Below are 56,193 nucleotides of genomic sequence, written 5' to 3' on the forward strand. Positions count from 1 at the left end.
AAGTGTGACTGTCCCCCTTTTGCTCCGTAGTACACTCCTCCCATGCCGCGCAAGATTTCCCAGGAGAACTGGGGGCGCGCGACGGTGGCCACCGCCTGCCCGCTGGACTGCCCCGACTCGTGCAGCCTCGACGTCACGACTGAAAAAGGCCGGATCGTCGAGATCGACGGTGCGACGGCCAACCCCGTCACCGAAGGGTACATCTGCGCGAAGGTACGCCGCTTCGCGGATCGCGTGTACCACCCCGAGCGGCTGAAATACGCGATGGCCCGGAAAGGACCGCGCGGCAGCGCGACATTCGCGCGCCTGACGTGGGACGAGGCGCTCGACGGCATCGCCGACCGGATCCGCGAGGCGCGCGCGCGCTGGGGCGGCGAGTCCATCCTGCCGTTTTCCTACGGCGGATCGAACGGCCTGCTGACGCAGGACACCGCCGACGCGGAGTTGTGGCGCCGCCTGGGGACCTCGCGGCTGGCGCGAACGGTCTGCGCCGCGCCGACAACGGCGGCGGCGCTCGCGATGTACGGCAAGATGGCCGGCGTCGCGTACCAGGATTACGAACACGCACACCTGATCATCGTCTGGGGCGCGAACCCGTCAGCCTCCGGCATCCACATCATTCCGTACATCCGCGCGGCGCAGCGGCGCGGCGCGAAGCTCGTGGTCATCGATCCCCGCTCCACACCGCTGGCGCGCCTCGCCGACGTGCACGTGCAGCCTCGTCCCGGGACGGACCTCCCGATCGCCCTCTCCATCCATCGCCATCTGTTTGAAAATGGTTTTGCCGACTCGACATTCCTCGCGACGCACGCGAAGGGGGCCGACGACCTTCGGGCGCGCGCCAGGGAGTGGACGTTCGACCGCGCCGCCGCCGAAAGCCGCGTCCCGGCAACCGCTTTGGAAGCGCTCGCCGACATGTACGTGCGCGAGACGCCCGCGGTGATCCGATGCGGCTGGGGGCTCGAGCGCAATCGCAACGGCGGCAACGCGGCGCTGGCGATCCTCGCGCTGCCGGCGGTGGCGGGCAAATTCGGCGTCCGCGGCGGCGGCTACACGATGAGCAACTCCGCGGCATACGGGCTCCGCGCGGCGCAGTGGATAGACACGCCCGAGCCTGCCACGCGACTGGTCAACATGAACCACCTGGGACGCGCGCTCACCGAGTACGATGCGCCGCCCGTCAAGGTCCTCTTCGTGTATAACTGCAACCCCCTGGTCACCATGCCGGACCAGACGCGGGTGCTCAGGGGGCTCGCGCGTGACGACCTGTTCGTGGTCGTGTTCGACCAGGTGATGACCGACACGGCGCACTATGCCGATATCGTGCTGCCCGCAACGACGTTCCTCGAGCACTACGACGTCGCGCGCGGCTACGGCGCCTACAGCGTCCAGCTCGTACGCCCCATCGTCGAACCGTTTGGCGAGGCGCGGCCCAATCCGGAAGTGTTCGCCGACCTGGCCAGGCGCCTTGAGGTCGGGACGGAGGGAGAAGACCTCGAGAGCGAGGCAGAGGCGCTGATGCGGCTCGCGTCGCGAATGCCGGGCGAGATTGGCGCGTCCCTGATGGAGCACGGCGTCGCGCCGCCGCCGCACGACGGCGCGCCTGTCCAGTTCGTATCGGTCCTGCCACCGACGCCCGACGGGAAGATCGACCTGTTCCCCACGAGCGCCGCGGAGGCAGGTGTCCTCTATCGCTATCAGCCGGATCCGGCGACCGCCGAGTATCCGCTGGCGCTGATCTCGCCGGCCACCGCGAAGACCATTTCCTCCACGCTCGGCGAGTTGCGCACGACGACCGCGTCGCTCGATCTGAACCCCGGCGACGCCGCCGCGCGCGGCATCGCGGACGGGGATTCGGTCCGCGTTTTCAACGCGAGCGCCAGCGTCGAGTGCAAGGCGGCCATCTCACCCGATCTCCCGCCCGGCACGGTCTGCCTTCCCAAGGGGCTCTGGCGCCGGCACACGCTCAACGGCCTGACCGCCAACGCCCTGGCGCCCGACACGCTGACGGATCTCGGCGGCGGCGCGTGTTTCAACGACGCAAGGGTCAATGTCGTGTTGCTTGCCCATTGATAATGATCAGTAACTAAAGAAGAAGATCAGGTCCGCCCCTGCCCGCTCGACGCGGCGCAGCGCAACGCGGTTCGCCTTCGCCGGATCGCCCGGCGATCCGCTCGCGCGCAGGCGCATGAAATCCGCGATCTGGTACTCCAGGATGAACTCGCTCGTGTCCTGCGGTCCGAACTGCTGGTGGAACTTCACGAACAGGTGCTCGCTCACCTGCTGCCCGAGCGTGATGCCCGGGCCGAGCAGCCCGGATTCGTCCGTGGCCTGGATCTCGAATAAATCGACGTCCAGCGCGCGGCCGATCGACCGCGCCAGCGGCGCCGCGACGAAGCCGCCGGCCACGGCACCGGCGCGCTGGGCGAGGGAGATCCGCTCTCCCTCGTTCAGGTCGTTGATCGACTGGTTGAACACGATCAGCGACAGGATGTCGGCCTCGTCCAGCGGAGGATTGCTGGACAGCTCCAGTTCCGGCGCGCGCGCCGTGCCGCCGACGTGCACACGCGCTTCGACGCCGTCGATAATGCGTGTCGCCCGCAGATCGAGGAGCGGGTTCGGATCGGCGAGGCCGACGAAGCGGATCCGGCCGTCGCGCTCCACGTCGAAACGCCGCCCCTGGAACTCGTAGAAGCCGCGGACGGTGTTCACCGTGCCGACGAGCCGCACGGTGTCATTCGGCTGCTTGCGCGCGCGAACGCCGCCGCCGACGGTGAGGTTCATGTCGCCGAGCGCAATGCCGCCCGGGCCGCCGGGGCGAAGATCGGTGCCCCGCAGCACGAGGTTGTCCGGCAGGCGGACCTGCACGTCGAGCGTGAGGTTGTCCATCAGCGTGCCGGACGGCGCGGCGCGTCCCTTCGCCGCCGCCGCTTCCGCGTTCTTCTCCGACCGGACGTTCCGCCCGGACTCGTCGAGCGCGCGGTGCGCCGCCTGCGACGCTCCTTGCGCGCTCGCGGCGGCCTCGGCCCCCGGCTCAATCGGCTCCTCGGCCAGCTCGGTCGCGTACGGGTCGGCGACCATCGCGAGGATCTCGTCCACCTGCAGGCGGCCGTTCTCGACCGCGATCTCCCCCTCGACGCGCGGGCGGCGCAGCTCGCCCGTGACCCGGAGCCGCGAGTCCACCCCGAGGTCGCCGAGCTGGTTGTCGATCAGCTCGAAGTTGTCCGACTCGACGGTGACGTTGACCGCCCCCACCGAGCGCGCGTGCACGGCCAGCTCGCCCGCCACGGTGAGCGGGTTCTTGTGATCGTCGAGAACCTGGAAGCGCGGCACGACGACCTTGTCCGTTGAGAGCTGCAGCGTCGTATCGAGCCCGGTATACGACGTGCCGCCCACCGGCAGCGAGAACGCCCCGTTGCGGATCGCGATCGTGCCGGCCGGGTGTGGGTCGTGGCCCGACCCGGTCACGCGAACGTTCGCCTGGATCGTGCCTGCCACGTTGGTGACCTGGGCGGTGAAACCCTGCACGACGCCGAGGTCGACGACACTGCTCTCCACCCGGAGATCGACGCGGTCGGCTGAGGTGGCCGCCACGTGTTCGGCGCGCGTCGTCGGCTCGGCGCGGAACAGGCTCATCGGCGCGACCCCTTTCACTGTGAGCCACTGCTGCGCGTTCTGCTGCAGGCGAGCGTCGACCGTCATGCCCGTTGACGTGTAGGTCACCCTGGAGGTGAGCGAATCGAATGTGAAGCCGCGAAATGCGCCGTTCGCAATCGCGATGTTCCCGTCCACGCGCGGCGCGGACAGCGAGCCGGTCAGCCGCGCGTCAGCGCTGAACTGCCCCTTCAGCCCCCGGTCGGTCAGCAACAGTCGCTGCAGCTGCGCGAGGTCGACGTTCTCGGCCCTGATCCCCACGTCGCCTGTCTTGTCCTCCCCCGTGGTCGCGATGGCGCCGTCAACCGAGAGGATCTGTGCCCCGTTCTGCAGGCGCACGTTCTGAAAAGACACGCGGTCGCCGCCGTACCGGATGGCCGCGTCGGCGCCCGCGAGGCGCCATTCAACGCCCTGCGTGCGCAACGCAAACGCGGGCAGGTGCACTTCCGAATGATCGGGGTGCAGGATGGCGTCTCCCTTCGCCTGCAGCTGGCGCCCGCGATCGTTCACCGTCGCGTCGAAGCCGACCGTGTTCCCGGCGTAGGTGGTCCTGGCGGTGAACTCCTGGATCTGGAGGCCGCCGATCTTCACAAACGTCGCTTCGGTCTGTGCTTCGACGCCGGCATCGGCTGCGCGGAGGTTGGGAAGCGTCACCGCGAACGTGCTGTTCACGTCGAGGGCACCGTTGTCGCCGTGCGCGAGGTTGCTCCCGTCGAGCGTGCCTGCGATGCGGAGGCTCGACCGGTTGCCGGTCATCGTGCCGTCCACGATCGCGCTCCCCTGCAGCGGCTGCTTCAGGACGCGGCCGATCTCCTCGAGTCGTGCAGCCTGCAGCCGATACTTCAGATCGGAAGAATCCGTGTCGTTCAGCGCGACGCGCCCCCGCGCGTTCAGGCTGAGGTCGGGTCCCTCCAGCGAGACGTCCTTCAGGTCTGCGACCCCGTCGCGCACCGAGGCGTCCACGATGCCGCCGTCGAGGTCCAACCCCGCGATCGCGCTCCTCGCCAATTCCACCCGCGCCGTGCCGTCGATCGCATCGGGCGCGATCGGGCGTGTGATGTCCGCCACCGTGGCGTCCACGCTCACGCGTCCGCCGATGGTGCCCTTCAGATCCGGCCGGCCGCTCAGCGCGGCGGGGTCGAACCCCGCCAGCTCCCCTTGCGCGCGCGCGCGCAGCGCGCCGCCAGCCAGGTGCGCCTCGAAGTCGAGCGCCGGCACGTTCCCGCCGAACACGCGCGAGTCGTGCAGCGCGCCCGTCGCATCGAGGGTCGATGCCTGCAACGACGTGCCGCTCCCCTTCACGTCGAACCCCGCGTTGATATCGCTGGCGAACCGGCCGGCGCTCAAGGCGGCGATGCGCAGCCCTCGCCCGAGCCGCTGCACGTCGAGCCCGCTGACGCCCCCTTGGGCGGCGTATTCGATCCGGCCGGGACCCGGCACCACGACGCTTGCCGTCGTACCCCCCTCGATCGTCGCTCCCTCCACTGAGGATCGATCGAGCCGCGCGTTGCCCGCCACCCGCCGGCCCGCCCCCTCGGCGTGATACGTCGCATTGAGATCCGTAGTCAGCCGCGGCGCGTTCAGCCGCGCGGGCAGTCCTCGCAGGTTGACGCCCGCGGCGCGGCCGTCGAGCGAGAACCGCAGCCCGCGTCCTTTCGCCTCGCTCGGCGTCACGATGACGCCCCCGGCCGTCGCCGTCCCGCCGTACGCGTGGGCGCGCCCGTCGATCGTGACGCGCGGACCGTCGATGCGTCCCCGCGCGTTCACGTCGCTCGCCTCGTATCCGGCGACCGCCACGCGGGGACCCGCGAAGGCGAACGCGCCGCGCGCGGCGTCCATGCCCCCCGCGGGCACGCTGATGTCGAGGCGCGTGGTGCCCGTGATGTGGCTTTTCTGCGAGGGGTCATCGAGCAGCGGCGCGAGGTTCAGCCCCCCGGTGCGCACCGTGCCGCGCGCCGCCCGCTGCGGCCCCTCGGCATCCACCGTGACCTCCGCGTCAATCGTTCCAGCCTCGGAGCGCGCGTTCAACTGCAAAGCCAGCTCACCGAGCGGCCCGCGCGCCTTGACGCTGAACGAGGGATGGAGCCGCCGGTCACCGATCGCCGGCGCGACGCGCGCGATCTCCGGAAGGGACAGCCGCTCGGACGCCGCCTCGATCTTCAGCACCGGCTTCGTCGCGTACTGTTCGACGGCGCCATCCACATTCACCGCGCTTTCGGCCGTGTGGATCTTCAGTGTCTCGAAGAACAGGTCGTCGTCTCTTATGGCGACCGTGCCCTGGATCCGGTTGACGTCGAGCGATGGTGACTCGGTGCGAAACGAGACGTGGTCCATCACCAGCGTGAACTCCACCGGCTGATAGTGGAACGACAGCTTCGCGTCGAACTTTCTGATGCGATCCGGGATGTTGACCCCAGGAGACCCGGCGCGCCCCGCCGTGCCGACGGGCCCGTCCCCCGCCGCGCGGTCGTCGATCGTCAGCTGGCCGTTTGAAATCCCGATCGAGCCGATTGCCACCGGACGGGCGGGGCCTTCACGGCCCGCCTCCCTCTCCTGCTTCTTGACGAGCGACGCGAGATTCCAGCGCCCCCCCTCGTCGCGCCGCAGTACCAGGCGCGGCTCGGTGATGCGGATGTCGTCCAGGATGAGCCCACGTGACACGAAGTCGAACGCGCTGTAATCAAGCTGCAGGTCCTTGACCGCGACGACCTGCTCCCCCGACACCTCGACGGCCACGTCCGCGAGGTCGAGGCCGAACAGCAGGTTTCCCCCGAGCCGGCCGATCGTGAGCTGTCCGTTCAGATATTGCGCGGACTCACGCATCACGTACCGCCGCAGCCAGTCCTTGAACCATGGCGTCTGCGACACGATCAGCGCGACAGCGACGACGCCGATGAGCAGCGTGGCGACGAGCGCAATAGCCTGGGCGGTTCGGCGCAGGAGCCGCATGGTCAGAATGCCTGCCCGACACTGAAGTGCAGCCGAAACCGGCGCGGCTGCTGCTTGCCTTTGACGAGCAGTCCCTCGATCGGATTGATCTGGTAGCCCACGTCGAACCGGATCGGGCCGATGGGCGTGTGGTAGCGGAGCCCGGAACCCACGTCGAACCGCAAGTCTCCCGGGTCGATCTCCCAGGGATCGGACCAGACGTTGCCGGCCTCGCCGAACAGCACGAGGCTCAGGTGGCCCCAGACCGGTATCCGGAATTCAGAGGACGCCTCGAGCATCGAATGGCCACCGAGGGGCAGCCCCGACCCGCTCAGCGGGCCCACCTGGAATCGGCCCCATCCGCGCAGGCTCGAGGACCCACCGAGGAAATAGCGTTTGAAGAACGGCGCGAGGTTCTGCACGTCGCCCGGTCCGGCAATCGAGCCGACCTTCAGCCGGTTCGCCCACACGAAGCGGTCGAAGGCCGCGAAGTAATGACGCCCTTCCAGCGTGACCTCGCGATAGGCGTAATCCCCACCCATCCACGTCCCAGCCTCTTCGTAGTGCGCGGTCGCGATGTAGCCGCGCCGGGCATCCAGCACGTTCTCCGTCGTGTTGCGGGTGTAATCAACGTCCAGCGCGGAGACCGTACCGCGCCCCGCACCCGTGCGCGGATCGAGTTTCAACGCGATGATCTCGTCGCGCCGGGTGAGATCCTCGAGCAGTTCGTTCGCGATGGTGTAGCTCTCGCGGTTGTAGACGACGCTGCCCGACAGCGTCGTCACCGAGGGGCTGGTGCTGCGGGGACCCCCCATCGAGAAGCGCCGCTGCACCGTGATGCGGCCGCCGCTCGTGTCGAGCGAGAACGCGGGCTCGCGCGTGTACCAGGCTTCGGCCGACGCCGACAGCGTGACGCGCGGCGAAAACAGGTACGGCTGCTGGAAGTTGAGACGCACGCCGCGATCGAGCGACGACCAGCGCGCCTCGATCCCCGCCGTGCGCGCCCCGCCGAAGAAGTTCACGTGCCGCCAGTTCGCTTCGGTGCGCGCCTTCTCCTCGCTCCCGTAGCCGACGCCGACGTTCAGCTTCCGGTGCTTCCCCTCCGTGACGGTGACGCGCACGGGCACCTGCTCGCGCGCGGCCGCCCCTTCCTCGGGCTCCACGGCGTCGACGTTCACGAACTCGAACAGCTCCAGCCCGTACAGCCGCCGCTGGCTTTCCTGCATCTGGCCCAGTCGAAACATGCGGCCCGGCTGGAATGTCAGGTGACGCCGTACGACCTCGTCCGAAACGCTGGTGTTGCCGGCGACCTCGATCTCGCCGAATCGCGCGAGCGTGGCCGGCGTGGCCTCGAAGGTGACGGCCACCTTCCGCGCGTCGCCGGCTTGCGCTTCGCGGGCGCGAACGCTGGCATCGGGATAGCCGTGATCGCGCAACTCGTCGAGCGCGCGCTCGCGCGTCATCTGCAGCGCGGCGCGATCGCGAGGCAGTCCCGCCTTCAAGGGAGCGTCGCGTTTCATGCGGTCGAAGTGCGCCTCGGGCAACGCCTCGAACCCGCTGTAATGGATCTCCTGGACGATGACCGGCGGTCCTTCGTGGATCACCAGGGTGATCGCGATTGCATCCTGCTTCTCGTTCAGATCGAGGTCGAACGAGACGACCTGCGCGTCCGGGTACCCGCGATCGGCATAAAAGACCCGGCCGCGCTTCAGGTCGGCCTCGAACTGTGTGCGGTTGAAGTACCGCTGTTTTCCCCAGGGCAGCCACGAGCTCGCGCCGGTGGCGAGCGCGCGCTTCAGCTCGCCTGTTTTGACCGCGTTCACGCCTTCGATGGAGAGCTTGGTGACTTCGATTCGCGGGCTCTGCGCACGCGCGGGGGTGGCGAGCAGAAGGCAGAGCAGCACGGCGGCTGAGGTTCGCCACATCGTGGCAGGAGAGGGTTCACACCGCGTGCCAAGGCCGAAACGGTTGAAACGCCGCTACTCCCGCGTGATTTCCGGCTTCCCTGCCGATACGGCGAGCATGATGCCGAAGCCCACGGCGATCAGGGCGCCGATCGCGATCCAGGTGCCGGAAATCCTCGCGAGAATGCCGGCCTGCCAGAGCGCAAGCGCAGCGCCGATTACGAGGATGAAGTAGCCGATCAAGTAGATGTTGATGAAACGCATCCGAACTCCTCGGCAAGAAGGGGGACAGTCACACTTCTTGGTGTCGACCCAGCCAAGAAGTGTGACTGTCCCCCTTATCCGCTGCCTGCGCTAGCGCTGCACCCTGACGACCATAGCGGCGCGGCGATTGAGGCGCCGGGTTTCCTCGCGCGCGTTGTCATGCTTGGGCCGCTCCTCGCCGTAGCTGACCGTGCGCAGCCGGTCGGCGGACAGGCCGCGGCTCGTCAGGTAGTCCCGCACCGCGGTGGCCCGCCGCTCGCCGAGCGCCAGGTTGTATTCGGCCGTCCCGATGTTGCACGTGTGCCCTTCCACCTCGAGCCGCAGCTCCGGGTTGTCCTGCAGCGCCTGGACCGCTTCCTCCAGGATCCGCGTCGCCGCCGGCCGCAGCGAGTACCGGTCGAAGTCGAAGTGCACGTCCTCGAACACGAATTCCTTCACCGGCGGCCGCACCACCTGGAGCGTCACCGTGTCGGAGGCCGTCCCCCCCTTGCCGTCAGCGACCGTGATCGTCACCGGCACCGGCCCCGGCTGCAGCGGCGCCGTCCACCGCGTCTGCCGGTCCGCCGGTTGCTGCAGCGTCCCGGCCGGCGCCGCCCACGTGTAGGTCAGCGCATCGCCGTCCGGGTCCTGCGCCTCGCCGGTCACCGTCGCGCTCTTGCCCACCTCCACCGTGCACGGCTCGCACCGCGCCTTGACCGACGGCGGCTGGTTGGCCGGCGGCGCCGGCGGGGGCGGCGGGGGGGGCGGCGGTACATACACCCGCATCCCCGGGTGATACCCCACCCGCAGCTGGAACCCCAGCGAGTCCCCGGTCTCGTCGGCCAACGCCGCGACCGCGCCGCGCCCATCGAGCCGGACGTTCGCCTGCACGCCCGCCCCCGCGAAAAAGCCCCCCGCGCTCTGCCACGTCAGCCCCAGCGCCGCGTTCACCGGCCCGTCATGCCCCGACACCGCCGGCGAGACCGACCCGTCCACCCCCCGCAGCAACCCGGCGGGGGCCGTGACCGTGTCCTCGAAATTCAGCTCGCCGTGCAGTTCCGCCGTCAACCGCAGCCGCCGCCGCGTCGGAAAGCCCGCGCCGACTCCCCACTGCAGCCCGTTTGCCAGCGCCACCTGGTCGGGGTCCCCCCGCACCACCACGCCGGCAAACCCCGCCAGCTCCACCCGTTCGTTCACTTCCTTGCTCACAATCCCGTGGACCGCCCAGTCCGCTTTCCCCGTCCCCGCCCCGTCGGCTTCATCCCCCGTCGGCAGCTTCACCACCCCCCGCACCGCCAGCGCCACCGGCGCCTCCCGGTACTCGGACAGCAGGTTCACTTTCCCCCCCACCCACACGTCCCCGAACTGGTTCCCGCTCCACCCCCGCGTCACGAACGGATACTCGTTGACCAGCCCGCCCCCTTCATCCGCCCCCACGTCGAAGAAGATCGGCCGCGTGTCCCGGTCGATCCGCACCACCGACCGCACCGACGCGAACAGCTCCGCCCGGGCTCCCAGCCCCACCCCCAGCGTCACCGGCCAGACCGACACGTCGGTGAACCCCTGCTCGTAGTCGACATTCGACCGGTACAGGCTCACCGACCACTTCCGCGCCGGCAGCACTTCGCCGGTCGGGACAACCCACAACCCCGTGTCCCCCAGATTCGTCGCCGTCGCCGGCCGCCTCTGGAGGTCCACTGACTGCGTGGTCGTCGCGGGCGCCTGCGCGGCTCCCGCTGGTTGCGCCGACGTCTGAGCCGACGCCGTCGAGGCACCGCACAGCAGCAGTGCCGCGAGACCCTTTGTCACACGATCCAGCATCACCATCTCCTCACGAACGTGCGTTCGAGACCGCCACGGTCCCGCGGTCGATTTCTTCTCCGTCCGCATTCAGTTGTTCGGCGCCGCGCAGACTATTCCGCACCAGCCGGCCCGGCGACGCGTCCGACGGCCGGACCGCGCATTTCTTCCGGGTGGAGCCGTCCACGGCCGCCGCGACTGATCTGCCCGCCCTTGCGGCCCGCGTTGCGAGCCTCTTCGGACGTCCACTCGTGCGCGGTTCCCTTGGCGTGCGCCGCCCGTCCGCCCTTCGAAGCGATCTCGCGCTGCTTCTCGGGCGTCATCGATGCAAAACCCCGGCGTTCCTTGTGCTCGCCACTATTCACGGTGTTCTCCCCCCGAAAACTTGACGCGTTAACGGCCTCCCTCCCGCCTCACCACGTATGGCGAGGTGGAAGGCTCCGCGGGTGGATCTTCAACAGGGACCGGTGGTGGTTCGTCCGGGGGCGTCTCCGGCACATCCCGCTCCTCACCATCGCCTCGTTCGTGGTCACCGGCCACAAAACCCCGCCACGCAGACGTACATCGGCATACGGTTTATCAAAGGATGTGCCATCACGGCAGAGCCGGACACAGACGAGCTAAGGTCGTAAATACTTGCGTTTGTTGAGTGCCGGCCAGGGTGGTGAGGCGAAGTCACATTATTGGATGGAAGGTTTTGCTACGTTCGGGCGGCGAATCATACAGCAGTGATAGCATGAGACCATGTCGACCGGACGCACCGTGAAGTGCGTAAAACTGCAGCGAGAACTGCCCGCCCTTGACACGCCTCCGTGGCCCGGCGCGCTCGGACAGCGCATTTACGAGAACGTCTCGGTTGAAGCCTGGAAGATGTGGGAAGAGCGAATGAAGATGATCCTCAACGAGTACCGGCTCATGCCGTGGCAGAAGGAGGCGCAGGAGCTGGTGGCCGGGCAGATGGAGGAGTTTTTCTTCGGGCAAGGGGCTGCCCTGCCGCCCGGGTACGTACCTGAGAAGTCGAAGGGATAATCAGAGGAGTTCCACGGGACGCTCGACGACCCAACTGAGCGTCCGGTACGCCTCCCGGAGCGCCGCTTCCACCTGCCGGGCTGTCTCTCCCCTCGCGAAGATGAACCCAGGGTAGCTGGCCCCCTCGGGCAGGGGCACGAGCATCTGATCGGGCTTGGCGGTGATCACGATGTCGTCGATGCCGGCGATGGCGCGCGCCTGTTCGAGACCGTCCACGCGCTTGAACATCCCCCGGCGCGGCACCGGGGTCATCATCACGCCGGCGGCCGACGGCTCGCGCTGGTAGTCTGCCGCGGGCTCGCCGGTGGCATGCCGCAGCAACACCCCCTCCAGTGGGGTCAGATCCGGAATTCGCACTTTTTTCTCGACCTGACCCCTATCCACAAAGCGAAGCGTGCGCGCGCACAGTCCGCCGATCGGTCGCGCGGCGACCTCGAGGACGTAGACGCCATCGTCGTTGACGCGCACTTCCGCGTGGACCGGCCCGTGCCGCAGGCCGATGGCGCGGCACGCCGCGCCCACGGTATGGATCACGCGCCCCTGGGCCGCCGGCGCGAGCCGGGACGGCGTGACGTAGATGGTTTCTTCAAAGAACGGACCTTCGAGCGGATCCGGTTTGTCGAAGAGCGCGAAGGCCTGCAGCTCTCCTCGGTCGACCACCCCTTCGAGCGCGAACTCATCGCCCGGAATGTATCCCTCGATCAGCGCGAACCCGAGCGCGGCGTCCCGCTGGACGCGAACGTCGGGCCGCCCGAGCAGCGCGCGCAGGCGTTCGAACGCGGCAAGGAGCGCGACGGGGCCATCGGCCCGCATGACGCCGCGGCTGCCCGCCATCGCGATCGGCTTGATCACGCAGGGAAACTGTCGGCCCTCGGCCTCCATTCGCCCGAGGACCTCGCGCGGATCGGTGCCGACCGGCACCTGGAAGAACCACGGCACCGGCAGGCCGGCGCGATCGAGCGCTTCACGCGTGAGAAGCTTGCTGGCCGAGGCACGCGCGGCATCGGGAGGATTGCCGGGAAGGCCGAGCGCTTCAGTGACGCGCGCAGCCAGGATGACGGGGCGATCGCCGACGGCGATCACGCCGCTGAGCGGTTTCTTCCGCGCGGCTCGGAGGATCGCGTTCAGCGAGCGGTCCTCCTCATGGAACTTCACCGGGACGGCTTGATCCTGCCACGGGTCCTCGAGGCGATCGCAGTGATTGGTGGCGAACGCCAGCTCGATTCCGAGCGTCTCTGCGGCGTCGTTGAACGCTCGAAGTTGGTAGCCGGTCGTGGTCGACAGGATCAGGACGCGCATACGGATGATGCCGGAGATCAAACGAGAGCCACCTGCTCCCGCGTCGGCTCCGCTCAACAGTACCAGGGCTCGGTCAGGAACGGCACGGCGGCGCGCGCCGTCAGCGGCGGCGCCTCCGGCACGGCCACCGGCAACGCCGCGTGAGCGGCGCGCCACACGTCGGCAAACACGGCCTGTCGATCGGCGTTGAGCCCGGCGGCCACCAGGCGTTCCACCTCGCGCTGCAACACGTCCACGCGCGGATCCGGATGGCGCCACGGATACACGAGCCCGGCGGGATCGTACGTGCCAATCACCGCGCGCACCTCTTCGAGCTCCAGCAGCCGCGATCCGTTTGGCACGAGCAGTCGAATGGCAAGCTGGATGGGCGCGACGTGATCCACCAGGTCGAGCGACGCGATGGCGCCGAGCAGATCGCGATAGCCCTCCAGCGTCGTCCACGGAGTGAAAGGCACGAAGGTGGGCGTCAGGGTGAGCCCCGACCGACGGCACGCTTGCACCGCGCGCTCGAAGTCCGCGCGCGTGTGGCCTTTGGCCAGCCGCTCGAGGGTCCGATCGTCGACGGCCTCGGCCGCGCTCGTCACCAGCACGCAGCCTGTCTCGGCCAGCACGGGCAGCGCGGCGACGTGCTTCAGCAGGTGCTCGATCTTGACGGTGACGTCGTAGCTGACGCCGGGACACTCGCGCGCGAACGCGCGGACGACGGAGAGCGCGTGGCCGATGCCGTTGAAGAAATCGGGATCGCCGAACGTGATGTGGCGCGCGCCGCGCTCCACCTGGCTGCGCACGTCCGCGATGACCACCTCCGGCGAAACGACGCGGAAGCGTCCCTCGTACACGGGGACCACCGGGCAATGCCGGCACAAGTGCTTGCAGCCGCGGCTCGCTTCCGTGTAGCCGGCGACGCGCCGGGTGCCATCGGGCATCTGCAGCGAGGCATACCGGTCCAGCGGGGGCAGCCCCACGCGATCGGGCACGCGAAACCGCAGCCGCGGCGTGGACGCCGGATCGACGGACCCCGGGCCGACGCCTGTGGACGCGGGTCCCGCGGCCGCGGATTCCGAACCCGCCGCCGCCACCCACTCCGTGAGCGCGGCTTCGAACTCCCCTCCGAACACAGCGGTCACGCCCGCCTCGCGCAGCGCCGCCTCGTTGAGTGGCGCGTAGAGCCCGAAGGCGCACACGCGCGCGGCCGGGTTCACTCGCCGAACGCGTTCGATGAGCGGAAACGCGAGGCGCGTGGCGGTATGCATCGGCAGGTAAAAGCCGACCGCGCCGGCTGCGGCGATCGGTTCGTTCTCGAGGCGCTGCCGGCTGACATCCACGCACGTCACATCGACGCCCGCCTCACGCAGCCACGCCGCCGGCGACGCCAGCCCGAACGGCTGGCGGCCGAGTTCGTAGGTGGAGATGAGGAGGACGAGCATCCTGCTATTGTGGCACGAGCCACAAGGCACGCGGCGGAGGCACGAACCTTCCTGGTGCCTGGTGCCTGGTGCCTGCAAGTAAGGTACGATAGCCGCCGCATGAATCTCTACGTCCTCGTCCTGGGCATCATCGTCGTGGTGCTGCTGGCCGTCAGCCTGGCGCAGGTCAGGAAGGTCCACACGAAGGCCGACTATCTGGTGGCGGGGCGGTCGCTGCCGGCCTACGTGCTCGTGTTCACGCTGCTCTCGTCGTGGATCGGCGCCGGATCGCTCTTCGCCGGCGCGGAGAACGCATTCCGCAACGGGTTCGCCGCGCTGTGGCAGCCCGCGGGCGGGTGGCTCGCGCTGCTGATCATCTACTTCGTGGCGCCTCGTGCGCGGAAGTTCGCGCAGTTCACGATCCCGGATCTGCTCGAGACCCGGTACAACACGACGGCGCGCGTGTTGGGCACGATCGCGATCCTCTTTGCCTACACCGCCATCACCAGCTACCAGTTCCGCGCCGGCGGCGACATCCTGCACCTGGTGTTCCCCGATGTCAGCAAGGTGGCCGGGACGATCATCATCGCGGTGTTCGTGATCGGCTTTACCGCGATCGCCGGAATGGCGAGCGTGGCGTACATGGATGTGGCCATCGGCCTCCTGATCTCGGTCGTGGGCCTGGTGGCCGCTCCGATCCTGCTCGCGAAGGCGGGGGGCTGGGCGGGCCTGCACGGCAGCCTCCCCGCGAGCCACTTCACGCTGTTTGGCGAATACGGCGTGCGGAACGGCGTCTTCGAGGGCACCGGCGCCGCGCTCACGCGCGCGCTCGAATACTTCTTTCCCACGTTTCTGCTGATGCTCGGAAACCAGAGCATGTACCAGAAGTTCTTCTCGGCCAAGACCGAGCGGGACGCGAAGGTCGCCGTTGCCGGCTGGTTCATCGGCACCGGCATCCTCGAGACGCTGATCGTCGCGATCGCCGTCTTCGGGTCGGCGCTGTACCTCACGGTGCCCCCCGGCGAGCTGAACCCGCGCGAGATCATCCCCTATACCGCGCGGAACGCGCTGCCGTCGCTCATCGGCGCGGTGCTGATGGGCGCGGTGTTCGCCAAGGTGATCTCCACCGCGAACAACTACCTGTTCTCGCCGGCGACGAACCTGATCAATGACGTCTACACGCGCTTCGTCAACCCGGGTGCGGCGCACGCCAACGTGCTCATCGTGTCCCGCGTGCTCGTGGTGCTGCTCGGACTCTGGGCGCTGTACCAGGGGCTGGGGCTCGAGTCGATCCTGGCCAAGGCGATGTACGCCTACACGATTTACTCGGCGGCGATTACGCCGGTGGTCATGGCAACCTTCTTCTCGAAGCGGGTCACGGCGGCGGCGGCGGTGACCTCGATCGCGCTCGGCACGGCGGTGACCATCTTCTGGAACGAAGGGGCGGCGCTGCTGCCGCCGCGCCTGGCCGAGCGCGACGCCATCTTCCCCGCGCTCGTCGTGTCCGTGCTGGCGCTCGTCGTCGTCAGCCTGGTGACGCCGCGACCGAGGCCTGAACAGCTCGCACCGTTTGCATGACGCTCAAGAAATACCGGGAGAAACGGGACTTCAAGCAGTCACCGGAGCCCGCCGGCAGCGAACCGCTGCGGGCGAGGCGCGCGGCGGCGGAGACCAGGAGCCGCTTCTTCTGCGTGCAGAAGCATCTCGCCAGCCACTTGCATTACGACTTCCGCCTCGAGCACGCCGGCGTGCTGCTGTCGTGGGCGGTGCCCAAAGGGCCCTCCCTCGATCCCGGGACGAAGCGGCTGGCGATGCAGGTGGAGGACCACCCGATCGAGTACGGCGCGTTCGAGGGGGTGATCCCTTCCGGATACGGTGCCGGCATCGTGATGCTCTGGGACCAGGGCACGTGGACACCGCAGGTGAATGACGTGGACGCGGCGCTCAAGAAAGGGGACCTGAAGTTCACGCTCGACGGCTACAAGCTGAAAGGCTCGTGGGCGCTCGTGCAGACGAGCGGCCGGGGCGGCAGGGCCGGCTACGGCACGAAGCCAAGCTGGCTCCTGATCAAGCATCGCGACGACTGGTCCGGCGACGTGGACATCGCCGAGTTCGCGCCGCGCAGCGTGAAGAGCGACGGCGACTTCGAGGACATTCTCGCCGCCGGCAATCCCGACGTGTGGGAATCACACCGGCCGGCAAAGGGGGGAGGCGCCGGCCAGATGCTCGCGCGGATCATCGAGCGCGCCGCGGCTATGAAGGCCGCGCAGACGGTGCCGCCCGCCGCGAGACGAGTTGCGGCCACAAAGACCGCGAGACGAGTCGCTGCCACAAAGACCACGAAGCGCACGAAGAAGAACACGAAGAAGAAATCCTGATCGTGTCCTGCTTCGTGCGCGCGGTGGCCTTCGTGGTTCGGCTCTATTCCGCGGCGCCCGCTCAACGCCGATAATCCAGCGCCGGCTTCCGATCTCCCAGCATCGGCTCATACACGTACTTTCCGCGCTGCCGTTCGAAGGATTCCCGCGCGCCCCGGACGACGTCGGGATTCGAGAGGAGATCGACGCCGAGCCGCGCCAGCGCCTTGGCCGCGACCAGCATGCCCTTTGTGCCGATCGTGGTGCCGCCGCACGCGGTCGCCTGCCACGAGTGCGCGGGCGTGCCGGGCACCCACGTCGCCGCCGACAGCTCCGCGGTCGGCACATTCCAGCTCACGTCGCCGAGGTCGGTGGACGCCGAGCTGACTTCACCCGCCACGGGCGGCTCGACCAACCGCTCCGAGCCGAGCGCGCGGCGCGGCGAGTCGAGCGTCGCATGCAGCGCTTCGGCGAACGAGCGATCGGCGGCGTCGTACTGCACCCCACCGACCCGGTCGAGGTGCTCGTGCAGTCGGCGACTCAGATACTCGTTGGAAAGCACGTTGTGGACGGCGCCGATGATCTCGTACTCCATTCGCGTGCCGGTGCCGAGCGCCGCCCCTTCGGCCGCCTTGACGACGCGGTCCCAGATGCCGGCGAGCACGGGCATGTCGGGATGGCGCGCGTAGTGATACACCTCGGCGAAATCGGGCACCACGTTCGGCGCGCGCCCACCCTGCGTGATCACGTAGTGCAGCCGCGTCTCCTGCGGCACGTGCTCGCGCATCAGGTTCACCATGTAGTTCATCGCTTCCACCGCGTCGAGCGCGGACCGTCCCCGATCGGGCGCAGCCGCGGCGTGCGCCGACACGCCGTGAAAGCGGAATTTCGCGGTGATGTTGGCGAGCGTCGTTCCTGCCGAGACGCCGGTGTGGTCCGCCGGATGCCACGCCAGCGCGGCGTCGACATCCTTGAACAGGCCCGCGCGCACGATGTAGACCTTGCCGGAGCCCCCCTCCTCCGCCGGCGTGCCGTAGTAGCGCACGGTGCCGGCGCCCCCCGTCGCCTGCAGCCACTCCTTGACGGCGATGGCGGCGGCCATCGATCCCGTTCCCAGCAGATGATGCCCGCAGCCGTGCCCGGGACCGCCGGCGGCGACCGGCGAGCGCTCCGCTTTCGCCTGCTGCGAGAGCCCGGGCAGCGCATCGAACTCGCCGATGAACGCGATGATCGGCCGGCCGCTGCCCCAGCTCGCCACAAACGCGGTGGGCATATCCGCGACGCCCGCCTCCACGCGGAAACCTGCGGCGCGCAGCACTCCCTGCAGCAGCGCGCTGCTCTTCGTCTCCTGGAAGCCGACTTCCGCAAACTCCCAGATCTGGCGCGCGACGGTGGCGTAGCGATCGCGGCGGCCATCGATGTGTTGTGTGACGGTGTCGAACGTGGAAGGAGTCTGCGCGCCGAGCGTCACCGTGGACGCGGCGAGCAGCAACAAGACGCGGCGCATGGGGCGCGATTGTGAAGGGTGGACGGGCGAACAGTCAAGCGACCGTCCGCCCTCCGCGTGTCGATTGGAATGCCCGGGCGGTCCGCCCGGGCTGGTTAGTGCAGGCGCTCGTACTTGGCCTGCAGCTCTTCGCGCGATTCCGCGTGATTCGGATCGGTGACGATGCAGCCTTCGACCGGACAGACCTCGACGCACTTCGGCGCGTCGTGCGCCCCCACACATTCGGTGCACTTCTCGGCGTCGATGGTGTAAATCAGCTCGCCCTGCGCGATGGCGGTGTTCGGGCACTCCGGCTCGCAGGCGCCGCAGCTGATGCACTCCTCGACGATAAGCATGGCCATTGTTATCCGCTGCCAGAATTAGCTGCCCGGGCGAGAGGCAACGGCGATGCCACGCCGGGAATTGGCGGAATTTAAAGACATTTTCGGCCTATGTCGCCGGTGAGGGCGCCGCCCTGCCGGATTCTCGTCAGTTGTCGATAGAATCGGTCACATGAGCGAGGCTTCCCTGACCGAGACCGAACGGGCCGCCGCGGGACGGCTCGCCGACGATCTCGCGCGCGTCTTTGGAGACCGCCTGCGGGTCGTTGTCGCGTACGAGCCGGCGATGAGAACCGCCGCGGATGTCTCCGCCGTCCACACGCTCGCGCTCGTGGATACCGTACGGAGCGACGATCTCTCCGCGCTGCTGACGGCGGTCGCGGCGTGGCACAAGGGGGGGCTCGCCACGCCGCTCCTGCTGGCGCAGGAGGAGTTCGAGCGCACGCTCGACGTCTTCCCCGTCGAATATCACTCAATCCTGTCCCGGCACGTCGTCGTGCGCGGATCGTGGCCGTCCACGAACATGAGCGTCACGAGCGCGGATCTGCGGCGCGGGGTCGAGCGCCAGATCAAGGGACATCTCATCCACCTGCGGGAGGGCTTTCTCGAGACGCACGGCCGCCCGTCGTCGGTCGCGGATCTCATCCGCGCGTCGGTGCCCGCGTTCCGCGCGGCATTGCAGAACGTCGCGCGCCTCCGGCTGTCGCCCGCCGGCACCGACGAGGAACTCGTGTCGTTCGCACAATCGGAGTTGAAAGCAGATGCCGCGACCGTGCGCGACGTGATTGCGTTTGGCCGCGGCGGCCAGGCGGCCGACGCCCCGCCGCTGGTGCCGCGCTACGTCGCCCTTGTCGAGCAGCTCTGGCGGGCCGTGGATCGCGATGCGATCTGATCGCCACCTGGCCGCGCTCGCCGTGTGCGTGCTGCTGGTGGGACCGTCACCGCTTGTCCGCGGAAGCGGACAAGCGGTGACGGCCCCCCTTCCCCGCCTCACCGAACCGGTCAACGATTTCGCCGGCGTCCTCGATCCGGCCAGCGAGTCGGAAATCGATCGCCGCATCCGCGCGCTCCAGCGGGCCACCGGGGACACGATCGTCGTCGTCACCGTCGAGCGCTACGCGCCGTACGCCAGCGTCGACGAGTACGCCGTGAAGTTGTTCGACAATCACGGCGCCGGCATCGGCCAGAAGGGGAAGGACAACGGCGCCCTCGTCGTGGCGGCCATCCGCGATCGGCAGATGCGGATCGAGGTCGGGTACGGCCTCGAGGAGTTCATTACCGACGGATTTGCGGGCGAGGTGCGCGACGCCATGCGTCCGGCGTTCCAGCGCGCCGAGTACGGCCAGGGCATGCTGGTTGGGATCACCAGGATCATCAACCGCATCGCGGACCGCCGCGGCGTGAACCTCGACGACGTGCCGCGCGACGCGCCGGGGGCGGCGCCCGGCCCGATCATCCCGCGGCTGTTCATCTTCGGGCTCATTCTCTTCTTCATCCTGAGCAGCGTGTTGCGCCGGCGCCCCCGGCGGCGGCACTTCGGAGGCGGGCCGTGGAGCGGGTGGAACAGCGGCGTCGGTCCGTTCGGCGGCGGCTCGTGGGGCGGCGGCTTTGGAGGATTCGGCGGCGGCGGAGGCGGCTTCGGGGGATTTGGCGGAGGGCGCAGGGGAGGCGGGGGGGCGTCGGGGGGGTGGTAACGTGATACTTGAAAGGGAAAAGGGAAAAGGCAGAAGGTAAGAGTATGCAGAAGGTCATACGGGACGGCGTGGTCGTCCTGATGGCGCTGGCGCTGTCGGGCTGTTCGTACAACCGCTTCACGTCCCAGGAAGAGGCGATCAAAGCGCAGTGGAGCCAGGTGGAGAACCAGCTGCAGCGGCGCAACGACCTGGTCCCGAACCTGGTCGAAACCGTGAAGGGATACGCGGCGCACGAGAAGGACGTGTTCCAGGCGGTGGCCGACTCGCGCGCTCGTCTCGCGGGAGCCGCGACGCCCGAGCAGAAGATCGAGGCGGCCAACCAGCAGACGTCGGCGCTCGCCCGGCTGCTCGCGATTGTCGAGAACTACCCGCAGCTCAAGGCGGACGCGCAATTTACGCGGCTGATGGACGAACTCGCCGGCACGGAAAACCGGATTGCCGTGGAGCGCATGCGCTACAACGAGCGCGTGCAGGAGTACAACACGCTGCGCCGGCAGTTTCCGTCCAACGTGACGGCGAAGATGTTCGGCTTCGAGGAATATCCCTACTTCCAGGCACCGCCGGAGGCGAAGCGGCTGCCGCGGGTGAACTTCGGCCGCTGACGCGGCGCGCCAGGCGGCCGTGGCGTGACAATCGGCCGCTGGAGATGACGAACGTGGCAATCACAGATGCGCTGCTGCCTGAATTCGATCATGAAATGGCCGTCACGCGCCGGCTGCTCGAGCGCGTCCCTGAAGCGGACCTGGCGTGGAAGCCGCACGACAAATCCATGAGCCTCGGGGGCCTGGCGACGCATTTGTCGAACCTCCCGACGTGGGCCGAACAGATCACGCAGCAGACCGAGCTCGACATGGACTCCATCCCGCCCGAGGCGAGGCCGAAGGTTCCCGCGAACCGCGTGGGGCTGCTCGAGATGTTCGACCGCAACGTCGCCGCGGCCCGGAGCCGGCTCGCGGCCATGTCGGACGGCGAATACCTGGCGGCCTGGACGTTCAAGAAGGGGGGCCGAATTGTCTTCACGCTGCCGCGTATCGCGGCGCTGCGCGGCTTCCTGATGAATCACTCCATTCACCATCGCGGTCAGCTGAGCGTGTACCTCCGCCTGCGCAACGTGGCGCTGCCGGCGATCTACGGCCCCTCGGCGGATGAGGGTTAGCCGGGCATCAGCCGTCCTGCTGTGGATCGCGGGCGCGCCGCTTTTCTGCGTGCTCGCGATCGCCAACGCCGCGGGTTACCGGTACGGCGTGTCCGATCTCGCCTTCTATCTGCCCGCCGGGCTTCAGCGCGCGGGCCTGGCTTCGTTCCCCCGCGACGGCGCGCTCCTCGACGTGCAGTCGCGACTGACGCTTGCCGACGACGTGATGGGTCTTGCGATGCGCGGCGGCGCGATCGCCGGCATCGAGACCCCGGCAATCGTGTACGCGCTGCACGTCGCGTCGCTGCTCCTGCTGTTTGTCGCGGCCGTGGCGCTCGGCCGTGCCGTGTTCCGATCCGGCTGGTCGGTCGCCGCGCTTGCCGCCGCGCTCACGCTCCGGCACGCGGTGGCGCGCGCCGGCGTGAACACGCTGGAGGGCTACTTCCATCCGCGCATCTTTGCCTTTGGACTCGGCGTGCTCGCGGTTGCCGTGTTCCTGCGGCGCGGCATCTGGCCGGCGCTCGTCATCGGTCTCCTCGCCGCCGCCGTCCACACCACCACCGCCTTCTGGTTCCTCGTCTGTCTCGGCGTGGCGGGGCTGATCAGCGAACGGCGCGACCGCCTGCCGTTGCTCGCGTGCGGCACGCTCGCGACCGGCATGCTGGGTTACGCCATCGCGCGGGGTCCGCTCGCCGGCAGGTTGGCGCCGATGGACGCGGCGTGGCTGTCAGTGATTGCAGAGAAGGACTACCTGTTTCCCGATCGCTGGCCGCTTTCCGGGTGGCTCGTGCCCGCCGCGTACGTGGCGGTGGTGGCTGCGGCGGCCTGCGTCCGCCGGCGCGCGGGCGAGCTGCGCCCGCGCGAGCGCGCCCTGCTCGGAGGCGCCGCGGCGCTGGTGGTCATTTTCATGGTGCTCCTCCCCCCGATGCTCGTGCGGAGCGCGCTCGCCATCCAGATGCAGCCGTCGCGTGTGTTCTGGATCCTCGACCTGTTCGCCACGCTCAGCGTGATCTGGCTCCTCGGCGACGCGCGCGGCCGGCACCGGACGCTCGCTCCCGCGATCGTGGCCGTCGTCGTGGTCCTGGGCTCCGCGGCGCGCGGCGTGTATCTGATGACGGTGCGGTTCCCGGAGCGATCGCTCGCGGTCCTCTCGCCACCCGACACGCCGTGGGAGGACGCCATGCGCTGGGCGCGGTCGACCGAACGCGGTTCCCACTGGCTCGCGCACCCCGATCACGCGTATTTGTACGGCAGTGGCGTTCGCGTGAGCGGCCGGCGCGACGTGTTCCTCGAGCGCAGCAAGGACCCGGCGATCGCGATGTACGACCGCGGCATCGCCATGCGCGTGCAGGAGCGCCTGCCGCTTGTCTCCGATTTCGATGATCTCTCCGCCCCTCGCGTCCTGGATCTGGCGCGGCGGTATGATCTCGACTTCCTGATCACCGAGGTCCCGCTGCCGCTGCCGCTCGCGTACCGCAACGCACGGTTCAACATATATCGGCTGCGGTGAGCGGGCAGCCTGTGGGTACACTGAACACATGTCCTTCGTCCCGCACCGCCGCCTGAGAAGCGGCCACCTGATGACGGTCTACGCGTGGGCCAAGCCGCGCCGCTTTCCGAGGCTTCCCGCTCCGGTGCCGCGATACTTCGACGTTGCGTCCGACGCGCGGGTGCTGGCTCACTGCTACTGGCAGGCCAAGCCGCGCGAGTCCACGACGCTGCTGTGCCTCCACGGGCTCGAAGGCTCCAGCACGGCGCACTACATGCGCGGGCTCGCGGACAAAGGATTCGCGGCAGGCTTCAACGTCATCCTGCTCAACCAGCGGAATTGCGGGGGCACCGAGCACCTCTCCGCCGGCCTCTACAGCTCGGCCCTCACGGCGGATCCGCGCACGGTCATCGACGAACTGCGCACGCTCGACGGCCTGCCGTCCGTCGCGGTCGCGGGCTACTCCCTCGGCGGCAATCTCGCGCTGAAGCTGGCGGGCGAGTACGGCGCCGCGGCGCCGCGCGAGCTGCTCGGCGTGGCGGCCGTGTCACCCGTCATCGATCTGGCCGAGTGCGTTCGCGCGCTGGAGCGTCCGTCCAACCGGCTCTACCAGTGGAACTTCGTCCGCAACCTGCGGTCGCGCATGCGGCGGAAGGACAAGGCGTGGCCGGGTTGCTTCCCGATGGAGCGCCTGCCGGGCGTGCGAAGCGTCCGCGACTTCGACGAGGTGTTCACGGCGCCGCATTTCGGTTTCAGCAGCGCTGCGGACTACTACGACCGGGCCAGCGCGCTCCGCGTCATCGACCGGATCACGGTGCCGGCGCTGATCATCAGCGCCAAGGACGATCCGTTCGTGCCCTGCGGAACGTTCCTCGATGAACGGGTCACGGCGAACCCGCACATCACCGTGGAACTGAGCGACCACGGCGGCCACTGCGCGTTCGTGTGCGACGGTGTCGACGGGGATGCCTACTGGGCGGAACGCCGCGTCATCGCGTTCGCGACAGCGCTTCGCGCAGCATCGTCGCCAACGCGGGACCAATGCCCTGCCCTTCGTGCTTGAAGTAGACGAAGACGTCCTTCCACGAGGCTGACAGCCTGTCAATCGTCGCCGCCCAGCGGGTGATGTCCGCCGGCTGGTAACCCTCGTCGCGCAGCCGGAAGTAGCCATAGTCGGCGGTGACTTCCAGCGGCGTGCTCATCCTCTCGCTGTCGGCAGTGCACAGCGCCATGTTCCGGCGCCTGAGGGCCGCATAGACCTCTTCGTCGTGCCACGACGCGTGGCGGAACTCGAATGCCGCGCGCGTGCCGTCGGGCAGGCAGGCCAGGAACTGCTCGAGCACCGCCACGTTGCGGCGAAATCCGGGTGGCAGCTGGAACAACAGCATGCCAAGCCGCGTTCCCAGGGTCCGGGCGGTGGCGCAGAATGCCGCGACGGTGTCTTCGCAGTGCTGCAGCTTCGCATCGTGGGTGATGCGCCGGGGCGCTTTCAGCGTGAAGACGAATGTTTCGGGCGTCGCCGCCGCCCACCGCTCCAGCTGTTTCGCGGTGGGCATCCGATAGAACGTGTAGTTGATTTCGACGGAGTTGAAGCGTTCGGCGTAGTAGGGGAGCATCTTCGCCGCCGGAAACTTCTCGGGATAGAAGCTCCCCCGCCATTCCGGGTAGTTGTACCCTGAGGTCCCGATCCAGAACGCCATGCCGTCGCAGTGTAGCCGCTGCCTTCGGGATCTGACCCCGAGAATTCAAGCGACGGTAGCTAATCCAGGCTCTTGCGGGCGCGGCTTGCCGCGATCGCAAGAGCCGTCACCCCCCACGCGAAGAGCGCCAGCGCCTGCGGCCAGAGCACCTCGAGACCAATGCCCTTCAGGAAGATGCCGCGCACGATCACGATGAAGTACCGCAGCGGGATGAGGTAGGTCAGCCACTGGATGGCGCGCGGCATGTTTTCGCTCGGGAAGATGAATCCCGACAGGTAGATCATCGGCATCAGGAAGAAGAAGGTCGCCGTCATCATCGCCTGCTGCTGCGTGTGCGAGACCGTCGAGACGAGCAGCCCGAGGCTCAGCGTCGAGAGCAGGTACACGGCGCACATCGCGAACAGCAGCAAAACGCTTCCCCGGATCGGCACGTCGAACCAGAAGACGGTCACCGCCACGACCAACAACACGTCGATCATGCCAATCATCCCGTAGGGGAGGAGCTTCCCGCCGATCAGCCCCCACCGCGTGAGCGGCGTGACGCTGAGCTGTTCGTACGTGCCGACCTCGCGCTCGCGCACGATCGCCATCGACGACAGGTTCGAGGTGATCACCAGGAGCAGCAGCGCCGAGATCGCGGGCAACATGAAGTGGCGGCTGAGGAGCTGGGGGTTGAACCAGACGCGGATCCGGGCGTCGAGGCTGCCGTCGCGGCGGCGAAGCGGCGCGCTGCCCGCCCGCTCCGTCAGCAGTTCTTCCGTGTGCGCGCCGACGAGGTTCGCGGCGTAGGACAGCGCCAGCGTGGTGGAGTTCGCGTCGCTGCCGTCCGCCACAAGCTGGAGCGCGGCCGTCCGATCGCCGCGCCCGATCCGCTCGGCGTAGTCGTACGGAATCGCGAGCGCCATCCAGGCGGTGCCGCGCTCGATGTACGAATCGATCTCGTTGACCGTGGTCACGACGTCCACAATCGTAAAGTACGGAGAGCCCTCGAAGCGGGCGATGAGCCGGCGGCTCTCCGCCGTCCGGCTGCCGTCGGCGATCACGACCGGCACGTTCTTCACGTCCATGTTCGCCGCGTACCCGAGGACGATCAGCTGGATGATCGGGGCGACGAGCACAATCCGCAGGACCTTGGGGTTCTGCCGCAGTTCGAGCAGTTCCTTGCGGAAGATCTGCCACATGTCAGGCCATCTCCCGCTTGAGGCGCACGGATGCGAGCGCGAGCACGGCGAACGTGTACGCGGCGAGCGCGAGGAGCTGCGGCGCGATCACCGGCATGTCGACCCCCTTGAGCACGATGCCCCGAAGCGCGACCAGGAAGTAGCGTGCCGGGATGGCGTAGGTGATCACCTGGATGGCGGCCGGCATGTTCGAGATCGGGAAGATGAACCCGGAGAGCAGAAACGTCGGGAGGAACGCGAGCAGGAGCGCGGCCTGGAACGCGACCTCCTGGGTGTCGGCGATCGTCGAGACGAGCAGCCCGGTTCCGAGCGCGCCGGTCAGGAAGAGCGACAGCGTGAGCAGCAACAGCCACCACGACCCGCGGATCGGCAGCCCAAACAGCACGGCGGACACCAGGACGATGAGCACCGAGGAGACCAGCGAGATCGCGAGAAACGGCATCGTCTTGCCGATGACGAACTGGGCGGTGGAGATCGGCGCCATCCGCACCTGCTCCATCGTGCCGAACTCCTTCTCGCGGACGATCGACAGCGCCGTCGCCACCATGGCGGTCAGCATCGCGATGTAGGCAATCAGGCCCGGAACGAGGAACAGGCTGCTGCGAAGCTCGGGGTTGTACCAGATGCGGGGCTCGACGCCAATCGGAGGCTCCACCACGGCGAGCTGGTAACCGGAGGATACGGTGCGAAGGATCGTGTTCGCGTAGCCAAGCACGGTGGTGGCCGTGTTGGCGTTGTCGCCGTTGATGAGCACCTGGACTTCTGCGCTCTCACCAGACCTCACGCGTCGCGACAGCCCTTCGGGAATGACCAGCACGGCGCGCGCCTCGTTGGTGTCCATGAGCCGCTGGAGCGCCGCCGGGGTGTGGATGGACGCGACAAAATCGAAGTACCCCGAGTTGACGAAGGCGGACACCAGCTCGCGGCTTTCCGCCGTCCCATCGCGATCGTCGACGGCGAGCTCGATGTGGCGAATGTCGAAGTTCAGCGCGTACCCGAACAGCACGAGGACGAAGGCGGGAAAGAGCAGCAGGATCGCCAGCGTGCGCCGGTCGCGCAGGGTCTGGCGCAGCTCCTTGCGAGCCACGGCGAGCAGCTTCTTCATCGCCCCGCCTCCGCCTCCCGCTCGCTGCGCTCCACCACGTCCAGGAAGACGTCCTCGAGCGACGGCTCGACCTGCGCTTCGGACGTGACGGCCAGGCCTTCCGCGCGCAGGCGCGCCGCGAGCGACAGGCGGCCGGCCGCCTCACGGGCCAGCATGGCGTGCACCGCGGTCCCGAACAGGCTGGTCTTCTCCACCTCGGGCATCTCGTCGAGCCGCCGCATGACGGCGACCGGGTCGTCGCTGCGGATCTCCACGATCGCGCGCGCGCGAAAGACCTGCTTCACGTCCTGGATCGAACCGATCGCGGCGATGCGGCCCCGGTGCATCAGAGCGACGCGCTGGCAGCGCTCCGCCTCGTCCAGGTAGTGCGTGGTCACGAGGACCGTGACACCGCGCCGCGAGAGGTGATCGATCAGCGCCCAGAACTCGCGGCGCGAGATCGGGTCCACGCCGCCGGTCGGCTCGTCGAGAAACAGGATTGGCGGCTCGTGCAGGATCGCGCAGCCGGGCGCGAGCCGCTGGCGCCAGCCGCCCGACAGCTCGCGCGATCGCATCTGCTCGCGTCCTTTCAGGCCCGCCATCTCGAGCACGAACGCGCGCCGCTCGGCGAGACGCTCCCCGGACAGCCCATAGAGTCCGGCGAAGAAACGGATGTTCTGGTCGACGGTGAGCCGCTCGTACAGCGAAAAGCGCTGCGACATGTACCCGATGCGGCGCTTGACCCCTTCCGGATCGCGAGCGACGTCGACGCCCCCCACGCGGGCGGTCCCCGAGGACGGGTGCAGCAGGCCGATCAGCATGCGGATGGTCGTCGACTTGCCGGCGCCGTTGCTGCCCAGGAAGCCGAAGATCTCCCCCTCCCGCACGTCGAAGCTCACGCGATCGACGGCGACGAACTCGCCGAACCGTCGCGACAGGTCCCGCACTTCGATGGCGTTGGTCATTGCCCCAGCGTCCGCGCGAGCCGCGCCTCGGCGATGCGCACGGCGGCGAGCGCACGCGCGCGATCGAGCTCGGCCTGGAGCAGGGCCACCTGCGCGTCGAGCACGTCCGTGCTGGTGGCGACCCCCGCCGTGAACCGCTCGCCGACCACGCGCCGGGCCTCGGCGGCGCTGCGCACGCCGTCGGCCGCGGCCGTCGCCGCCGCACGGCCCGCCTCGAGGTCGAGGCGGCGCTGCCGCACGTCCAGCTCCACGAGGCTGTCGAACTCCGCCAGGCGCGCCCTCAGCGCGCGCTCGGCGGCCGTTGTCTCGCCAACCTCCGCGGCGCGGCGGCCGCCATCCCAGAGCGACCAGGCCGCGTTGACCGACACATCCCACGAGTCCTCCCACGCGGATCGCCGCGGAAAGATCCGCGTGTTGGGGCGCGCGTAGTCGACACCCGCGTTCACCGCGACCGAAGGCCGGCGCGACGCGCCGGCCGCGCTCACGCGCGCCGCCGCGCCGTCGAGCCGCCGGACCAGGGCCGCGCGGTCGGGTCGTGCGCCCTTCGCGCGCGCCACCTGCGCGGCGAGGTCCTCAGGATCGGGCGGTCGCACTGCGTCGAGCGGCGTCGTCAGGTCGAGGCGCAGGCCCGGTTCGAGCCCGGTCAGCCGGCGAAGCTCCGCGAGCGCCACCTCCGAGGCGTTTCGCGCCTCGATCACCTGGACCTCGTGACGCGACCGCTGCGCCTCCGCGCTGAGCACGTCGTTTGGCGGGATGAAACCCGCCTCGAGCCGTTCGCGCAGATCCTTGAGATGCGAGTCGGTGCGCGCGAGCGCCTGCTCGACGACGTGCGCGGTGTGCGCGGCGGTGACCGCGTTCCAATAGGCGCGCGTGACCTCGAGGCCCAGGTCGGCCTCGAGCGAGGCGACGTCCTGCGCGGCCGCGCCGGCGTCGGCCCGCGCCGCGCGCGCGAGCGATTCGGCACGACCGCCGGTGTACAGCGGCCACGCGAGATCCAGCCGCGTGCGATAGTTGTCCGGAATGTCGGGATAGATGATCCGCGTCAGGCCGTTGGGCTGCGGCACGCCGAATTCGTCCACGTGGTTCGTGCGGGTGTACCCGCCCTGCGCGGACAGCTGCGGCCGGCGCGCGGCAGCGCGCCCCTCGGCAGCCGCCTCGGCCCCTTCCCGCCGGGCGCGCAGTTCGGCGGCCCGGTGGCTTTCCTTGAGCGCCCGCGCGACCGCCTCATCGATCGAGAGCGGCGTCGTCTGGGCCCACGCCGGCCCCCCCGCGACGACACAGGCAATGACTACGGCCCACGCGATGGTCCTCACGGCTGGTCCTCCCGGCCGCGCCCGACTGGGCCCGCGGCACGAACGCGATCGATGAACACGTCTTCGAGCGATGGCACGATGGGGCGGATGGCAACGACCTCGACACCGGCCCGCGCGAGCGCCGAGCGGACCGCGTCCTCCACTCGCGCGGCGCCGCCCGTGGTCCGTACGTGCACGCGATCGCCGAAGGTCTGGCGGTCGGTGAGTCCCGGCAGCCCCGCGAGCGCCTCGTATGCGTCGTGATGCGGCGTCGCCACCACCTCGTACAGATCGCCGGTGAACGCCCGCTGCAGGTGGGCCGGCTGATCGATCGCGAGGGTCCGCCCCTCGTGCAACAACGCCACGCGGGCGCAGCGCTCCGCCTCGTCGAGATACGGGGTGGCCATCACGATCGTGAGCCCTTCGGCGAGGAATTCCGAGAGCAGCTTCCAGAACTCCCGGCGCGACACCGGATCGACGCCGGTCGTCGGTTCGTCGAGCAGGATGATCTCGGGCTGGTGGACGAGCGTGCACGCCAGCGCGAGCTTCTGCTTCATGCCGCCCGAGAGCCGGTCCGCGCGCCGCGCGCGGAACGCCGACAGGCGCGTCATCTCCAGCAGCCGCTCGCGCCGCGGGCGATAGCCGGACACGCCGTGAATCTCCGCAAAGAAGGCGATGTTCTCGTCGATTGACAGGTCGCCGTAAAGGCTGAAGCGCTGCGACAGGTACCCCACGCGCTCCGACACCGCGCGGTGGTCCCGCACCGGGTCGCGCCCGGCGACACGCACCTCCCCGCTGTCGGCGCGCAGCAGCCCGCACATCACGCGGATCGTCGTCGTCTTGCCGGCGCCGTCAGGGCCGATCAGGCCGAACAGTTCCCCGCGCCGCACGTCGAGCGTGGTCGCGTCGAGGGCAGCCGTGGCGCCGTAGCGTTTCGACACGCGGCGCAGCGTGATGGCGCTGTCGGGCACGCCGCCTCACTTCCCCGCCGGTGCGAATTCCGCTTCAACGGGCATTCCGGGCTTGAGGATGCCCCGGCGGTTGTCGACCGCCACCTTGAGGCGGTAGACGAGCTTCGCCCGGTCGTTGGCCGTCTGCACGTTGCGCGGCGTGAACTCGGCGCGAGGCGACACGAACGTCACCGTGCCGTCCATCCGCTGCCCGGCGTCGGTGATGACCGTGGCCGCGGCGCCGAGCGGAATGAGGGGCACGTGCGGCTCCTCGACGTACACGTTCGCCCACGCATGATCGAGATCGGTGATGACGACGACGGGAGCGCCGGGCGGAACCGTCTCTCCCGGATCGACGAGGCGCGTGGTGACGATGCCGCCGACGGGGGACACGATCGCCGTGTCCTTCAGGTTCTCCTCGAGGGAGGCGACCTGCGCATCGGTTCCGGCGACACGGGCGCGGGCGGCATCCAGCTCCTGGCGCCGCGCGCCGGCGCGCAGACGGGCGAGCGCTTCGCGGGCGGCGCGGGTGCGCTCGTCGGCGGCGCGCACGCGCGCGATCGCCTGGTCGCGGCGCGTCGCCGCGTCGTCGCGCTGCTTGCGCGAGCCGGCATTGGCCGCCAGCAGCGACTCGAACCTCGCGAGGTCGGCGCGCGCCGCGTCAAGCTCCGCGCGCGCGACGCTTCCCTCGGCCTCCGCCGCCTCGACCTGCGCCTGCCCCTGCCGCAGTTCCTCCGGGCGGGCGCCGGCCTGTAAGAGGCGCAACTGCGCGTCGGCCGCGGCCCGTTCGGCCATCGCGCGCTCGCGCGCGAGCGCCAGGTCGGTCTTGTCTATCCGCGCGAGCAGCGCGCCGGCCGCCACGCGCGCCCCTTCCTCGACCGCGACGTCGACGAGCGTGCCGCCAACCTCCGCCGCCACGCGGACCTCCGTGGCTTCGACGTACCCGGTCGCGCGGATCCGGCCGTCGTCACCGCCGTTTCCGCACGCGGCGACCGGCAGGGCGAGGGATCCCGTGAGGATTCGGATCGCGACTCTGTTCATATTCCGCTCCGAAGGCTGCCAAGGGCTGATTCCGTGACGTGCGCCACGATGTCCTCCAGCGTGAGGTCGGCGGCGCCGGGGGCATTCGCCCGGCTCAGGCGCGCGCGCGCGCCGTCGCTCACCAGGAAGAGGAGGATAGGCGCGATGATGCCGATCTGCACCATGACGGGGTTCGCGTGGCGGAAGCGGCCGGCGCGCTCCCCTTNNNCCGCCAGCAACCTGACGACGTCGCCCGCGACCCTGAGCGTGGCGACGTCGAGATGGCGCGCGCCGCCGGCGAACTCCCGCAGCCAGATGGGCGGGAAGTGCGGCCGCTCGCTCGCGGCGCGCGCGATGGCGTCGACGAACTGCCGGATCTTGTCTTCCGGCGTGCACGTGGAGGCGGCCACTACCTGGACCGACGCGCGCACGTGCTCGAAGACGCCCTCCACGATGGCGCGGTAGAGCCCGACTTTGCTCGTGAAGTGGTAGTAGATCATCGCCTTGTTCAGGCGTGCGGCGCGGGCGATGCGGTCGACGCTGGTGCCGTCGTAGCCGCGGGCCGCGAACTCCTTCGCCGCCGCGGCGAGGAGGCGGCCGCGCGAGCCCTCCGGCGGGGTGCGATTAACCATCAGGTTAATAGTATTAACCAAACGGTTAATTCGTTGTCAATCGGGTTCTGGGTTCCGGGTTCGGTTCTGGATTCCAGGTGCGGTTCCGGGTGCCAGGTACGGTGCGGGGTCCAGATGCGGCGCGAGCCTTCAGGCTCGCGCGGGCGGACCTGAAAGGTCCGCCCCGCAGGATCCACCGCACCCTGCACCGCACCCGGCACCCCGAACCCGGCACCTTGAACCCAGTTCAGAGCAGTGCGTTGAGCCGCTGGTATCCCGCGCGGCTGACCGGCAGGCGCGAGCCGTCGCGCAGGATCGCCACGCGGCTGTCCTTCGCGTACAGCTCCACGCGGGCGATCCGTTCGACGTTCACGATGTAGGAACGATGAATGCGCACGAACCGCGTCGCATCCAGCGCCTGCTCCAGCTCGGCGAGCGTCTGCTCCTTGAGGTGGGTTCTCCCTGCGGCGTGAAACGCGACGTAATCGTCCTGCGCTTCCACGTAATCGATCTGCTCGATCGGGATGACGTGCACCTGCGCGCCGTCGCGGACGAGGATCCGCTCGAGCGCGCGCGCGTGCCGGGCCTCGTCCGCGAGCTGCCGTGGCGGCGCGGCGGGCCCTTCACGCCCGAGCCGCGCGCGCGCCCGCGCGAGCGCGTCGCCGAGCCGCTCCGCGCCATACGGCTTGAGGAGGTAGTCCACGGCGTGCACCTCGAAGGCGCGGAGCGCGAACTCGTCGTACGCCGTGGCGAAAATGACCGCCGTGCGGTCGAGCGCGCCTGCCAGGAGGTCGAGCACCTCGAAGCCGTCCAGCTTCGGCATCTGCACGTCGAGAAACAGCAGGTCCGGCCGGTGCTCGGCGACCGCCTTGACCGCCTCGAAGCCGTTGGCGCACTCGGCGGCGATCGTAATGTCGCCGTGCGCCGCGAGGTACTCCCTCAACACCATCCGCGCCGGCGCCTCGTCGTCGACGATGACGGCCTTCAACTGCTGCATGGCATGACCAGGTCCACCTTGAACACGCCGTCGCGCTCCGACGACTGCGCGGCGGCCTCGGCGCCAAACGCCGTCTGGAGCCGGCGGCGGACGTTCTCGAGTCCAACCCCGGCGCCGCGGCGCATCGGTCGATCCGGATCGCACGGGTTTTCGATCCCGACGTACAGGCGGCCGCCGCGCCGCTCCGCGCGGATGCGCACGTCGCCTCCGTCGAGCAGGTGCGCGATGCCGTGCCTGACCGCGTTCTCGACCAGGGGCTGCAGGAGCAGCGGCGGCAGCTCGCAGCCGTGCGTGTCGTCGGAGACCGTCCAGGTCACGCGCAGGCGATCGCCGAAGCGCACGTGCTCGATGTCGAGGAACTGCCGCAGGAGGCGCAGCTCCTCGGCCAGCGGGATCCGGTCGCGCCCGCCGACGCGCAGGCTGTCGCGCAGGAAGTCGCCGAGGAGCAGCGCCATCCGCCGCGCGCCGGCCGGATCGCTGCCGGTCAGCGCGCTGATCGAGTGCAGGCTGTTGAAGAGGAAGTGCGGGTCGATCTGGGCGCGCAGCGCGCGCAGCTCGGCCTCGCGCGCGTGCACCTGCAGCTCGAGCGCCCGCCGCTCCGCGAGCCGCGACGCGTCGGCGGCGAGCAGCGCGTAGTGCACCGCGCTGCCGAGCAGGTACAGGAGCACGCCGACCGCAAAGAGCAGCACCCGCTGGTCGCGAATCCGGACCTCGACGCCGGCGAATGAGGGCACGGCGGTCTCGAGGGCGCGCGAGAGGGCGATGCCGAACGCCACCCACAGCGCGCTCGAGACGGTGGCCGCCGCGGCGTGCGCGCCGAGCAGGCGCGACAGGCCGGACGCGGTCTGCGGGAGCGAGCGCGAGACATACCACGCCGAGAGCGTCACGAACGCGTAGAACAGCGCCAGCGGGAACGCGATGAGCGCGCTTTCGATCCACCCGAGCCGTCCGCCGGCCGCGAGCAGCACCGCCAGCAGGATGGCAATGGGAATCCAAGCGAGCAGGTACAGGCGCAGGCGATCGCGCTCGGCGAAAATCGGATGGACCACGCAAGCCTCAGCGCGGGTTACGCACTCTTGATCTCGACCCCGCCCATGATGCAGATCCCGCGGATCACCAGGCGCTTCGCGGCAAGATCCGCCGACGGCCGCGTCCGATCGTCGGCCCCGCCCAGCACGGGGACCACGCGGTTGACCACGGTCCACCCTTCCGGGACCGTCATCTCGATGCCGCCCCAGAACGCGAACACGTCGACCACCGCTTCCGGCGCCGTGATGCCCGCGTCCTGCAGGTCGATCTTCACGCCGCCCAGCAGCGCCGTCGCTTCTCCGCCCCGGAAATCCGGCGAGTTGATCTTGCGCCCCACCCCCCCCATCACGGCAAGCGCCGAGAAGGTGGACTCCTGCTCGCGATCGGCGGGCTTGTCCGGACCGTGCACCGCCTGCCAGATCAGATACGCCCCGGCGATCACCATGGGAACGGGCCAGAGATCCCAGATCTCGAGGCGCAGGACGCCAAGGTTCCCGAGCAGCAGCCACGTGCCGATGAACACCCAGAACAGTCCGCCGACGCGGCCCGCGGCGCGCTGCGCCTGCGCGACCATCGCGAGCCCGATGAAAATCAGCCCGACGGGCCACAGCCGGAGCACGCGGTAGGCGTGCAGCACCCCGAAGTTGTCCAGCAGCAGGACAACGCCGGCCGCCAGCAGCAGCAGCCCGATGACCAGCTGGGGCGCCAGCACGCGCGACGAGGCGGGGCGGCCGTTCGTCATCGGGATCCTCGCGCGCACCGCTCGCAGGCGCCGATGCCGAATGCGCGCGCCACCATCAGCAGCCCGGCGCCCACGATGAAGAGCGGCCAGGAGTCGTCCAGCCCCATGACGCCCTGCGTGTCGAGCAGGAAGATGCCGCCGATCAGGATCGGCCAGAAGCCCGCGAGGCGCCCCCGCCCGCGGCGGGGGAAGGCCACGCGCGCGGCGCCGAACGCGATCAGCCACAACGGCCAGAGGCGGAACAGCTCGGTCGCGTCCACCCAGGAGAGGCGATCGAACAGGAACGCCAGGCCGAAGGTCAGGAGCAACACGCCGGTAATCAGCTTCGGCGCGTCGAATCCGCGCTCCGGTCGTTCGATGACGTGTTCGGTCACAGCTTCCTCTTTCGGCATCCAGGGCGCCTCACAGCAGCCGTGCGAGCGCGCGGAACAGATCGCCGACCCGGTCGGCCAGCACGGCCAGCAGCGGCTCGTACTGCCCGCTCGACACGGCATCGGCGACCGCCACCGGCTGGCTGAGCACCAGCCAGACCAGGGACCCCGCCGCAAGCAGCGCGACGATCCCGATCAGGCCGAGCAGGGTGAGCAGCGAGGGGCGCATGGCGTTCGTCCTTCCCTGGTGGCAGGATACGAAAGGCGCCCGCCCCGGGCGCGGCGTTTTCGGCGAACGGCGGCGCCTCCCCGGTGAACGGCGACCCGGATAGAATGAACCGGTCGCGGCCGCCCGCCGTCTAAATCCGGGGAACCATGGCACTGTTCAAGAGCAAGGCGCAGGAAGCCGCCGTCGAAACGGAAGCGCCGGCAGCCGGCACGCTGATTTCAGTCCGCAACCTGGAGAAATCGTACGCGCACGGCACGAGCCGGACGTTCGTGCTCCGGCGCGTTTCGATCGAGGTGAAAGACGGCGAGTTCGTGTCGATCATGGGGCCGTCGGGCGCCGGCAAGTCCACGCTGCTGCACATCCTGGGCATGCACGACAGCGCGTGGACCGGTGAGTACTACTTCCTCGGCCAGCCGGTGCACCGGCTCGGCGCCAAGGAGCGCGCGCAGGCGCACAAGCAGCACATCGGCTTCGTGTTCCAGAGCTATCACCTGCTCGATCACCTGACCGTCTACGAGAACCTCGAGATCCCGCTCTCCTATCGCGACGTGAAAAGGGCCGAGCGCGAGAGTGTCGTCTGCGACGTGCTGGACCGCTTCGCCATCGTCGGGAAGAAGGACCTGTATCCGAGCCAGTTGTCGGGCGGGCAGCAGCAACTCGTCGCGGTTGCGCGGGCCGTGATCTCGAGCCCGAAGGTGATCCTCGCCGACGAACCCACCGGCAACCTGCACTCCAGCCAGGGCCGCGAGATCATGGAGCTGTTCAAGAAGCTCAACGACGAGGGGACGACGATCATCCAGGTGACGCACTCGGAGACGAATGCGGGCTACGGCGGCCGCGTGATCCAGCTGCGGGATGGGTGGGTGGTCTCACACTAGAATAGGCGGGTGATTCGCTTCACCCGTTTCATCGCGCTCGCGCTCATCCTCACCATCGCCGCGGCGTGCCGGCAGCAGGAGCCCGCGAAAGAATACCGGCTCACGGGCCAGATCGTCGGCATCAACCGCGACACCCGCCAGCTCACGGTCAAGCACGAAGACATCAAGGGCCTGATGCCCGGGATGATCATGTCCTTCGACGTCGCCGATCCGGCGGAGATCGACCGGCGGTCGGTCGGCGAGCTGGTGACGGCGACGCTCGTCGTGCAGGACTTCTCGTCGAAGCTCAAGGACATCACGGTGACGGGCCGCGCGCCAGTGGACCGCGCCGTCGAGCGGCACGCGACGACCCCCGTCCTCCAGGAGGGGGACTCCGTTCCGGATGCCGCGCTCGTCGATCAGGACGGGCGGCCCCGTCGCCTGTCGGAGTGGCGCGGCTCGGTGGCGGTGCTGACCTTCATCTACACGCGCTGCCCGCTGCCGGATTTCTGCCCCCGCATGGAGCGCAACTTCCTCGCGCTGCAGAAATCGCTGCAGAAAGAAGGCATGGGCGAGCGCGCCCGCTTGTTGGCGGTCAGTTTCGACCCGAAGTACGACACGCCCGGCGTGCTGAAGGCGCACGCGGCGGCGATCGGCGCCGACCCGCACATGTGGCGTTTCTTCACCGGCGATCTCGACGCCCTGGAACGCTTCGCGGCGCAGTTTGGCGTGAGCATCATCCGCAGCCCCTCGGACGAGCGCGACATCACGCACAACCTGCGCACCGCGGTGATTGCACCCGATGGGCGAATCGCGGCGATCTTCAGCGGCAACGGCTGGACCGCGGACGAGACGCTCGAGCGCGTGAAGAGCGTGTATCCCGGACGGCCGTGAAGGGGACGGTCCAGGCTCCGCCGCGCTCCGCCTTCCGCCCGGCCGAACGGCGGATCATTTCGCGCCTGCAGACGCCGCGTGACGTGCAGCGCTGGCTCAACGCACTCCCCTACAACAGGGAGCCGCCGCCCGGGCGCGCGACGCTGCGCAGTTTCCGCGGCGTGGTCGCGCATGGAACGGCGCACTGCCTCGAAGCGGCGCTGTCCGCCGCGGTGATTCTCGAACAGCACGGCTACCCACCGCTCGTCCTCAGCTTCGAGTCGATCGACGAGCTCGACCACGTGCTGTTCGTCTACCGCGCGCGCACCGGTTGGGGATCGGTGGCGCGGTCGCGAGACCCGGGCTTGCACGGCCGGCGCCCCGTGTTTCCGGACGCGCGCGCGCTGGCGATGAGTTACTTCGATCCGTATGTCGATTTCACCGGGCTCATTACCGGGTACGCGGTGGTCGATCTTCGGGAGCTGGGCACGTACGACTGGCGGTTATCGGAACGGAACGTGTGGAAGGCCGAGCGGCTGCTGCTCGACTGGCCGCACCGCGCGATCGCGGCGCCGCGCGGGCGCGAGGACGGCCTTCGCCGCTGGTATCGCGAGTATCGCGAAACCCATGGGCGCAAGCCGGCCTACGAGTACGACGGATGGCAGCACTGGACGGAGCTGCCGCGCGAGTTTGCGGCCTCTCCCCGTCAGTCCAGGTCGAAGTCGCGCTGAGGCTTCGAGACCGGTTCTTCGCGCGCCTGCCGGAGCGCTTCCTCGAACCGCCTGGACAGCGCGTCACCGCGTCCCTTCTCCGCCTCGACCGACTGCTGGAAGATCGCCTCGCGGCGCGCCGCTTCCTCCGCCAGAATCCGCGCCGCCTCGCTCAGCTCGGGTCGCGGGCCGTCCTTCGGCGGATCGCTGTGCCGCACGACGCGCCGCAGGTTCGCGTCCACCACGAGCGCGGCGTTGCAGCAGGGGCACGCAATGTCGAATTCCGACTGAATCTTCACCACGTTTGACCTTTTTTACCTTTTACCTTTTACCTTTTACCTTCTGCCTTGTGCCCTTCTACTTCCTGTAAGGCCTTCCCCACACGAGCCTCACCTCGCCCGCCTCGCTCTTGGCCGTCAGCAGCACGCCGTACGGGCTCTGGCGCGCCGGATCGTAGTGCTGTCCCATCGCGGCGATGAAGTCGCGCTGCTGGACCATGAAGCGCCCGTTCGGCTCGAGGACGGGCGTGCCGGCGAGGTAGTGATCGTTCAGCCATACCCGCACGTCCGACCAGGGATCGCCGGTCTGGTTGTGAATGCGGACGACGCGATCCTCGACGACGATGGCCGGCGTACGGTCCCGCCGGCATGCCGGCGGGGCGACCGTAATCGCGGCCACGATTGTCAGCGCCGCGGCAAGCCTGCGCAGCATCGGGACTATGATATCGCTCATGTTGCCGGCCGTGGTTGCCGCGCTGCTCGGGTGGGCGCAGGCGACCCAACCATCGACTCCAGCCGAGCGTATCCCTCTCGACAGCGCGAGCCTCAGCGGCACGGTCACGGCGGCGGGCGGCACGACGCCCATCGCCCGCGCCCGCGTCGTCCTGTCGTCGCCGGGTGCGGCGGCGCCGCGGGTGACGATGACCGACGAGTCCGGCCGGTATCGGATCGATCGGCTGGGAGCCGGGCTTTACACGGTCGCCTTCTCGCGCAACGGGTTCGTCGACGCCACCTTCCCCGCGCCGATTGAGGTGGCCGAGCGCCAGCAGCTGCAGCACGTGGACATCGCGCTCGAGTCTGCGGCGGCGATTCGCGGAAGGATTTTGGATGAGGACGGGACGCCGTTTGCCGGCGCCATCGTGCAGGCGCTGCGCGTCACGAGCGAATCCGGCCAGCGCAGCCTGGCGGCCGCGGCAACCGCCACCTCGGACGACGAGGGGCGGTTCAGCCTCTTCGGCCTGCCGGCGGGAAGCTACCTGGTGAGCGCGATGGATCCGGCGTTCGCTCGCGCGGGAGACGACCGCGGGCCGCTCAATTACGGGCCAACCTATTACCCTGGCGTGGGCACTCCGGAGTCGGCGACGCCGGTACGCGCGGCGATACCGGCGGCGCCCGGCGCGCAGCGCGTTGAATTTCGCCTGCAGATCCTGCGACCCGTGCAGGTCTCCGGCCGCCTTCTCACGTCCGACCGGCGGGCGCTGGCCAGCGCGGCGGTGATCATGAGCCCGCAGATCGACACCGGCGTCGTCAACCGGGCCGTCGGGGACGCGCGCATCAGCCCGGACGGCACGTTCACGTTCACCAACGTGCCGCCTGGCCGCTACGTGATTCGGGCGCGCGGGGAGGCCGAGGCCGACGGGAGGCCGCTGTTTGCCACGTTCGCGATCGCCGTGCAAGGGCGCGACGTGAGCGGTCTGGAGATGACGCTGACGCCGGGCGCCGTGATCGAAGGCCGCGTGGAGATCCAGCCGCGGCGCGGGAGCGCGCTCCCGCGGTCCACGTTGCGCGTGCGCGCGCCGCTCGCCGACGGGGCGGCGTTCGGCGACACGCTGACGGGCACGGTGCGGTCCGACGGCGCGTTCCGCCTCGCCGGCCTGATGTCGGGCTCTCACGTGCTGATGGTCGAGGGCCTGGTGTTCCCGTGGCGGATCGCCGAGGCGCGGCTGCAGGGGCGCGACGTGACCGAGAGCACGATCGATATCGATCGCGATCAGCAATTCCGCAGCGCCCGGATCGTGCTCACCGACACGGCCGGTGGAGTGGCCGGGACGGTGACGCTCCCGCGCGGTGTCGCGCCGGCCGACGTGCTCGTCATCGCGTTTCCCGCCGACGCCTTGCGCCGGCGGGTGCCCCTCCGCTTCGTGCGCGCCGGCCGTCTGCTCTCGGACGGCGCCTATCGTGTGGTTGACCTCGTTCCGGGGGCGTACCTCGTGGCCGCCGCGGTCGGCGTGGCGGAGCAGGACGCGATGAATCCTTCAATGCTCGAGCGGCTCGTGCCGATCGCCAGTCTGGCGACCATCAGCGAGGGACAGGTCCTGAGGGTGGCGCTTCAGGCGGCTCCGCTGCCGGCGGTCTCTCGACGCTGATGGTCGAGGCGTCTTCACGTCACGCATCGCGGGCGCCGGTCGATCTGCGCGTGGTCACCTACAACGTTCATCGGTGCCGCGGCATGGACCGGCGCGTGCGGCCGGATCGGGTTGCCGCCGTGCTTGCCGAAGTCGGCGCGGACGTCATCGCGCTCCAGGAGGTGGTGGGCGCGGGACCGCACGACGCCGGGCAGGCCGCGGAGCTCGGCGCCGCGCTGGGAATGGGATGGGTGATGGCGCCGGCGCGTCACCTGCGCGGGCATCTGTTTGGGAATGTCATCCTCAGCCGGCTCCCGATCAAGTTTCACACGCAGCATGACCTGTCGTGGAAGACGTGCGAGCCGCGGTGTGTTCAGCGCGTGGACCTGCAGGCCGGCGAGCACGTGGTGCACCTGTACAACGTCCACCTCGGTACCGCGGTGCTCGAGCGCCGGTACCAGGCGGAGCGGCTGGGATCGATCGTCCGCGACCATCGCGTGCCGAGCCCGAAGATCGTGCTGGGTGATTTCAACGAGTGGTTGCGCGGCCTGGCGACGATCACCCTCACGTCGATGCTTCAGAGCATCGACATCTACGCCCACCTGAAGCGTCGCCGGACGTATCCCGGTGTCTTCCCCATCCTGCATCTCGATCACATCTACTACGAGGGCAACGTGGAGGTCAGCGGCGTCGAGCTCCCGCGCACCCGCAAAGCCCTGATGGCGTCCGACCACCTCCCCCTGATCGCCAACCTCCGCATCCGCCTCTAGTTGGGGTCAGATCCCGAATTCGCGCGTTTTTCTAGGTCTGACCCTTTTGAGCATCTTTCCGATGGTCGACGGATGCACGTCGAGGAACTCGGCGATCTGCCGCATGGAATAGTGATGCTCCCGATACGCCACCGCCGCCTGCCGGTCGCGCTCGCGCCGGCGGACGACGCCGCAGAACAGGTCTGACAGGGATGGCGCTCCCTGTCGGCGATCCGAAACCGCAACGTCGAGCGGGGCGCGACGCAACAAGTCCGTGAAGCGCGCGACGAACGCGCGGTCGCCGATAATCGGGCCGCGCCACTTGACGGACTCGGCCCCCTGTCTCAGACCGTCTTCGACGTAGCGCCGGTAGCGCGCCGCCGCCTCCCCGTCGAGGGCGCCGAATTGCCCCAGGACCAGATCCGGCCAAAGAAACGACGGCCGCTCGTCGAAACCGGCCGTCGCGCGGTAGCTGCTCCACGGCCAGTCTTCCGGTTTCGCGACCATGTGCGCCCTCACGGGATTCAGCGCCACGTACCGGCACACGGTGAGGAGGTATCCATCCTCCTGCACGATCTTCGCGGTAAAGCGTCCCTGAAAGAGGTGTCCCTGCATGCTGTGGCGGCGGTTCCACAACGTGGCATACGTACCGTTCAGGTCGTGCATGGCGCGCGAGAGATTTGGATGCGTGGTGGTGACAACCGCGTGGTAGTGCGTGTCCATCAGACAGTAGCCATGACATACCAGCCCGTGCGTCGCCACACATTTGCCGAACACCTGGAGAAAGCACCTCCGGTCCTCGTCGTCGCGCACGATGGCCATCTTGCGATTGCCTCTCGACATGACGTGATAGGTCAGACCTGCAGCATCGATACGGAGGGGACGCGCCATGACCGATCGGCGTTCACAACGCGGGCCGACCCGACTCGGGGCGTTTTCTTGGGACTTTTCAGGGTTTCTTCAGCGGCGGGCAACAACGAATCGCAGTTTCAACCAGCGCCAGCACGGACGCTGATGGCGCATTCTGCAATCTGGTCCAAAAGGGTCAGTCCGAGAAAGACCTTCGAATTCGGGATCTGACCCCTACTAGCCTTCTTCTTCGTAATCGATCTCTTCGCGCGGCAGGGCCCGCGTCGCGGGGCGCTGGGCTTCGCGGTAGTCGTAAAGCGGCAGGTCGCGCACGTGGTGCGTCAGCGGACACGACGGGGACTTCGCCTCGAGCACGACGGTGACCGCCCGCCCCTCGACGCCTTCGCGGAACGCAACGCGGCACCCGCAGAACAACCGCGCGTGCGTGAACCCCTTCATGTTCCCCACGCGTCGATCATAGCAGATCTCAGATGGCGAGGAGCGCCTTCAACTCGCGCTCGAGCTGCTCCTTGGTGACCAACCCCATATACCTGCGGCAGATGGTCCCGTCCTTCGCGATCAGGAAGGACACCGGGATGCCCCACATCGGCCCGTACGCGGCATCGGTGATGTCGCTGCGATCGCTGCCGACCAGCACCGGATAGTTCATCTTCATCTGCTGCGCGAAATTCTTCAGCTGCTCCGGGGTGTCATCGGTCGAAATGCCAAGGACGACGAAGCCCTTGTCCTTGTACGCGTCGTACATCTCGACGAAGCCAGGAATCTCGTGCTTGCACGGCCCGCACCACGTCGCCCAGAAATTGAGCAGGATCACCTTGCCCTTGTAATCCGACATCCGAACGTCGCGCCCGTGCATGTCCTTCACGGTAAACGCCAGCGGCGCCGCCTTTCGCTTCGCGTCGCAGAAGGACGGGGCGGCACCCGCCGGCAGCGCCGCCGCGCCGTCCGGCTCCGTGCGATCGAACAACCGCGCCCCGAGCGGGATGGCGGCGAACCCGAGGAGCACCGCGAGGGCGGCGGCAAGCAGCCAGCGTGTACGAGTCGGCGTCTTCATTGCAGCGGCAGATCCTTCCTGATGATGGCGGCGAGGGCTTCCATCTCCTGCCGCGGTTCGCGCCCGACGAGCACGTACGTGCGGTCGTCCGACGACCAGACGATCGCTTCATGGCCGAATACATCGAAGATGCGCGGAGTCCGCCCTCCGTCGCGCGCGATGAAAAGCGAGAGCGGGCGTCCGTCGATCCTGTACATGATGTGCGCCGTGCCGCCCTCGCTGCTGTCGCAGCGCCGCACCCCGGCGAGGCTCACGCGGTCGTTCATCGCGGCGGGAACGCGAATCGGCCACCCGTAACGCTCGCGCCAGTACGCGGCCAGCTGCACGGGGGACCCGCTGACGCGCGCGCCGTTCATCTTCGAGCACTTCACGTGGTCGAGCGTGAGCTGCGCGGCCAGCACCGGCGTGCCCGCGTCGGTCCCGCCGAACCAAATCAGGGCGGCCAGGAGGCTGGCGGCGGCCGCCAGCGTGAGCGAAATCCAGCGGCGGGAGTGCCGCCCGCGACACAGCCGGGCGCAGCGCGCGCGCAGCGCGGGCGGCGCCCCCTCGCGCATGCCTTCGCGCGCCGCGCAGACCGCCTCCCGCGCGGCGCGTTCGGCGTCGATGCGGGTTCGGCACGGCGGGCACGCAGCGAGGTGGGCGCGCACGTCGGCTCCATCCGCGTCGGCAAGCTCACCGTCCACGAACGGCACGGCGAGGGGTTCGAGCTCTTTACATCGCATGCGCCGGCACCTTCGTCAGTTTCATCTCGCTCATCTGGCTCATCCGGCCCGTCCCGGCCGCCCGCCCTAACCCGGCTCCACTCCCGTGGTGAGACGCGCGTGGAGGAGCCGGCGTCCCCGTGAGATCCGCGACATCACCGTGCCGATCGGAACATCGAGCATGCGGGCGATGTCGCCGTAGGAGAACTCCTCGACGTCGCGCAGCCAGACGGCCTGGCGAAACGCCGGCGGCAACGCGTCGAGCGCTTCGCGCAGCCCCCTGCCAAGAGACTGCCGGAGCAGCACCTGCTCCGGCGAGTGGCTGCGAGGTCCCGCATCGACTGCGCGCTCGACGGCCTCGCTGTCCACGTCCACCGGATTCCTGCCGCGGTCGCGGAGCGTGTTCCGCCACGTGTTGTGGAGGATCGTAAACAGCCACGCCTTGAGGTTCGTGCCCGCCTGGAAGCGGTGCGCGGCGCGAAACGCCTTCAAGTATGTCTCCTGCACCAGGTCCTGCGCTTGGTCGGCGTCGCGCGCGAGCCGCAGCGCCGCACCATAGAGGCTGTCGAGGTGCGAGAGCGCGTCAGCTTCGAAGGCGTCGCGGCCATCCGGCCCGCGTTCGGCCCGTGGCCGGAAGAGCGGCATGGTGAACCTGCATGCGCGGACGCCTCCAAGATATAACCCGGGACGCCCGATCTTTATTCCCGGAGCCGGGATCCAGGCCGTTGCGACGGCCGTCTGAGCTACAGTAACATCCGGCGTGGCGAGGAATCGAGTCCAACGCCGGTTTGGCGGCGGGAGTGCCTGCCTGCCCGCCGCAGCGTTACCAGAGGTGCCCCATGCGTAAGCGGACCTGCCGCGGCGCCGGCCGTGTTTACGGCGCTGCCGGGCTGGCTCTTCTCCTGCTCACCGCGGGCGCGGCGGAACTCCGCGCGCAGACGTCGTTCGTGCCCTACTACGGCAAGAACCGCGTCAAGTATGACAAGTTCGAGTGGCACATCTACACCACTGACCATTTCGAGATTTACTACTATCCCGACCTCGAGCCGCACCTCGAGCGCGTGGCCGGCTACGCCGAGAGCGCCTACCAGCAGGTCAGCGCCGACCTCAAACACGATCTTGCCTTCAAGGTTCCCCTGGTCCTGTACAAGACGTCGAGCGAGTTCCAGCAGCAGAACGTGATCGGCGAGGAGCTGCCCGAAGGGGTGCTCGCCTTCGCGGAGCCGCAGCGGGATCGCATGGTGCTGCCGATCGACGAGCCGCCCGACCAGCTGTACCGGCTCATCACGCACGAACTGACCCACGTCTTCGAGTTCGACATCATCCCGCGCTCGCTCGTCCGGCGCGGCCTCCCGCTCTGGGTGGATGAAGGCCTCGCCAATTACGAGGCCGGGTTCTGGCATCCGTTGGACCTGATGCAGGTCCGCGACGCCGCGATTGCCGACATCGTCCCGAAGATGAGCGAATTCGAGACGCGGCCCCTGAGCGGCCGCCTTCCGTACTCGCTGGGCCACGCCGCCTTCGAGTTCATCGAATCGAAGTGGGGCAAGGAGGGGCTGCGCCAGTTCCTCTTCGCGCTGCGCAAGAGCGTGATCGGCGGCGGCGAGAACGCGTACGAGGAGGCGTTCCGCCTGAAGCCGGACGAGTTCGACGACCAGTTCGACAAGTACCTGAAAGACCGTTTCAGGGCCTTCCGCGACAAGGAGCGCCCGGTCGACTACGGCAAGGACCTCGCGCCGCGCCCTGACAAGACCCGCTACACGGTCGTCGTGTCGATCGAGCCCTCTCCCTCGGGCGACATCATCGCCGCGGCCGCCGGCAACCGGAAGGACCAGGAACTGGATCTCATCCTGATCTCGTCGAAGGACGGGCAGGTCATCCGCAACCTGACGAGCGGCTTCAACAAGGACCGCGGGTTCGAGTACATCACGACGCCCGGCGGGCTGCGCAACAACACGGTGTCGTGGATGTCGTGGGGGCCGACGGGCGACCGGCTCGCGTACTTCGTCCGCACCGAAAAGGAGAAATCGCTCATCCTGCAGAACGTGCTCACGCGGAAGATCGAGAAGCGATACGAGCTGAAGACGGTTGACAACCCGGAGTCGCCGGCGATCAGCCCCGATGGGCGCACGGTCGCCTTCTCGGGGCTGCGCGGCGCGGTGGCCGACATCTTCACCATCGATCTCGAGACCGGCGCGATCACCAATCTCACCAACGACGCGTTCGGCGACTACGGCCCCACCTTCGCACCCGACGGCAAGTCGATCGTGTACATCGCGCGCGTGAGCGGCAACGACAAGCTGTTCCGGCTCGACGTCGCGAGCGGCCAGAAGACGCAGATCACGTTCGGCACGCACGACGATGGCGGCGCGAAGTTCATCGACGCAGAGACGATCGTGTTCCCGTCCACCGCGACGGATCCGAACCAGCCCATCGATCCCGACGTGGCGCGCAACGGCAACATCTACAACCTGTGGACGCTCAACCTGAAGACGGGCGAGCTGCGGCAGTGGACCGACACGCTCGGGTGCAACGTCAGCCCGGCCGTCCTGCGCGACCAGGCGGCACCGCGCATCGCCTTCGTGACCTACTACAAGGGCGAGTACGGCATCCACACGCTCGCGCGGCGGGAGCCGATCCACAAGACCGCCTCGTCCGACTTCGGCGCGCCGGGCCCGATCATCGACTTCCAGGCGCCGCTCACCCACACGCTCGTCGCGGCGAACAAGCGGAAGAAGGGCACGTTCGAGAAGCTGTTCCTCGAGGGACGGCCGCCGGTCAACGTCGGGGTGACGAGCGGCGGGGACGTGTTCGGCGGTTCGGCGGTCACCTTCACCGACGTGCTCGGCGATCAGCAGTTCAACCTGTTTGCCGCGTCCGTGGCGCAGTACCGCACGCTGTCGTTCTCCTACGTCAACCTCGCGCGGCGCCTCCAGTACGCGCTGCAGGGGTTCTCGCAGACGCAGTTCTTCTACGGCTATCTGCCAGGGCTCGTCTACGACCCGACCTACGCCTTCATCGACCGCGACTTCGCGATCGCCACGCGCACGGCGCGCGGCGGCTCGGCCTTCGCGATCTACCCGATGAACCGCTACGCGCGCGTCGAGCTGTCGGGCGGCCTCTTCCAGTTCAAGGAGGAGTACGACGACCCCGCCGTCGAGGAGTTCGCGCGGCAGTACGAGGAAGCCGTCTACGGCACGCCGATTTTCCGCAACGGCACGATGATGCCGCTCGGCGTCACCTTCACGCAGGAGACGACCGTCTTCCGCGAGTTCGGGCCGCTGGCCGGCAACACGGTCCGCATCGGCTACGAGTTTTCTCCGAAGGTGGGCGACTTCCTCTCGCGCCAGACGATCGAAGCGGACGCCCGTTACTACATGCGGATCGGCACGACCGGCGTCCTGGCGCTGCGCGCGCGGGGGTTCAACAGCTGGGGGGACTTCCCCGATTTCCTGTACTTCGGCGGCAACTCGGAGATGCGCGGGTACGAGTACCTCGAGTTCCTCGGGCACAAGGCGATGTTCGCCAACGCCGAGCTGCGCTTCCCGCTGATCGAGGCGATGCTGACGCCGCTGGGCGTCATGGGAGGCATCCGGGGCGTGTTCTTCTTCAACGTGGGGGCGGCGGGCCTCAGGGGGCAGCCGCTGAAGCTGTGGTCGACCGAGCGCGAGGTCGTGGAGACGGTCGCCGACGTGGTCTTCGATCCCCTGCGCAACGCGTTCGTCACGGTGCCCGGCGAGCCCAGGCTGATCTCCGGGTTCCGGCTGAAAGACGCCCGCGCCTCGTACGGCATCGGCCTCGAGACGTTCGCCCTCGGCTTCCCCATCCACTTCGACTGGTCGTGGCGCACGCTGTTCAACAAGGACTGGGAAGACGCGCTCTACGGGCTGCGCGGGGGCAGCGGCTGGTTCCGCAAGGCGCGGTTTGACGTGTGGATTGGGTACGACTTCTAAGGAGTTGCTGTCGTGGCCATTGGTCGGTGGTCGGCCACCACGACCAACACTGGCCACTGGCCACCGGCTACGACATGAAACCCTGTTCGAGAGTCATCTCCCTCCTCGCCGATTATCTGGAGCGTCGCCTGCCGGCTGACGTGCAGGCCCGTCTCGAGCGCCACCTCGCAGACTGCGAAGTGTGCCTGCGGCAGCTCCGCACCTACGAGTCCACCGTGTCACTGCTCCGGTCGCTCCAGGAGGAGGACCTGCCGGGGGAGCTCCGACTCCGCCTGCGGGCCTTCATCGACCGAAAGCACTGCTCCAACAACTGATGGATCTCACGCCGAAGCGACCGTCCGAATCCGCCACCGAAATGGTGCAGGTCGTCCTGCCGAACGACGCGAACCCGCTGGGGTTCATCCTCGGCGGCACCGTCATGCACCTGATCGACATCGCCGGCGCGATCGCGTGTCATCGCCACACGCGGACGCTGCTCGTCACCGCCGCCGTTGACGGCCTGCAGTTTCTGCACCCGATCAAGGTGGGGGACCTCATCATCCTGCGTGCGCGCGTGACCGCCGCGTGGGACACCTCACTTGAAGTGGAAGTGGAAGTTTTCTCGGAAGAAACGCTGACCGGCGTGCGCCGGCTGACGAGCCGCGCGCACCTGACCTTCGTGGCGACGGATCGACAGGGCGGGCGCGTCCGCATCCCGCCCCTCGTCCTCGAGACCGCCGAGGAGCAGCAGAAAGCGGCGGAGGCCGCGGTGCGCCGCGCGGAGCGCCTGAAGGCGCGCGCGCGGTTCCGGGAGAACGTGCCTTCCTAGAAATCACCGCGGAAGGCGCGGAACCCGCAGACACCACTTGACTGTTCAACGTATTCTGCGTGTTCCGCGGTCAAGGAATCTTCAGGAGCCCTTTCAGGCCGCGCTTCTCGAGCTGCTTCTTCAGCTCTTGTTTCGCCGCGTCGCGCACCGCGGCGCCGGCCTGGATGCGGTACGCCGGCGCGTCGAACGGCCCTTCGATCGCGATCGGCACGGCGACGTTGCCCGCCTGATCGCTGCGGGCGCGCAGGAGGTAATCGATCCGCTCCCGCACGAGGTCGATTGTCCCCTCGCCGGTGGCCGCCAAGTCGGGAGCCTCGAGCTTCAGATCGCGGCTCCGGGCCACGCCGCGGACGATCGTCGTGCTGCCCGTCAGCCGCGTGAACTTCGTCCGATCGGCGGGATCCGGCTGCACCGCCGCCGGCTTGCCGCGAAGCGTATCGGCCATGGCCCGCGCCTGCGCCAGGAACTTGAGCAGATCGGCCCCCTCGATTCGCCCATCGCGCACGGACATGCTCACCTGCCCGCCGAGCGCGTCCATGAGGCGCGACGGATCGGCGGCCTCGGCCTCCAGGCTGAGCGAGAGATCGCCGGTCCCCGAGAGCGCGCTGATCGACCGCGCGTCGGCCAGCAGCGGCTGCACGCTGACGTTCGTGAAGGTTCCGTCGAGATGGTAGGTCGCGGCCTCCTTCCCGCGCACGTCCACGCGCGCCGCCAGCTCGCCCCGGCCGCCGTACAACGCGCCGCGAATGGGCGCAACGGAGATCACGCCGTCGCGGGCCGTCGCGACCGCGCTGACGCCGGAGAACTGCAGCCCGAAGGCGCGCAGGCGCTGCGCGGACAGCTCGACGCGGGCGACCAGCTCACGCAGTGACGCGTACGGATCAGCCGGGGACGAGACCGCCGATGCCGCGACCGCCGCCGGCAGGTAGCGATCGACGTCCAGCGAGTCCACCGCGAGGGCCGCGTCCCACGACGGCGTCGCGCCGGCGATCATCGTGGCCGCTCCCTTCAGCGTGCTGCCGTCGAGCGACGCCACGAGGTCGCGCAGCTCGGTGCGGGCGGGCGACGAGGCGACGCCAGCGGCCAGCGAGACGGCCGTCATGGCCTTCGCGTCGGCGGGCGCGTACGCGATGCCGAGCTGCGACAGCAGGGCGCGCAGGTTGAACGTGCCGGTCTCGAGCTGCCCGTCGAACACGGGAGCGTCCAGCACGCGCTGCGCGCGGACGCGTCCCGCGAACGACATGCCGCCCGCGGTCCCCTTGAGGTCGGACAGGTCGAGCCGCTGCTCGGCGACATGGAACACCATCCGGCCGTCCAGCGCCACCGGCACACCCGGGGCGTCGTCAGGGACCAGCGTGAATCTGAGCGAGACGTCCGTCGCCTCTCCGCCGCCGAAGGCGCCGGTCGAGACCGCGAGGTCGCGCAGCTGGTACCCGGCGAGCGAGATGCGGCCGCCGGCGCCCCGCACGCCGCCGACTTCGATCGCGCCGCGGATGAGCGGCAGCAGCCTCACCCTCAGGCCCACCTCGGCGAAGCGCGCGAATGGGCCGCCGCCGGCTGCGGCAGGCTGCGCGACGCTCACGTCTCTGAGTTCCGCGCCCAGCCAGGGAAAGAACGAGAGGCGGATGGGCCCGCGCAACGTCAGCTCGCGACCGGTCTGCTGCCTGATGTACTGGGAGGCGCGGGCCCGCAGGTCCTGCTCGTCGAACAGGAGCCACAGCGCCGCGGGGGCCGCAACGACGAGCACAATGACGATGGACGCCACGACGAGCAGGATCCGGCGCGCGCGTGTAGCCATCGGTCCTCCGGGAATCTAGTTGCTCAATGACAGCGTGCTGCGCTCCAGATCGATCGTGACGGTGTATCGGCTCAGGAACTGGTGACCGACGATTCCGCCAAGCTGGAACCCGAGCAGGGCGCTTGGCGCCTCGAGGTTCAGCACGACGACGGCGGTCTTCGGCATGAGCAGGCGTTGAAACGCCAGATCGACGTTTGGCATCAGGAACGCGTCGGGATCCCAGCCCGACGTCCCGTACACCTTCAACGCAATGCGGCGCCCTCCGGGCGGCGGGAGCAAGCCGGCCGTGGACTGGCTGATCGAAATCACCTCGCCACCCGTGTCGACGACGAAGTTCGCGCGGTGCGAGTTGTTGACGAGCCCCTGCACCATGGCGAGCCGGTGCAGCCACAGCGGCAGATCCAGCGCGTCGGACCGCCGCGGCAGGGATGCACCGAACGTCAGCAGGCGCAGGCGGTAGTCGATCGTCATCGACATGCCAAGCACGAGCGGCGAGAACGCCTCTGCCTCGCGCGTCGGCATGCCCTGGAGCGGCGGGTTCTTGATCAGGCATGGAACGTTGGTGATCGTCATCGTGCCGATCTGCAGGCGGTCGATGCTGCCGACCTGGAGCCCGCGCCATCCGGCTTCCCCAACGCCGGCGCTCTTCACGTAGGTCACCGCCTTCACGCCCGCGCGGCTCGCGAACTGCTGCGAGACGATCGTCATCTCTGCGCCCGTGTCGAGCACGAAGTCCCGATAGTCGCCGCCGTTCACGCGCGCCTTGACGACCACCTTGTCGCGCACGAGGCGGAACGGGACGACGTGGATCCCGCTGTCGGACACGACCTCCAGGGGATGACGGTCGTCGAACGAGCGCAGGAAGCGGACCTGCGCGCGCGCCCACGCCGCCTTTTCGCTCTTGTCGCGGTTCGGCAGCAGGTTGACGTAGTTCTCGAAGGCGGCGGCGGCCGCCTCGAACTGGTTCATGCGCTGGTAGATTGCGCCGAGCGTGTACTGATACTCCCCCTCGGTGGGAAACGCGCGCAGGGCCGCCTGGGCGGACGTGATCGCTTCATCGAGCCGGCTGCGCGCCGCGAGCACGCGGGCCAGCCCGTGGCGCCCCCGCGCGAGGTCCGGATCGATCGCGAGCGCATCGCGCTGGGCGTTTTCAGATTCCTCGAAGCGCCCCAGCGCCCACAGCGTGTCACCGTAGATCGAGCGCACCTCCGCCGAACGCGGATGGTCACGAACCGCAGTCTCGGCCTCGGCAAAGGCGTCGCGGAATTCGCCCACCCGGAGCAGCGAGGTGACGAGGCCGGTTGCGGAGGGCACGGCGACGTGCGGCGCCGCGGTTGCCCCTTCGGCACGGCTCAGGGCAAGCGCGCGGCGAAAGGCGTCAATCGCCTCGAGGTAGCGCCCGTCTTTGAAGAGGAGATTGCCGAACTGCAGCTGGATGTCGGCGTCGGCGCGCTGCGGCGCGCCCTGAGCCGAGTCGAAGGGCGCCCCCTGAGCTGAGAGCGTGAGGACGAGCGCCAGCGCCGCGGCGGCGCTCGCGCCCGCAAGCCGAAGCCTCTGGCGCATGGGGCCAGATTCTAGCCCGGAATGCGTTAATGCGTGTAGCGCTCGATGGGGACCCCGTCGTACATCTGGTCGATTCGGAGCACCTGGAAATCGCGGCTGTAAGTGCCGAGCTCGTAGTCCTCGCTCATGATGAGCGCCTTGACCGGCTTGGTGGGGCACACCTCCGCACAGAGCCCGCAGAAGCTGCATCGCGAGAGGTTGAAGTCGAAGTAGTCGAGGACCTTCAGCTTCGACCCCGGCTCGCGGTGTCCGCCGAGCGCGATGAGGTCGTCCGGGCAGGCCTTCGCGCACTGGTCGCAGACGATGCAGGTCTGCGCGCCGGTTTCCGGCTCGACCTGCAGCCGCAGGACGCCGCGGAAACGCGGCGCGACCGGCCGGCGTTCGGCGGGGTACTGAAACGTGAAGGCCGGCTGCGGCGTGTAGCGCAGCGTGAGCCACAGGCCCTTGAGGATGTCGACAAGGAAAATCGTGTTCAGGAATCTGGTCACGGCCGCCACGGCTATGCCTCCGCCTCGAGCACGCGCGGCTCGCTCTGCCCGACGGGAATCAGGCGTTCCTTGCGGAAGATCGTGCCCTCGCGTTTGATCTTGTCCTGCAGCCGCATCAGGCCGTACAGCAAGGCTTCCGGTCTGGGCGGGCATCCCGAGACGTACACATCCACGGGGACGATCTTGTCCACGCCCTGCAGCACGCTGTAGGTCGGGAACGGGCCGCCGGCATTCGAGCAGCTCCCCATCGAGATGACCCACTTGGGCTCCGGCATCTGGTCGTACAGCCGGCGCAGGACGGGGGCCATCTTCTTGGTGACGGTCCCCGCAACGATGAGCAGGTCGGCCTGGCGGGGGGACGCACGGAACACTTCGGAGCCGAACCGCGCGATGTCGAAGCGCGAGGCGGAGGCGGCCATCATCTCGATGGCGCAGCACGCGAGGCCGAAACCCATGGGCCAGAGCGAGGACTGGCGTGCCCAGTTCAGGACGTTATCCAAGTTCGTGGTGATGAAGTTGTCCTCGAACTTGTGCTCGAACAAACCCATATTGAAACCCCTTTCGGGGGAAGAGCAGGGAGAACGCGGATTGAGAATGAAAAACTCAGAGAGAAAATCGGCGGACGGTCGCGGCACCGACCACTCTTATCTTACATTCCCTTTCCCCGGATCCTCAAATTCTCAAACCCTCAAATCTACTTCTGGTAGTACTGCGCGTTCACCGGGATATAGGTCTTCCACTTCTCGGGTGTTTCATCGAGCGCGAAGATCGCTTCCACGGGGCACGCCGGCACGCACGCGCCGCAGTCGATGCACTCGTCCGGGTGGATGTAGAGCATCTCGGCGGTCTGGAACTCCGGTTCGTCCTTGCGTGGGTGAATGCAGTCCACCGGACACACGTCCACGCACGCCGTGTCCTTGGTACCGATGCAGGGCTCACAGATGATGTACGCCAATTCCCTCCTCCAATCCTTCACGAAAACCCCAGCTCACGCTCTCAATGCTCAACCCCTCACATCCTCAACTCCTCGACGTCCGCGCTTCAGGCGATCGCGGCCGTCGCCGGCAGATATCCGAGCCGCATGGAAATCAGCCGCGCGAGCTCCCACGCGGCGCTCGGCGCGGCGCCGGCAAACGTGCGCTCGTCCGGCCCGTGCGTGAACACGCCGACGCGCGCCACTTCCCTGCCCGTGTAGTCGAACACGGGCGCGCACGTGCAGAGCATCCGCTGGGCGTCGGGCGAACTGGGCGGCGTGCCGAGCCGCACGACCACGCTCTCGCTCTGCGCGGCGTCGCGGGGTTTCGCGAGCCGCACGCAGCTCAGGCGCCGCGTGGCTTCACGCTCGAAAAAGACGGCGCAGTGCCCGGGCATCTCGCGGCCATATGCGGTGTAGGTGCCGATCTCGTCTGCCCCGGTGCTCCAGATGTAGGTCACCTCGCCAACCGCCGGAACGGCAAAGAACGCGCGCTGTCCCGTGCGGACGACGTGTTCGCGGATGACGGGATAGGCGTGCAGCCGTAGCTCCGACCGCCCCATCTGCCGGAATGAGAGGTCGAGCATCTTCAGGGTCAGGCTGTAGCGCGACGTTTCTTCGTCCTGGCGGACATAGCCGCGCCGTTTCAACACGCCGAGCAGACGGTGCACGGTCGGGGCAGGCATGTCGAGCGTGCGGGAGAGCTCGCGCAAACTGAGCCCGCGGGTCGAAACGCTGAGCGCCTCGCAAATTTCGAGCGCTTTTTCAAGAGACGTAGCGCGTTCCATCATGCGGAATCTCGTTTCATATTTTATCTTATCAGGGGTCAGATCTAGAAATCGCACTTTCTTCTTGGGTCGGCACCTTCGGCGGGCCCTGAAATCGAGGCCTTTCAATCGGCGACCGATATCTCCCCGGGAAAACAGCTCGGATTTGGGGGGGCAGACCACGAAAAAAGTGCGATTTCTAGATCTGACCCCTCATGATCAGTGTGCCGGGGTTCAGGCGGCGGAGGTCGGGCTCGGGGTAGGGGGACACGAGGAGGATCACTTCCACGACCGCGCCGCCCCGCGTGACGGGGCCGCGCGACACCCGCGGCGGCCGGCCGCCGTACAGCCGGGCCAGGCGCGCACGATCGAACAGCGCCGCGCCATCGAACACCTCGGTCGCCGCGACGGGCTCAATCGTCCACGACCGCGCGTCGGAGGACGGAAAGCGCTCGCGATAGAACCGCGCCACGGTGTCGATCGAATCTGGCGTGCGCGCAAACCGAAAGCGCGCGGCGCGCCACACACCAGGGCATGAACGGACGAGCATTATAATCGCGCGTGAGCCGCCACATGCTGTCCCGCGCCGTGCTGACTGCCGCGCTCGCCGCCGCGCTCACGCTGAACGCCCCGCCGGCGTCCGCCCAGTCTCTGCCGGCCTCGCCGCTGGTCTTCGCCAGCGGACGCGTAATCATCGGCGGCGACATCGCCGCGACGATCAGCGAACGCGACGACGTGGGCTGGTTCAACTACACCGACTACGAGCACGACGCGCTGCGGCTGTTGCGCGTCGGCCTCACGGGCGAATGGCGCATCGCCGGTCGCGTATCCGTCCTGGGCGATTTCCGATCGCAAAACGGCGAGGACCTGCAGGCGTTCGCCGCCTTCGTGCGCGTGCGGCCGATTGCCCGCCTGCCCCTCGACGTGCAGGCGGGAAAGATCCCGCCAACCTTCGGCGCGTTCGGGCGCCGCGTGTATTCAAATGACAACCCGCTGATCGGATACCCGCTCGCCTACCAGTACCTGTTGTCGCTCCGCCCCGACGCGATTCCGGCCTCCGCCGACGACCTCCTCCGCATGCGGGCGCGCGGCTGGCGTTCATCCTTCCCGGTCGGGTCCCCCGAGCCGCGTCCGGGAGTGTCGATCGTCGCGGGGTTCGCATGGGACGCGGGCGTGCAGCTGCGCGGAGGCACCGATCGGCTCCAGGGGGCGATCGCCGTCACGAACGGCTCGCTGTCGACGCCGCGTTTCTCGGATGACAACGGCGGCAAACAGGTCTCGGGCCGGGTGCAGATTCAGCCGGTCTTCGGCCTGTTCATCGGCGTGTCGGGCGCGCGCGCGGCCTGGCTGGACAGAAACGTCGAGCGCCGCGTGGCGCCAGGCCAGCCCTCGCCGTCGCAGCGCGCCATGGGGGCCGACGCCGAGTACTCGCGAGGCCACTGGATCGTGCGCGCCGAGGCCGTTCGCAGCACCTGGACCGTCCCGGGAGTGTTCTCGGCTGCCGGCAAGGTGGATCTGTCCGCCACGGCGGCCTGGATCGAGGCGCGGTACCGGGCGACGCCGCGCCTTTTCATCGCGGCGCGTGCCGACGGCATGACGTTCTCGAAGATCTCCGGCACGCTGTTCGGCGGGGCCCCCACGGAATGGGATGCGCCGATCAGCCGGTTCGAACTGGGGGGCGGGTGGTACTTGCAGCGGAATCTCATCGCGAAGGCATCCGTGCAGCGCAACGCACGCGATGGCGGCCGGCAGGCGAACCGCACGTTCGTCGCGGCGCAGGTCCTCTTCTGGTTCTGAGATGACGCGAGCTCTCGCCGCCGTGCTTCTGACGCTTGCCGCCTTCGCGCTGCCGGTCACGGCCGGCGGGCGCGCCAGCGGCGCGATCCGCGGCCGGATCGAGCTGGAGGAGACGATCTCCGCCATCCAGGCGCGCCCCAACGTCGGAGACCTCGGCAGCCGCGGGCACCGGGGCATCAGCGTCGATCAGCGGCGCACCGTCGTCTACCTCGAGACGGCGCCCCGCGGCGCATTCGAAGATCGCGGCGACATGCGCGCCCGCATGGACCAGCGCAACGAGACGTTCGTGCCGCACGTCCTCGCCGTCATGGCGGGCACTACGGTGGAGTTCCTCAACAGCGACCGGACCTACCACAACGTGTTTTCGCTCTCACGGATCCGGCCCTTCGACCTTGGCCGCTATCCGACGGGCAAGTCCAAGTTCATCCGCTTCGAGCGGCCGGGAATCGTCCGAGTGTTCTGCGATATCCACTCGCACATGTCCGCGTTCATCCTCGTGTTCGGGCACCGCTTTTTCGACGTGGCGGCCGCCGATGGCCGCTTCCGGATCGAGAACGTGCCCCCGGGCACCTACACCGTGGCAGTCTGGAACGAGACGCTGCCGAAGGAATCCACCCATCGCGTCACCGTGCCCGACGAGGGAGGCGAGGTCGAGCTGAACGTGACGCTCGGCCGCGGGCGGCAGTAGTGTCGATCATTTCGTCGCTCAGCAACCGGATCTTCTTCGCGACGGCGCTGCTGGCCGTCGTCTCGATCGGCGTCGCGGTGTACCGCGTGAACGTCGCGGTGACCGCGCAGGCGGAACGCGAGCTGCAGCGCGGCCTGGATGAAGCGGCCACGCTCGTCGAAAACTACCGCCGCACGCTCATCGAACATTACCGGCGCGAAGCGCGGCTCATCGCGGACCTACCCAAGCTCAAAGCGGCGGTCGAAACCAACGATCCCCCGACCG

57 protein-coding genes (1 of these 57 only partly in view) are annotated in these 56,193 nt (G+C 68.7%); 21 read left to right on the forward strand and 36 right to left on the reverse strand.

Annotated elements, in window-relative coordinates; genetic code table 11:
* Positions 1 to 42 precede the first annotated feature (42 nt).
* Positions 43 to 2,073 (forward strand): molybdopterin-dependent oxidoreductase, encoded by a 2,031-nt coding sequence (locus tag HYU53_06510; protein ID MBI2220844.1) that lies wholly within the window; start codon positions 43 to 45, stop codon positions 2,071 to 2,073.
* Positions 2,074 to 2,079: 6 nt separating this feature from the next.
* Here the strand turns inward: HYU53_06510 and HYU53_06515 are convergent, their stop codons facing one another.
* From HYU53_06515 to HYU53_06535, 5 genes are all read right to left on the reverse strand, one after another.
* On the reverse strand, positions 2,080 to 6,603 hold the full coding sequence (locus HYU53_06515) for a translocation/assembly module TamB domain-containing protein (GenBank protein ID MBI2220845.1): 4,524 nt from the start codon (positions 6,601 to 6,603) through the stop codon (positions 2,080 to 2,082).
* Positions 6,604 to 6,605: 2 nt separating this feature from the next.
* The gene (locus tag HYU53_06520) at positions 6,606 to 8,507 is read right to left on the reverse strand and encodes a BamA/TamA family outer membrane protein (GenBank protein ID MBI2220846.1); all 1,902 of its coding nucleotides are present in this window, start codon (positions 8,505 to 8,507) and stop codon (positions 6,606 to 6,608) included.
* Between the two features lie 54 nt (positions 8,508 to 8,561).
* On the reverse strand, positions 8,562 to 8,750 hold the full coding sequence (locus tag HYU53_06525; GenBank protein ID MBI2220847.1) for a hypothetical protein: 189 nt from the start codon (positions 8,748 to 8,750) through the stop codon (positions 8,562 to 8,564).
* Positions 8,751 to 8,840: 90 nt separating this feature from the next.
* Positions 8,841 to 10,550, reverse strand: coding sequence for an OmpA family protein (locus tag HYU53_06530; GenBank protein MBI2220848.1), 1,710 nt, complete (start codon positions 10,548 to 10,550; stop codon positions 8,841 to 8,843).
* A gap of 92 nt (positions 10,551 to 10,642) precedes the next feature.
* Entirely contained in the window at positions 10,643 to 10,852 is a 210-nt protein-coding gene (locus HYU53_06535; GenBank protein ID MBI2220849.1) for a hypothetical protein, read from the reverse strand.
* Positions 10,853 to 11,273: 421 nt separating this feature from the next.
* On the opposite strand from HYU53_06535, the gene HYU53_06540 reads away from it, so the two are divergent.
* Positions 11,274 to 11,558 carry an oxidative damage protection protein gene (locus HYU53_06540; protein MBI2220850.1) on the forward strand — a complete coding sequence of 95 codons (285 nt, stop codon included), beginning with the start codon at positions 11,274 to 11,276 and terminating at the stop codon, positions 11,556 to 11,558.
* Here HYU53_06540 and HYU53_06545 read toward each other — a convergent pair whose 3' ends face one another.
* Together HYU53_06545 and HYU53_06550 are read right to left on the reverse strand one after the other, a co-directional pair.
* Entirely contained in the window at positions 11,559 to 12,857 is a 1,299-nt protein-coding gene (locus HYU53_06545; protein MBI2220851.1) for an ATP-grasp domain-containing protein, read from the reverse strand.
* A 53-nt stretch (positions 12,858 to 12,910) separates the two neighbouring features.
* A complete protein-coding gene (locus HYU53_06550) occupies positions 12,911 to 14,284 on the reverse strand; it encodes a radical SAM protein (protein MBI2220852.1) in 1,374 nt (457 codons plus the stop codon).
* Positions 14,285 to 14,383: 99 nt separating this feature from the next.
* Between HYU53_06550 and HYU53_06555 the strand changes: the two genes are divergently transcribed.
* Positions 14,384 to 15,841 carry a sodium:solute symporter family protein gene (locus tag HYU53_06555; GenBank protein MBI2220853.1) on the forward strand — a complete coding sequence of 486 codons (1,458 nt, stop codon included), beginning with the start codon at positions 14,384 to 14,386 and terminating at the stop codon, positions 15,839 to 15,841.
* The gene (locus HYU53_06560) at positions 15,838 to 16,641 is read left to right on the forward strand and encodes a hypothetical protein (protein MBI2220854.1); all 804 of its coding nucleotides are present in this window, start codon (positions 15,838 to 15,840) and stop codon (positions 16,639 to 16,641) included. Before HYU53_06555 ends, HYU53_06560 begins: the two co-directional genes overlap by 4 nt.
* A gap of 61 nt (positions 16,642 to 16,702) precedes the next feature.
* Here HYU53_06560 and HYU53_06565 read toward each other — a convergent pair whose 3' ends face one another.
* Both HYU53_06565 and HYU53_06570 read right to left on the reverse strand, forming a co-directional pair.
* Positions 16,703 to 18,127, reverse strand: a complete 1,425-nt coding sequence (locus HYU53_06565; protein MBI2220855.1) for an amidohydrolase — start codon at positions 18,125 to 18,127, stop codon at positions 16,703 to 16,705.
* A 95-nt stretch (positions 18,128 to 18,222) separates the two neighbouring features.
* A complete protein-coding gene (locus HYU53_06570) occupies positions 18,223 to 18,468 on the reverse strand; it encodes a YfhL family 4Fe-4S dicluster ferredoxin (GenBank protein ID MBI2220856.1) in 246 nt (81 codons plus the stop codon).
* Positions 18,469 to 18,619: 151 nt separating this feature from the next.
* Between HYU53_06570 and HYU53_06575 the strand changes: the two genes are divergently transcribed.
* Genes HYU53_06575 through HYU53_06600 form a run of 6 tightly spaced genes read left to right on the forward strand, consistent with a single transcriptional unit; the run spans position 18,620 to position 23,828 of the window.
* Positions 18,620 to 19,339 (forward strand): hypothetical protein, encoded by a 720-nt coding sequence (locus HYU53_06575; protein ID MBI2220857.1) that lies wholly within the window; start codon positions 18,620 to 18,622, stop codon positions 19,337 to 19,339.
* On the forward strand, positions 19,329 to 20,141 hold the full coding sequence (locus HYU53_06580; GenBank protein ID MBI2220858.1) for a TPM domain-containing protein: 813 nt from the start codon (positions 19,329 to 19,331) through the stop codon (positions 20,139 to 20,141). Before HYU53_06575 ends, HYU53_06580 begins: the two co-directional genes overlap by 11 nt.
* 44 nt (positions 20,142 to 20,185) lie before the next feature.
* Positions 20,186 to 20,743: a LemA family protein gene (locus HYU53_06585; protein ID MBI2220859.1), complete on the forward strand. Its 558-nt coding sequence runs from the start codon at positions 20,186 to 20,188 to the stop codon at positions 20,741 to 20,743.
* A 44-nt stretch (positions 20,744 to 20,787) separates the two neighbouring features.
* The gene (locus tag HYU53_06590) at positions 20,788 to 21,297 is read left to right on the forward strand and encodes a DinB family protein (GenBank protein MBI2220860.1); all 510 of its coding nucleotides are present in this window, start codon (positions 20,788 to 20,790) and stop codon (positions 21,295 to 21,297) included.
* Positions 21,287 to 22,786, forward strand: a complete 1,500-nt coding sequence (locus tag HYU53_06595; protein ID MBI2220861.1) for a hypothetical protein — start codon at positions 21,287 to 21,289, stop codon at positions 22,784 to 22,786. Before HYU53_06590 ends, HYU53_06595 begins: the two co-directional genes overlap by 11 nt.
* Positions 22,787 to 22,814: 28 nt before the next feature.
* Positions 22,815 to 23,828: an alpha/beta fold hydrolase gene (locus tag HYU53_06600; GenBank protein ID MBI2220862.1), complete on the forward strand. Its 1,014-nt coding sequence runs from the start codon at positions 22,815 to 22,817 to the stop codon at positions 23,826 to 23,828.
* Here the strand turns inward: HYU53_06600 and HYU53_06605 are convergent.
* The 13 genes from HYU53_06605 to HYU53_06665 form a co-directional block, all read right to left on the reverse strand.
* Entirely contained in the window at positions 23,755 to 24,465 is a 711-nt protein-coding gene (locus tag HYU53_06605) for a DUF72 domain-containing protein (GenBank protein ID MBI2220863.1), read from the reverse strand. The two genes, HYU53_06600 and HYU53_06605, sit on opposite strands and share 74 nt — an antisense overlap.
* Before the next feature lie 59 nt (positions 24,466 to 24,524).
* Entirely contained in the window at positions 24,525 to 25,646 is a 1,122-nt protein-coding gene (locus tag HYU53_06610; protein MBI2220864.1) for an ABC transporter permease, read from the reverse strand.
* A 1-nt stretch (position 25,647) separates the two neighbouring features.
* The gene (locus HYU53_06615) at positions 25,648 to 26,751 is read right to left on the reverse strand and encodes an ABC transporter permease (GenBank protein MBI2220865.1); all 1,104 of its coding nucleotides are present in this window, start codon (positions 26,749 to 26,751) and stop codon (positions 25,648 to 25,650) included.
* On the reverse strand, positions 26,748 to 27,695 hold the full coding sequence (locus HYU53_06620; protein ID MBI2220866.1) for an ABC transporter ATP-binding protein: 948 nt from the start codon (positions 27,693 to 27,695) through the stop codon (positions 26,748 to 26,750). The genes HYU53_06615 and HYU53_06620 overlap by 4 nt, the downstream gene beginning before the upstream one ends.
* Positions 27,692 to 29,008: a TolC family protein gene (locus HYU53_06625; protein MBI2220867.1), complete on the reverse strand. Its 1,317-nt coding sequence runs from the start codon at positions 29,006 to 29,008 to the stop codon at positions 27,692 to 27,694. Before HYU53_06625 ends, HYU53_06620 begins: the two co-directional genes overlap by 4 nt.
* The gene (locus HYU53_06630) at positions 29,005 to 29,958 is read right to left on the reverse strand and encodes an ABC transporter ATP-binding protein (GenBank protein ID MBI2220868.1); all 954 of its coding nucleotides are present in this window, start codon (positions 29,956 to 29,958) and stop codon (positions 29,005 to 29,007) included. The genes HYU53_06625 and HYU53_06630 overlap by 4 nt, the downstream gene beginning before the upstream one ends.
* Before the next feature lie 6 nt (positions 29,959 to 29,964).
* On the reverse strand, positions 29,965 to 30,978 hold the full coding sequence (locus HYU53_06635; GenBank protein MBI2220869.1) for an efflux RND transporter periplasmic adaptor subunit: 1,014 nt from the start codon (positions 30,976 to 30,978) through the stop codon (positions 29,965 to 29,967).
* On the reverse strand, positions 30,975 to 31,589 hold the full coding sequence (locus HYU53_06640) for a TetR/AcrR family transcriptional regulator (GenBank protein MBI2220870.1): 615 nt from the start codon (positions 31,587 to 31,589) through the stop codon (positions 30,975 to 30,977). The genes HYU53_06635 and HYU53_06640 overlap by 4 nt, the downstream gene beginning before the upstream one ends.
* Before the next feature lie 226 nt (positions 31,590 to 31,815).
* Positions 31,816 to 32,556 (reverse strand): LytTR family transcriptional regulator DNA-binding domain-containing protein, encoded by a 741-nt coding sequence (locus tag HYU53_06645; GenBank protein MBI2220871.1) that lies wholly within the window; start codon positions 32,554 to 32,556, stop codon positions 31,816 to 31,818.
* The gene (locus HYU53_06650; protein MBI2220872.1) at positions 32,553 to 33,614 is read right to left on the reverse strand and encodes a histidine kinase; all 1,062 of its coding nucleotides are present in this window, start codon (positions 33,612 to 33,614) and stop codon (positions 32,553 to 32,555) included. The genes HYU53_06645 and HYU53_06650 overlap by 4 nt, the downstream gene beginning before the upstream one ends.
* Positions 33,615 to 33,631: 17 nt before the next feature.
* Complete coding sequence (locus HYU53_06655) at positions 33,632 to 34,336, reverse strand: hypothetical protein (GenBank protein ID MBI2220873.1); 705 nt, start codon at positions 34,334 to 34,336, stop codon at positions 33,632 to 33,634.
* On the reverse strand, positions 34,333 to 34,710 hold the full coding sequence (locus tag HYU53_06660) for a hypothetical protein (GenBank protein MBI2220874.1): 378 nt from the start codon (positions 34,708 to 34,710) through the stop codon (positions 34,333 to 34,335). The genes HYU53_06655 and HYU53_06660 overlap by 4 nt, the downstream gene beginning before the upstream one ends.
* A gap of 28 nt (positions 34,711 to 34,738) precedes the next feature.
* Positions 34,739 to 34,936 carry a hypothetical protein gene (locus HYU53_06665; GenBank protein ID MBI2220875.1) on the reverse strand — a complete coding sequence of 66 codons (198 nt, stop codon included), beginning with the start codon at positions 34,934 to 34,936 and terminating at the stop codon, positions 34,739 to 34,741.
* Positions 34,937 to 35,148: 212 nt separating this feature from the next.
* On the opposite strand from HYU53_06665, the gene HYU53_06670 reads away from it, so the two are divergent.
* From HYU53_06670 to HYU53_06680, 3 genes are read left to right on the forward strand one after another with little or no spacing between them, the layout of a single operon-like run.
* Positions 35,149 to 35,814: an ABC transporter ATP-binding protein gene (locus tag HYU53_06670; GenBank protein MBI2220876.1), complete on the forward strand. Its 666-nt coding sequence runs from the start codon at positions 35,149 to 35,151 to the stop codon at positions 35,812 to 35,814.
* A 9-nt stretch (positions 35,815 to 35,823) separates the two neighbouring features.
* Positions 35,824 to 36,687, forward strand: coding sequence for an SCO family protein (locus tag HYU53_06675; GenBank protein ID MBI2220877.1), 864 nt, complete (start codon positions 35,824 to 35,826; stop codon positions 36,685 to 36,687).
* Positions 36,684 to 37,397, forward strand: coding sequence for a hypothetical protein (locus tag HYU53_06680; GenBank protein MBI2220878.1), 714 nt, complete (start codon positions 36,684 to 36,686; stop codon positions 37,395 to 37,397). Before HYU53_06675 ends, HYU53_06680 begins: the two co-directional genes overlap by 4 nt.
* Here HYU53_06680 and HYU53_06685 read toward each other — a convergent pair.
* On the reverse strand, positions 37,373 to 37,678 hold the full coding sequence (locus HYU53_06685) for a hypothetical protein (GenBank protein MBI2220879.1): 306 nt from the start codon (positions 37,676 to 37,678) through the stop codon (positions 37,373 to 37,375). The genes HYU53_06680 and HYU53_06685 overlap by 25 nt on opposite strands.
* Before the next feature lie 55 nt (positions 37,679 to 37,733).
* The gene (locus HYU53_06690) at positions 37,734 to 38,108 is read right to left on the reverse strand and encodes a hypothetical protein (GenBank protein MBI2220880.1); all 375 of its coding nucleotides are present in this window, start codon (positions 38,106 to 38,108) and stop codon (positions 37,734 to 37,736) included.
* Between HYU53_06690 and HYU53_06695 the strand changes: the two genes are divergently transcribed.
* Together HYU53_06695 and HYU53_06700 are read left to right on the forward strand one after the other, a co-directional pair.
* Positions 38,107 to 39,741 (forward strand): carboxypeptidase regulatory-like domain-containing protein, encoded by a 1,635-nt coding sequence (locus tag HYU53_06695; GenBank protein MBI2220881.1) that lies wholly within the window; start codon positions 38,107 to 38,109, stop codon positions 39,739 to 39,741. The genes HYU53_06690 and HYU53_06695 overlap by 2 nt on opposite strands.
* Positions 39,741 to 40,490 carry an endonuclease/exonuclease/phosphatase family protein gene (locus tag HYU53_06700; protein ID MBI2220882.1) on the forward strand — a complete coding sequence of 250 codons (750 nt, stop codon included), beginning with the start codon at positions 39,741 to 39,743 and terminating at the stop codon, positions 40,488 to 40,490. The genes HYU53_06695 and HYU53_06700 overlap by 1 nt, the downstream gene beginning before the upstream one ends.
* Before the next feature lie 6 nt (positions 40,491 to 40,496).
* Here HYU53_06700 and HYU53_06705 read toward each other — a convergent pair whose 3' ends face one another.
* From HYU53_06705 to HYU53_06725, 5 genes are all read right to left on the reverse strand, one after another.
* Positions 40,497 to 41,312, reverse strand: a complete 816-nt coding sequence (locus HYU53_06705) for a transposase (protein ID MBI2220883.1) — start codon at positions 41,310 to 41,312, stop codon at positions 40,497 to 40,499.
* A gap of 243 nt (positions 41,313 to 41,555) precedes the next feature.
* On the reverse strand, positions 41,556 to 41,786 hold the full coding sequence (locus tag HYU53_06710) for a hypothetical protein (GenBank protein MBI2220884.1): 231 nt from the start codon (positions 41,784 to 41,786) through the stop codon (positions 41,556 to 41,558).
* A gap of 19 nt (positions 41,787 to 41,805) precedes the next feature.
* Entirely contained in the window at positions 41,806 to 42,393 is a 588-nt protein-coding gene (locus HYU53_06715; protein ID MBI2220885.1) for a TlpA family protein disulfide reductase, read from the reverse strand.
* Positions 42,390 to 43,115, reverse strand: a complete 726-nt coding sequence (locus tag HYU53_06720; GenBank protein ID MBI2220886.1) for a zf-HC2 domain-containing protein — start codon at positions 43,113 to 43,115, stop codon at positions 42,390 to 42,392. The genes HYU53_06715 and HYU53_06720 overlap by 4 nt, the downstream gene beginning before the upstream one ends.
* A gap of 66 nt (positions 43,116 to 43,181) precedes the next feature.
* Positions 43,182 to 43,739: a sigma-70 family RNA polymerase sigma factor gene (locus HYU53_06725; protein ID MBI2220887.1), complete on the reverse strand. Its 558-nt coding sequence runs from the start codon at positions 43,737 to 43,739 to the stop codon at positions 43,182 to 43,184.
* Positions 43,740 to 43,933: 194 nt separating this feature from the next.
* Between HYU53_06725 and HYU53_06730 the strand changes: the two genes are divergently transcribed.
* The 3 genes from HYU53_06730 (at position 43,934) to HYU53_06740 (ending at position 47,855) form a co-directional block, all read left to right on the forward strand.
* Entirely contained in the window at positions 43,934 to 47,047 is a 3,114-nt protein-coding gene (locus HYU53_06730; protein MBI2220888.1) for a PD40 domain-containing protein, read from the forward strand.
* A gap of 74 nt (positions 47,048 to 47,121) precedes the next feature.
* Complete coding sequence (locus HYU53_06735; protein ID MBI2220889.1) at positions 47,122 to 47,361, forward strand: zf-HC2 domain-containing protein; 240 nt, start codon at positions 47,122 to 47,124, stop codon at positions 47,359 to 47,361.
* Complete coding sequence (locus HYU53_06740) at positions 47,361 to 47,855, forward strand: acyl-CoA thioesterase (GenBank protein MBI2220890.1); 495 nt, start codon at positions 47,361 to 47,363, stop codon at positions 47,853 to 47,855. The genes HYU53_06735 and HYU53_06740 overlap by 1 nt, the downstream gene beginning before the upstream one ends.
* A gap of 70 nt (positions 47,856 to 47,925) precedes the next feature.
* Here HYU53_06740 and HYU53_06745 read toward each other — a convergent pair whose 3' ends face one another.
* The 7 genes from HYU53_06745 to HYU53_06775 form a co-directional block, all read right to left on the reverse strand.
* Positions 47,926 to 49,653, reverse strand: coding sequence for an AsmA family protein (locus HYU53_06745; protein ID MBI2220891.1), 1,728 nt, complete (start codon positions 49,651 to 49,653; stop codon positions 47,926 to 47,928).
* A gap of 15 nt (positions 49,654 to 49,668) precedes the next feature.
* A complete protein-coding gene (locus HYU53_06750) occupies positions 49,669 to 51,216 on the reverse strand; it encodes a retroviral-like aspartic protease family protein (protein ID MBI2220892.1) in 1,548 nt (515 codons plus the stop codon).
* Positions 51,217 to 51,242: 26 nt separating this feature from the next.
* Complete coding sequence (locus tag HYU53_06755) at positions 51,243 to 51,713, reverse strand: NADH-quinone oxidoreductase subunit I (protein MBI2220893.1); 471 nt, start codon at positions 51,711 to 51,713, stop codon at positions 51,243 to 51,245.
* 2 nt (positions 51,714 to 51,715) lie between these two features.
* Complete coding sequence (gene nuoB, locus HYU53_06760; GenBank protein MBI2220894.1) at positions 51,716 to 52,252, reverse strand: NADH-quinone oxidoreductase subunit NuoB; 537 nt, start codon at positions 52,250 to 52,252, stop codon at positions 51,716 to 51,718.
* 146 nt (positions 52,253 to 52,398) lie between these two features.
* Complete coding sequence (locus tag HYU53_06765; GenBank protein MBI2220895.1) at positions 52,399 to 52,659, reverse strand: ferredoxin family protein; 261 nt, start codon at positions 52,657 to 52,659, stop codon at positions 52,399 to 52,401.
* A gap of 86 nt (positions 52,660 to 52,745) precedes the next feature.
* Entirely contained in the window at positions 52,746 to 53,468 is a 723-nt protein-coding gene (locus HYU53_06770; protein ID MBI2220896.1) for a helix-turn-helix domain-containing protein, read from the reverse strand.
* 175 nt (positions 53,469 to 53,643) lie between these two features.
* A complete protein-coding gene (locus HYU53_06775) occupies positions 53,644 to 53,916 on the reverse strand; it encodes a hypothetical protein (GenBank protein MBI2220897.1) in 273 nt (90 codons plus the stop codon).
* 89 nt (positions 53,917 to 54,005) lie between these two features.
* Here HYU53_06775 and HYU53_06780 point away from each other — a divergent pair, with 89 nt between their 5' ends.
* The 3 genes in view from HYU53_06780 to HYU53_06790 are tightly spaced (at most 1 nt apart) and all read left to right on the forward strand, a layout consistent with a single transcriptional unit that may run on beyond the window.
* The gene (locus HYU53_06780) at positions 54,006 to 55,241 is read left to right on the forward strand and encodes a hypothetical protein (GenBank protein MBI2220898.1); all 1,236 of its coding nucleotides are present in this window, start codon (positions 54,006 to 54,008) and stop codon (positions 55,239 to 55,241) included.
* Between the two features lies 1 nt (position 55,242).
* Positions 55,243 to 55,929: a hypothetical protein gene (locus tag HYU53_06785; protein ID MBI2220899.1), complete on the forward strand. Its 687-nt coding sequence runs from the start codon at positions 55,243 to 55,245 to the stop codon at positions 55,927 to 55,929.
* Positions 55,929 to 56,193 carry the 5' portion of a HAMP domain-containing protein gene (locus HYU53_06790; protein MBI2220900.1) on the forward strand. It continues 1,511 nt past the right edge of the window, so only the first 265 of its 1,776 coding nucleotides appear in the window; the start codon lies at positions 55,929 to 55,931; its stop codon lies off the right edge, out of view. Before HYU53_06785 ends, HYU53_06790 begins: the two co-directional genes overlap by 1 nt.

The sequence above is a fragment of the Acidobacteriota bacterium genome, from assembly GCA_016184105.1.
Classification (GTDB): Bacteria; Acidobacteriota; Vicinamibacteria; order Vicinamibacterales; family 2-12-FULL-66-21; genus JACPDI01.

Coding starts and splice junctions, on each gene's coding strand:
- HYU53_06510 (MBI2220844.1), top strand. CDS start 43: ATGCCGCGCAAGATTTCCCAGGAGAACTGGGGGCGCGCGACGGTGGCC.
- HYU53_06515 (MBI2220845.1), bottom strand. CDS start 6,603: ATGCGGCTCCTGCGCCGAACCGCCCAGGCTATTGCGCTCGTCGCCACG.
- HYU53_06520 (MBI2220846.1), bottom strand. CDS start 8,507: ATGTGGCGAACCTCAGCCGCCGTGCTGCTCTGCCTTCTGCTCGCCACC.
- HYU53_06525 (MBI2220847.1), bottom strand. CDS start 8,750: ATGCGTTTCATCAACATCTACTTGATCGGCTACTTCATCCTCGTAATC.
- HYU53_06530 (MBI2220848.1), bottom strand. CDS start 10,550: ATGCTGGATCGTGTGACAAAGGGTCTCGCGGCACTGCTGCTGTGCGGT.
- HYU53_06535 (MBI2220849.1), bottom strand. CDS start 10,852: ATGACGCCCGAGAAGCAGCGCGAGATCGCTTCGAAGGGCGGACGGGCG.
- HYU53_06540 (MBI2220850.1), top strand. CDS start 11,274: ATGTCGACCGGACGCACCGTGAAGTGCGTAAAACTGCAGCGAGAACTG.
- HYU53_06545 (MBI2220851.1), bottom strand. CDS start 12,857: ATGCGCGTCCTGATCCTGTCGACCACGACCGGCTACCAACTTCGAGCG.
- HYU53_06550 (MBI2220852.1), bottom strand. CDS start 14,284: ATGCTCGTCCTCCTCATCTCCACCTACGAACTCGGCCGCCAGCCGTTC.
- HYU53_06555 (MBI2220853.1), top strand. CDS start 14,384: ATGAATCTCTACGTCCTCGTCCTGGGCATCATCGTCGTGGTGCTGCTG.
- HYU53_06560 (MBI2220854.1), top strand. CDS start 15,838: ATGACGCTCAAGAAATACCGGGAGAAACGGGACTTCAAGCAGTCACCG.
- HYU53_06565 (MBI2220855.1), bottom strand. CDS start 18,127: ATGCGCCGCGTCTTGTTGCTGCTCGCCGCGTCCACGGTGACGCTCGGC.
- HYU53_06570 (MBI2220856.1), bottom strand. CDS start 18,468: ATGGCCATGCTTATCGTCGAGGAGTGCATCAGCTGCGGCGCCTGCGAG.
- HYU53_06575 (MBI2220857.1), top strand. CDS start 18,620: ATGAGCGAGGCTTCCCTGACCGAGACCGAACGGGCCGCCGCGGGACGG.
- HYU53_06580 (MBI2220858.1), top strand. CDS start 19,329: ATGCGATCTGATCGCCACCTGGCCGCGCTCGCCGTGTGCGTGCTGCTG.
- HYU53_06585 (MBI2220859.1), top strand. CDS start 20,186: ATGCAGAAGGTCATACGGGACGGCGTGGTCGTCCTGATGGCGCTGGCG.
- HYU53_06590 (MBI2220860.1), top strand. CDS start 20,788: ATGACGAACGTGGCAATCACAGATGCGCTGCTGCCTGAATTCGATCAT.
- HYU53_06595 (MBI2220861.1), top strand. CDS start 21,287: ATGAGGGTTAGCCGGGCATCAGCCGTCCTGCTGTGGATCGCGGGCGCG.
- HYU53_06600 (MBI2220862.1), top strand. CDS start 22,815: ATGTCCTTCGTCCCGCACCGCCGCCTGAGAAGCGGCCACCTGATGACG.
- HYU53_06605 (MBI2220863.1), bottom strand. CDS start 24,465: ATGGCGTTCTGGATCGGGACCTCAGGGTACAACTACCCGGAATGGCGG.
- HYU53_06610 (MBI2220864.1), bottom strand. CDS start 25,646: ATGTGGCAGATCTTCCGCAAGGAACTGCTCGAACTGCGGCAGAACCCC.
- HYU53_06615 (MBI2220865.1), bottom strand. CDS start 26,751: ATGAAGAAGCTGCTCGCCGTGGCTCGCAAGGAGCTGCGCCAGACCCTG.
- HYU53_06620 (MBI2220866.1), bottom strand. CDS start 27,695: ATGACCAACGCCATCGAAGTGCGGGACCTGTCGCGACGGTTCGGCGAG.
- HYU53_06635 (MBI2220869.1), bottom strand. CDS start 30,978: ATGAACAGAGTCGCGATCCGAATCCTCACGGGATCCCTCGCCCTGCCG.
- HYU53_06655 (MBI2220873.1), bottom strand. CDS start 34,336: ATGACGAACGGCCGCCCCGCCTCGTCGCGCGTGCTGGCGCCCCAGCTG.
- HYU53_06665 (MBI2220875.1), bottom strand. CDS start 34,936: ATGCGCCCCTCGCTGCTCACCCTGCTCGGCCTGATCGGGATCGTCGCG.
- HYU53_06695 (MBI2220881.1), top strand. CDS start 38,107: ATGTTGCCGGCCGTGGTTGCCGCGCTGCTCGGGTGGGCGCAGGCGACC.
- HYU53_06690 (MBI2220880.1), bottom strand. CDS start 38,108: ATGAGCGATATCATAGTCCCGATGCTGCGCAGGCTTGCCGCGGCGCTG.
- HYU53_06700 (MBI2220882.1), top strand. CDS start 39,741: ATGGTCGAGGCGTCTTCACGTCACGCATCGCGGGCGCCGGTCGATCTG.
- HYU53_06705 (MBI2220883.1), bottom strand. CDS start 41,312: ATGTCGAGAGGCAATCGCAAGATGGCCATCGTGCGCGACGACGAGGAC.
- HYU53_06715 (MBI2220885.1), bottom strand. CDS start 42,393: ATGAAGACGCCGACTCGTACACGCTGGCTGCTTGCCGCCGCCCTCGCG.
- HYU53_06720 (MBI2220886.1), bottom strand. CDS start 43,115: ATGCGATGTAAAGAGCTCGAACCCCTCGCCGTGCCGTTCGTGGACGGT.
- HYU53_06725 (MBI2220887.1), bottom strand. CDS start 43,739: ATGCCGCTCTTCCGGCCACGGGCCGAACGCGGGCCGGATGGCCGCGAC.
- HYU53_06730 (MBI2220888.1), top strand. CDS start 43,934: ATGCGTAAGCGGACCTGCCGCGGCGCCGGCCGTGTTTACGGCGCTGCC.
- HYU53_06735 (MBI2220889.1), top strand. CDS start 47,122: ATGAAACCCTGTTCGAGAGTCATCTCCCTCCTCGCCGATTATCTGGAG.
- HYU53_06740 (MBI2220890.1), top strand. CDS start 47,361: ATGGATCTCACGCCGAAGCGACCGTCCGAATCCGCCACCGAAATGGTG.
- HYU53_06745 (MBI2220891.1), bottom strand. CDS start 49,653: ATGGCTACACGCGCGCGCCGGATCCTGCTCGTCGTGGCGTCCATCGTC.
- HYU53_06750 (MBI2220892.1), bottom strand. CDS start 51,216: ATGCGCCAGAGGCTTCGGCTTGCGGGCGCGAGCGCCGCCGCGGCGCTG.
- nuoB (MBI2220894.1), bottom strand. CDS start 52,252: ATGGGTTTGTTCGAGCACAAGTTCGAGGACAACTTCATCACCACGAAC.
- HYU53_06770 (MBI2220896.1), bottom strand. CDS start 53,468: ATGATGGAACGCGCTACGTCTCTTGAAAAAGCGCTCGAAATTTGCGAG.
- HYU53_06785 (MBI2220899.1), top strand. CDS start 55,243: ATGACGCGAGCTCTCGCCGCCGTGCTTCTGACGCTTGCCGCCTTCGCG.